The sequence below is a fragment of the Caldanaerobacter subterraneus subsp. tengcongensis MB4 genome, assembly GCF_000007085.1.
Lineage (GTDB): Bacteria > Bacillota > Thermoanaerobacteria > Thermoanaerobacterales > Thermoanaerobacteraceae > Thermoanaerobacter > Thermoanaerobacter subterraneus.
Genome location: NC_003869.1, coordinates 1,240,927 through 1,298,597, shown reverse-complemented (window position 1 = coordinate 1,298,597; position 57,671 = coordinate 1,240,927). Strand labels below are relative to the sequence as shown.

The window sequence follows — 57,671 nt, the reverse complement described above, 5'->3', positions numbered from 1 at the left end:
AACTTCTAACCCTTTTATTGTATCAATTATTTTATCCTGCTCATTGTAAGCTGGTATCAGAACGCTTACCTTTTTGTTCATCAATCATCCTCACCTTTTTTGAGTAATGTTAGAAGTATTCCCAAAAGAATCTGGCATCAAACTCATCGCTTCTTGTTTCACTCCATAATTCCCTTCTTTTCCTTCCATTACCATTATAAGGGATGTCTGACCTATTATGCTGTCCACATTGTCTATTGTGGAAATATGCTGCTTCTTATACGCTTCCATATAGGAGTATTTTGCATCACTTTGCTCAACTCCTACTATAGGGATGTTCAAAAGCTTAACTTCTTTGATAATCGGAACATCTATATAATTTACATTATTTTCCTTGTTATTGCTTCCCCCGGCTATAATGACAAAATCTACATTTCCGGGCATCCCTGTAAAATCTATATAACCGTTTGACTTCAAGTAGTTTATGAGGTCTACATCCTGCCCTGTGACAATCGCATGAGCCAGCTTCTGAGATACAAATTCGTTAAGATGTTTGGGGTCTATTGAAACACCGTACTTGTTTGAAAGAAAATTTATCAAATTCTGGACTTCCAATTCATCCCCCGCATCAAATCCCTCTTTTATTATCGTTATAGATTCAATAGTAGCTCCAGCCTTTAAAAGAGCATTTCTCATCCCAGAAAATATAAACTCATTAGTGGTCTCAATTATAGCCACCTTAACGCCAGTAAGCCTATTAGCGACAAGCTCCGGGAAAATTATCTGATGATATTGGTTGTAATAGTTTATCTCTTTGTTGAGCTCCTGTACTGTATTTTTTAAATTAGCATTTTCGGCTTGTAAATCTTTAAACTTTTGTTCCAGTTCGTTTATTATAGCAGTCTGCTGCTCAGAAAAAATTTTCTGCCCGTCCAACATAAAGCCAATGAAAATCCCTACCCCCAAAGCCACAAAAATAGAAGCAATTGTAAGGACGTAATACTTTATGTTTATATTCATACTAAATCATCTCCTTAAAAACCAATTAAAAGCCTAATCCTTAACTGCAGGAGTTTGAGAAGCTGTTGCATTGGAGGTGAAAAGTAAGCTAGCACTCCCAACGGAACTAGGGCTGCAATTATTATGCTGAATATATACGAAAGCTTAAAAGTTTCCCTGTAAAGCTTGTTTACTCCTTTTGCATCAATCAATTTCTCTCCAACTTTCAGGCGCACCAAAAATGTGCTGGCCATTCCTTTTCTTCCCTTTTCTAAAAAATCAATCATGCTAGAATGAGTTCCTACTGCTACAATGAGATCTGCTCCTTTTTCAAAAGCCAAAAGCATCGCTATGTCTTCACTGGTCCCTGGTGCTTTAAAAACTTCTGCACTAAGTCCTAGCTTCTGCACTCTCTCAAGCCCTGGCGCTGTGCCATCTGGATAAGCGTGGACTATAATTTCTTTGGCTTTTCTTAAAGCTTCATCGCTTACACTGTCCATGTCTCCTATCACTATGTCAGGAACTAACCCGAATTCTAAAAGAGCATCCGCGCCTCCGTCCACTCCTATCAGAATTGGTTTTACGTCAGTGATATACTGTTTTATAGTAAAAAGGTCTTCTTTATAGTCTTTTCCGCGCACCACTACAAGAGCATGTCTTCCTTTGAAGCGGACCTTTGTAGGAGGAAGTTCAACTCCCCCTAGAATGAAATACTTTTCCCTCTTAGCGTACTCTAATGTGTTCTCAATAAACTTGTCCAGCTCTTCTCCAATGTTTTCTCTACTCTCCTGAAGTTTATATTCAACCACCTCTTTGGTGAGAAGTTTTCCCCTTTTTATTAAAACCCCATCTTTGTATATCTCGTTGTCTACTATAGTAATTTTATCATTTTCTTTGAGCAAGTCGAATATGTCTTTTCCTACATCATCAATTATTGGAATTCCAGCTTCACACAAAATAGAAGGTCCCATATTGGGATACCTTCCACTTATTGACTTATCTGCGTTTATGACAGCCAGCACTTTTTTCTCAACAAGAGATTCAGCTGCTACTTCGTCCAAATCCCTATGGTCGATTACGGCTATCTCACCAGGATTTAGCCTTTTGACAAGGTTTTTGGTCCTTTTATCCAATTTTACAAATCCTGTTATCTGCATAAATACTCACCTGCCGGAGTATAACTTCCCTGTCTATTATAACACAAAAAAAATTTACATAAAATAAACAAAAAATAAAAAGCAGGAAATAGAAAATTATCCTGCTTTCATTCCAAGCCTCAACTTATCAGCGATAAGAGCAATAAATTCAGAGTTGGTGGGTTTTCCTTTCTCATCGTTTATAGTATAGCCAAAAAGTTCATTTAAAACTTCTGTCCTTCCTCTGCTCCACGCTACTTCAATGGCGTGTCTTATAGCTCTCTCTACTCTGCTCGGCGTAGTATTGTACTTTTCAGCTATCTTGGGATACAGCATTTTTGTGACTGAATTCAAATACTCCATATTGCTTATCACAAGAGAAATCGCATCTCTTAAATACATATATCCCTTTATGTGGGCAGGTACTCCGACTTCGTGGATGATCTCTGTAATCATAGCCTCCAAATCGTAATCTTTCTTCGCTTTCACAACATGGAAAACCGTCCTTGACACAATGTCCAAGTCGGGTTCCATCAGTTCTAAGATCCTCTTTGACAGCATTGCAAGGTCAAAAGGTTTGAGCACGTAGTAATCTGCTCCCAATGCTATGGCTCTTTGCGTAATTTTCTCCTGCCCTACTGCAGACAGAATGAGAATTTTGGGCTTCTTAAGCTGCTCTTCATTTATTTTTTCCAGCACACCTATGCCATCTAGATATGGCATTATAATGTCTAAAATCAAAAGGTCTGGCGATTGATTTTTTATAATCTCAATAGCTTGGTTGCCGTCATTGGCAACCCCTACCACTTCAATGTTCTGCTGAGCAGACAAATACTCAGCCAAAATGTTAGCAAATTCTTTGTTGTCGTCTGCAATGGCTATTCTAATCTTCTTAATCAATTACTCTTACCTCCCGTTGCTAATATTAGTATATAATATTTATTCTACATAATAGTTGAATTTCCTCCTTTTTGGTAAAAATTTTTATTCATTTATAAAAACCTGCTTATCGTTGAGCAAGTTGTTCACTTCATTTATCATCCATTCTGCGTAAACAGCATAGCCTTTTGAAGGGTCATTGACAAACACGTGAGTTATAGCTCCTACAAGTTTTCCATTTTGAATTATGGGGCTTCCGCTCATACCCTGTATTATTCCTCCAGTCTTGGCCAAGAGGTTCTTATCTACAATCCTTACTATCATGCCTTTTGGAGTAGGTGACTCTTGATACACCTTTTTCACAATTTCTACGTCAAACTCCTGTACTCCTTTATTATCAATGGTAGCAAGTATTTTAGCAGGTCCTTCTTTTATCTGCCCTTGATAAGCGACAGGAATCTCTCCATAGAATTCATTCTTAAAGTCATTGTACATGTAGCCATATATGCCAAATTGAGTATTTTTTAAAATATTTCCTATCGCATCTACCTCTTCAAAAAACACCCCCTTCAATTCTCCCGGCTTGCTTCTGCGACCTTGGTCAATAGATGTAATGCGAGTATTCATTATTTCTCCGTTTTCCACTGACAGCACATGCCCCGTATCAATGTCAGTTATAGCATGCCCTAATGCAGCGTACACCTTTTGCGAAGGATAATAAAATGTCAAAGTGCCAATCCCCGCAGTATGGTCCCTCACCCACAATCCAATTCTATACTGCTTATCTTCTTTAGATTTTACAGGATGAATGACAGTGTAAAGTATGGCATTTTTCCTGTTAATTTTGAGCTTCAAAGCCTTGCCTTGAAGTTTATTAGCAATATTTGTAATATCTTCCGCCTGCTTTATCTCGACTCCGTTTACTTCTAAAATTATGTCTCCAATCTGAATTTTACCTTCTTTATACGGGCTGTAAATTTTCCCATCTTCCCCCATTATGTCCGAATAACCTACCACTAGGGCTCCTTTTGTATTAAGTTTCACTCCTATTGCTTGCCCTCCAGGTACGACTTTTATCGTAGGCACTACATCAACATTTATGTGTTTTAAAGGTAAAAATCCAAATAATTTTACATCTAAATTTGCTTTTCCAGTGTTTACTGCTTCAATGGTTATCTCATCTTTTCCATTTATTCTCAAAAGCCCTTCTTTGTCAATTTCAAACGTAATTTTAAAAGGAAATTTAAAATTGTAACTTAGTTTATCACCCTGAAAAATTTTGAAATTAGAGGGTGTTTTTGCTAGTTCCTGAATAGGTGTAAAGTAGTTTGCAAATACTAAAAAAAAGCTCAATAGGGCGAATAAAACCAGCTTTATTAATTTCTTATTCATCATCTCACTTCCTTTTTCAAAACTTCAGCTGAATCTACATTTAAATTAACCCTTTTGAAGTGCTTATATACTGTAAATAAATTATCCCGATAGCAAAAGGAAGCGAGATGAGGATAAAGTTAAAGGGAATTTTTAAATTTTGAAGCCATTTCTAAAAGTTCTTTCGCGTGCTCAAGAATTGTAGAAGTTATTTTCTCTCCTCCCATAATTCGCGCCAACTCTTTTATTCTGCCTTCATAGTCAAGCTCTGTAAGTTTAATATAAGTTCTGTCGCCTTTGGAAATTTTTGAAATAAAATAATGGGCATCTGCCATACAGGCTATCTGAGGAAGATGAGTTACACAAATTAGCTGATGCCTTCTAGAAAGATAAGCCATCTTTTCTGCCACAAGCTGTGCTGTCTTGCCACTTATTCCCGTATCTACCTCGTCAAAGATTAGTGTAGGAATTCCATCAGAAGAAGCCAAAATTGTCTTTAAAGCAAGCATAATTCTAGATAGTTCTCCACCTGATGCAATTTTAGAAAGCGGTTTTAAAGGTTCTCCAATATTAGTAGAAATCAAAAATTCCACTCTATCAAATCCATTTTCATTTGGACTCTCTTCTTTTGTTATATCCACTTTAAAAGAGGCGTTGGGCATGTTGAGCTCTTTCAAAACTTTATTTATCTCTTCCTCGATATGGGAAGCTAAAGTTTTTCTCTTTTCATGAATTTTACTGCCCATTTTATTAATCTCTTCCCATAACTTAGCTTCTTTTTCTTCTAATTCTTTCTGTCTTTCTTCAAAATGAAGGATTTTGTCCAGTTCTTTTTCTTTCTCTTCTTTAAAAGATAAAATATGAGAAATTGTAGGTCCGTATTTTCTCTTTAAAAAGTTTATATGATTAAGCCTTTCTTCTATCTCTTCTAAAGCCTTTTGATTAAAGTCAATAGCGCCCAAATAGTCTCTTAACTGAAGTGCAGCATCCTCTGTTTCATATAAAATATTTTCCAGTTTTTCTTTTAATCCTTTAAGTTTCCCATCTATAGAAAAGGCTGTCTCTAAATTTTTAACCACTTTGTGGAGATTATCGAGTACAGAAAACCCTCCATTTCCCTCATACAGTATCTTATAGGATGAATTTACAGCATTGAATAATTTTTCATAATTCATTAAAATATTTCTTCTCTCTATAAGTTGTTGCTCTTCCTCTTCACTCAAGTTAGCGCTTTCTATTTCCTGAATCTGATACCTTAATAAATCGATCATCTGTTCCTTTTCTCTTTCATCTTTAAAAAGGCTTGTCTTTTCCTTCACAACAGATCTGTATTCCTCTAGCAGTTGTTTAAATCTTTCTTTTAATGCTTTAAACTCCTCATCGCCAAAATTATCTAGGATAAATAGGTGCTGAGAGGAATCTAGAAGAAACTGATGCTCATGCTGCCCTAAGATGTCTACAAGTAAAGCCCCGATTTTGTCCAAAAAAGAAAGAGGTACTATTTTTCCGTTTACCCTCGAATAACTCCTGCCACTTTTAGTTATTTCCCTGCTTATTATAAGGGTATCGTCCTCTTCCTGCGAAACTCCTGCTTCTTCTAATAACTCTGCAATTTTGTCTTTGTTAGAATCTACTAGAAACACTCCTTCAACTAAAGCCCTTTCTTCTCCAGAACGTATTATATCTTTATTAGCTCGAGCACCAATCAATAAAAGTACAGAGTCAATCACTATAGACTTACCTGCACCAGTTTCACCAGTAAGAACATTAAACCCCTCTTTAAATTCCACTTCCAGCTTGTCTATTATAGCCACGTTTTGTATGCTTAAGTTTAAAAGCATGGCAAAACCTCCAGAACTACTTCATGAGTTTTCTGAACTTCTCCACCAGTTCTTGAATATCCTCCTGGTTTCTCACAAGGACAAAAATAGTATTATCGCCGGCAATAGTGCCTACAATATTTTTCCAATTAAGAGTATCAATTGCTTCGGCTGCTGCTGAAGCACTGCCTGATAACGTTTTTATGACTATGATGTTTCCAGCATAGTCCACATTGACTATGGACTCAGAAAGTAAAGTCATAAGTCTTTCACTTATATTAGTATCTACTTTTGTCATTGGCGCATATTTGTATCTTTTTCCATCTTCTGTAAGAACTTTTATGAGGCGAAGCTCTTTAATATCTCTAGACACCGTGGCCTGTGTGACATCTATTCCTCTCTTCTGAAGTTCTGCTGCCAGCTCTTCCTGCGTCTCTATTTCTTTTTCAGAAATTATCTCTAAAATCTTGGCATGCCTTGCCAACTTCATCATTCTTCCTTTCACCTCTTTTCACCTTTCTGTAAGCTTATCTCTTAGCAAATCAAAGAAATTGCTGTTTTTCACTTTGATGAGATTAGTGTATTCATTGCTTTTCTTTATGTATATTACATCTCTATAATCTATCTTGTAGCCTTGCTGTCCATCAGTAGTTATCATTAAATCCTGGTTTTCTTCAGCTATCTCAAGGCGTATTACATCATCAGGAGAGACAACTATAGACCTGGAGTACAAAGTGTGTGGACAAATTGGCGTTATGATGATGACTTCCACTGTGGGATATACGATTGGCCCTCCAGCAGAAAGAGAATAGGCTGTAGAGCCAGTAGGTGTTGCTACAATAACCCCATCTGCTAAGTAAGTATCTACGTAATTATCATTTACATAAGCTTTAATGCGGGCCATTCTTGAAAAAGCTCCTCTTGTTATAACTATGTCATTCAAAGCCCTGAAATTTATAACTTCCATGTCATTTTTAACCACATTAGCTTCTAACATCATTCTCTTTTCTATTGCGTACTCCCCTTTGTATATTTTCTCTAGTGAAGGGAAAAGTTCAGATGCATCTATTTCTGTCAAAAAGCCTAAATGTCCCAAATTTACTGCTAGAATTGGGGTGCCAAAAGGAGCACAAAGGCGCGCTACATTAAGTATCGTTCCATCTCCTCCTAAAGCGATGAGAAAGTCAGATTTGCTGTATATTTCATTTGCTTTTTTGCCGTGTTTTTCATAGCCGATTCTGGCTGCCACTATCTCATTTAAATAGGGTTCAGAACCATGATCTAAAAGCCAATTTACTACAGATTTTGTAACCTCTAAGTCCTTGTCTTTATTTATATTTGGAATTACCCCGACTTTTTTCATTATTATATCACCACATTTATCATTATTCTACACAAAATTCATTTTTCCTGCCACAAATTTTTAAAGGCTTCTTCAACTATTTTTTCAACTTCTATTTCCTTTTCATCGCATTTTCCCTTTTTTCCGTAGATCAAGTACTCAATATTTCCCTCTGCTCCTTTTATAGGCGAATAAGTAATTCCGCATACTCCGTAGTTTATATTTTTAAACAATTTTATAATCTTTTCAAGCACTTCTTTGTGCACATCTTTATCCCTTACAATCCCCTTTTTCCCTACTTTTTCCCTTCCGGCCTCAAACTGGGGCTTTATCAAAGCCACTATTTCTCCTTCGCTTTTTAAGAATTTATCAGCAGCAGGCACTACAATCTCAAGTGAAATAAAGGAAACGTCTATAGTTATTATATCCACCATCTCGGGAAGTGCATTTAAAAATCTTATGTTAGTTTTTTCCATTACGACAACTCTCGGATCATTTCTTAAACTCCAGTGAAGCTGTCCGTAACCGACATCAACAGCGTACACCTTCTGTGCCCCGTGCTTTAAAAGGCAGTCAGTAAAACCACCAGTAGAAGCGCCTACATCTAAGGCAATTTTACCCCTGACATCAATGCCAAAGAGTTGAAGAGCTTTTTCTAGTTTAAGTCCTCCTCTGCTGACATAAGGAAGAGAATTACCTTTTACTTCAATTTTTGAATCTTCTTTTACCATTTCTCCAGCTTTTTCGGCTCTTTTGCCGTCTACGTACACTTCTCCTGCCATTATAGCTGCTTTTGCCTTTTCTCTTGAAGAGAAAAAGCCCCTTTTTACGAGAAGTACATCTATTCTCTCCTTCATGATCCCCTCATTTCCTTGTACCTTTGTAAAATAGTATCGGCTATTGACTGAGAATCTAAACCGTACTTTTTAAACAAGCTTTCTACATCTCCATGTTCTATGAATTTATCAGGAAATCCTAAGCGTAGCACAGGCCTATAGACTTTCTTATCGTTCAAAAGCTCCAATATAGCGCTGCCTACTCCTCCCGCTATAACGTTGTCCTCCACAGTCACGACGAGGTCTACTTTATTAGAAATTTCTAAAATGAGTTCTTCATCAAGAGGCTTAACAAATCTCAAATTTACGACAAAAGGATTGATACCATGGCCTTTTAAAATTTCCGCCGCATCAATTGATTTTGACACCATTCTGCCCAGAGCAAATACGGCTATTTTTTCTCCTTCAAGAAGCACTTCTCCTTTGCCCAATGGAAAACTTGGCTTTCTTGAAATATCATACTCACCCGCTTTACCTCTTGGATACCTTATGGCTACAGGAAAATCTAAATTTCTCGATAACTTTACCATTTCAACCAATTCATTGGCATCTTTTGGTGACATTATAGCGATATTTGGAATTGCCCTTAAGAAAGATATATCAAACACCCCTTGATGGGTTTCTCCGTCTTCCCCGACAATCCCTGCTCTGTCAACAGCAAAAACTACTGGAAGTTTTTGTATACACACATCGTGAATCACCTGGTCGTAAGCTCTTTGCAAAAAAGTGGAATATACAGCAAAATAAGGCTTGTATCCTTCAACAGCAAGCCCTGCAGCAAAAGTAGTAGCGTGTTGTTCGGCTATTCCCACGTCGAAGAATCTATCCGGTATTAACTTTGCAAAATGAATAAGCCCAGTGCCTTCTGGCATGGCTGCTGTTATCGCAACAATCTTCTCGTCTTTTAGCGCCATTTCAGCAAGGGTTTTGCCAAAAACGTCAGAATAGCTGTCTTTTCCTTCTCCTACAAATTTACCTGTTTCTATGTCAAAAGGAGCTGCAGAGTGGAATTTATCTGGCCTTTTTTCCGCAAACATATATCCTTTCCCTTTTTTTGTAACAACATGTATAAGCAAAGGCCCCTTCATTTTTTTAGACCTTTCTAAAACTTCAATGAGTTCTTCCACATTATGACCGTCAATAGGTCCTAAATAAGTAAAACCCAGCTCTTCAAAAAACATCCCTGGAACTACCAATTGCTTTATAGAATCTTTGATTTTTTCAATATACTTGTGAAGGCTTTTGCCTATTGGAGGTATGATATTTAACAGATTGTCAATCTCCTGCTTCACCTTATTGTAAGTGGGGTCAGTTCTTAATTTGCTCAAATAAAGAGAAAGGCTTCCTACATTTTCAGAAATAGACATCTCATTATGATTTAAAATTACAATGACATCCTTCCGAGACCTTCCAATGTTGTTCAAAGCTTCCAGAGCCATGCCGCCTGTCAAGGCCCCGTCACCAATCACTGCTATAACATGATATTTTTCTCCCTTTAAATCCCTAGCAGTTGCAATTCCCAATGCTGCCGACAGTGAGGTGCTGCTGTGGCCTGCTCCAAATATATCGTGAATGCTCTCTGTCCTCTTAGTATAACCAGAAAGCCCATTAAACTGCCTTAAAGTATCAAATTTGTCCCTTCTCCCTGTAATCATTTTATGTACATAACACTGATGACCGACATCCCAAATTATTTTGTCAACAGGAGAATTAAAAACGTAGTGAAGTGCAAGAGTGAGTTCGACAATCCCTAGGTTCGAAGCTAAGTGTCCTCCAGTCTTTGAAACTTTTTCAACTATAAACTGCCTTATCTCTTCAGAAAGTCTTGGAAGGTCTTTTATGTCAAGTTTTTTTAAATCGTAAGGGCTATTAATCTGTTCAAGCATACAAAACCCTCACTTTCTTTTTTTCCTTCTATTATTTTTATAGTCAGGTAATATGTTTATGCCTAAATTTTTTTCCAGCCACGCCAGCACGACTCCTGTCCAGTAGACTATAGTCTGACTTTTCAACATTCCAATGCTTTTGGCAATGGCCTTACCACCTATTATCACTGAAGAGAGAATTCCTCCAAACAATGCCGTGTAGATAGAAGCTTTAGTGCCCGAAATGGGAAATTTCATGATTATTGACATCAAGGCAGCACCGGAAATTATGGCAGAAATGTCTCCGATTAAATCATAGCAAAAAGTAGCCACCAAATTAGCGTTTCTCAAAAGCTTTATAGCATGTTTTGCTCCGTACATCTTTTTTGCTGCCATAGCGTGGAAAGGCTCTTCTTTGCCTGACATCACAGCAGTTCCTATAATTTCAAATACTATGCCTATTGCCACAATACCCGCTAAAATAAAGAATGCAGCAAAAGTTGTACTTTTCTTTAAAGAAACATCAGAAAAAAAATTCAGAAAAGTCGCCATAAAAAATGTGGCTAACGTTATATGTAAAATCCACCTGTAATCAGTGTTTATGTTTCTTGTCTTCATAATAAAAAAATCCTCCTAGAAAAAGGCGAAGTGGTAGCATATTGGGTAAACCTTGCGGCTTAGGTCCAGTAGGATTTCCCAAGCAGGCACTGAACGTCGCCGTTCAGCGGTTCCCCTTTAAGCCCGCTTCTGCCTTGTCGCCATAGGCAGGACTGGACTGCCACTTAGACCGCACTGTAATCCCCAATATGCCGCCCTTTCGGGCACAGCCTAGGAGCTTTCCTCACCAGAGGGCCCAATCCCTAGCCTCTTTTGCAACCCGGGTTTCATCAGCCAATGGCTGATTTCCCCCCGGATCACTCAAGGCGGGCTACACTGTCCGCAGCTTGCTGGCCACGAGACAGGTTCTGCCTACCCCATAGCTCTCGAAGAGAGCCACAGCAGTAGGTCTCCGCGGAGGAAGGGTCAACGCCCACATGCCCTTGTGGATCGCCCCCCCTCCTTAACTCCCAGCACCAGCCCCCAACTGGGCGTCAGAAGCCAGCACCAGGAACTTCATCGATGTGCCCTTGACGGGTTTTTAGGCCCGTCTTCAGGATTGGCACCTCTGACTAGGATACTGCACCACTTCGCCTATCTTTTCAAGGTAATTACATTATAACAGAGAAAGTCTACAATATCAAACACCGCTTAAAACCGTAAAAGCCTGCTACAGTCTCTTAAGGTCAAAAAAATCAGTTTCTATCCTGATACATTGTCAATGCTCTTTCAATCTTCAGTTTACTCTCTCAATCAAATAATTAGAGAGGTCTTTAAGAAACTGTGCCCTTTCGCCAAAAGTGTCCAAAATCTTTATAGCTTCATCTGTAAGCTCCTTTACCATTTCTTGGGATTTTTCAACGCCGAATATGTTGACAAAAGTAAACTTGCCTTTTTCCCTGTCGCTCCCCACTTTTTTGCCAAGCGTTTTTTCATCTCCTATTACATCCAGTATGTCGTCTTTTATCTGAAATGCCAGCCCTATTAGCCCAGCGTATTCTCTCAAAAGCTCCACTTCTTTTTCACTAGCCCCAGCCATATGGGCTCCTGCACAGACAGAAGCCTCTATCAAAGCTGCGGTCTTGTGTTCGTGGATGTATTTTAGCTCTTCATAGGTAAGTTCTGTGTTTTGAGAAAGTATATCTTCTACCTGCCCTCCTATGATTCCCTTACAACCTGAAGCAGTAGCTATTTCATTCGCAGCTTTTAAAATTTTCTCATAATCTTCGGGATTTTCCAGAGCATGCCTTATCAAAACCTCATATCCCAGGTTTAAAAGTCCATCCCCGGCAAGAATGGCTATGGCCTCTCCAAATACCTTGTGATTTGTAGGCTTGCCTCTTCTCAAATCATCATTATCCATAGCAGGAAGGTCATCGTGGATAAGAGAATAAGTGTGTATGAGTTCAATAGAGCAGGCTACTGGCAAAGCTTTTTTTAAATCCCCTCCCAAAAGTTCACAGGCAGAGAGGCACAAAACAGGCCTCAATCTTTTCCCCCCTGCAAAAACGCTGTATCTCATCGCCTCGTATATTATCTCCGGCTTCTCCTGTACATCCAGTATCCTGTGAAGCTCTTCCTCCACCATCTGTTGTAAATTTTTGAATTTTTCTTTAAACATTATTTTCCTCCTCTTTAAACTCAATTTCCTCATCTTCACTTATCAGCATGGTTATCTTTCCTTCCACTTCTTTTAACATTTTTTCTAGTCTTTTTGATATTTCCACTCCTTCTTTGAATAAATTAAAAGACTCCTCCAGCATCAAATTGCCTTTTTCTAGCGTATCTACAATCTCCTCTAACCTTTTCAAATCTTCTTCAAAATTAAATTCTTTCTCCATCTTCTTTCACCTCTTTCACCACTGCCGTAGCCCTTCCGTCACTGAAGAGGATGCCCACTTCTTCAGAAGTTTTCACTTTTCTAGAGGAAGTGATCACTTGTCCTTCCTTATTAAGCACAATAGTATATCCCCTTGTCAAGACTTTCAACGGACTTAAAGAATCTAACTTTTCGTTGAGCACCAAAAGCTCATTCTTTTTTTGATTGAAAATGGAAAGCATCTCTTTAGTTAGAGATTTTTTTAGGTTTTTTACTCTCTGCTTTAAAACTTCGTTCTTCTTAATGGGGTTGTTTAAATAAAGTGCTCTTTTTAATCCTTCAAATTCCTTTTTGCTGTGAAGCACTTGAGCTTTCATCAAATTCATTATCTTTGTCTTTAATAAGAACAACTCCCTTTGATACACCTTTATGTCTGGAACCACCAATTCGGCAGCAGCAGAGGGAGTAGGGGCTCTCAAATCCGCTACAAAATCAGCAATAGTGAAATCCGTCTCATGCCCTACAGCAGAAACCACAGGAATGCGGGAGGCAAAAATACTGCGAGCCACCTTCTCCTCATTGAAAGGCCAGATTTCCTCTAAAGACCCGCCTCCTCTTGCCACTATTATAACATCGATATCCTTCCTCTTGTTTAAAATGCGAAGAGCATTTGAAATTTCATCCGCAGCAGAGCTCCCCTGCACCAAAACAGGCACTACCATTATATCAACAGTCGGATTTCTCCTCCGTGAAATCGTTATTATATCGCGTATTACAGCCCCTGTCGGAGAGGTGACCACAGCAATTTTCCTCGGATGCTTTGGAATAGGTTTTTTCTTATCTAAATCAAATAGGCCTTCTTTTTGGAGCTTTTCTTTTAGTTTGTTAAAAGCAATGTACAAAGCTCCTATTCCATCCATCTGCACAGACTGAACGTACAGCTGGTAAAGTCCGCCTTTTTCGTACACTGTTATCCTGCCTGTAGCAATTACAGACATTCCATCCTGCAAAGTAAATTCAAGGGACCTGCTGTAGTCGTTAAACATTACGCATTTTAAAGCTGCTCCTTCGTCTTTTAAGGTAAAGTACACTGCTGTAGAGTGGTATTTTAAATTAGAAATTTCCCCTCTCACTCTCACATTTCTCAATATTATGTCGTTGTCCATAACTTTCTTTATATATTCCGTCACTTCACTAACACTAAAGGCTTTTAACTGCATATTTAAAAGCCTCCAGGGTATTTTTGAGAATCATGGCTGTAGTTACAGGTCCAACTCCTCCCGGCACAGGGGTTACATAAGAAGCCTTGTCCTTAATTGACTCAAAGTCGGCATCGCCGTATATCTTACCTTCATGTACGTTTATCCCTGCATCTATTAAAACTACTCCCTCTTTGACCATGTCCCCTCTAACCAGATTCATCTTTCCTGCTGCTACCACCAAAACATCTGCCTGTTTCGTATGATAAGCTAAATCCTTTGTCTTAGAGTGGCATACTGTCACAGTGCAGTTTTTGTCCAGCAAAAGCTTGGCAACTGGCTTTCCTAAAATATTGCTCCTTCCTATCACCACGGCGTGTTTTCCTTCCAAGTCAACCCCTGTATTTTCCAATATATGGATAATAGCCTTCGGCGTACAGGGAACAAAAAGAGGTTTTCCAGCAAAAAGCCTGCCCATATTGTAATTTGATATGCAATCAACATCTTTGTACGGATTTATCGTATCGTAAACTTTGTCTACATCAAAGCCCTTTGGAAGAGGCATCTCTATCATTATCCCGTGGGTGTCTTTATCTTCATTTAACTTTTCTAAAGTATCAAAAAATTTATCTTCCTCTTTTTCTGAAAAATAGTACACTTTTGCTTCTATCCCTACGCTCTCACAGGCCTTCACTTTGGAGTTGGCATAGACCTTTGAGGATTCGTCATCTCCTGCCATCAATATTGCCAATCTAGGTTTGTAACCAAATTCCTGTATTTCCCTTTTAACTTCTTCTTTTATTCTATTAGAAATTTCTTTTCCATCAATTATCATTCGCTTCACCTTCCTCTAATCCTTTTTCCCTGACGAATGCTCCCAAAAGCCCGTTTATGAAAGAGGGAGAATCGTCAGTGCTATATTTTTTTGCTATTTCTACCGCTTCATTTATGGATATGCTGACAGGAATGTTGCCGTAAAGCATCTCGTACATACTGCATCTTAAAATTGCCAAATCTATCCTTGGCATTCGATAAAGCGGCCAATCCTTAGAGTATTTTTCTATCTCTCGGTCAATTTCCTCCAGATGCTCAACAGTTCCTCTGACAGTGCCCTCTATGTACTCCTTTTGTTCACCAGGGTCATGTTCTTCGTAAAAATTTTCAAATATTTTTTCAAGAGGAAGTTTTGAGACGTCGTACTGGTACAGCATTTTTACAACCCATTCTCTAGCTTCTGTTCTGTTCATTTTCTCAACTCCTTGCAAAATCTAGCTTCTTCTTTTTTATTGTACCATAACTTCACCTAAACTAACCCTCTGACTAGCAGAGGGTTAGTTTAGAAAATTTAATTTTCTCCTTCTTTTTCTGCGGCTTCTTGCTGTTTTTTGTTTCCTTTTTCCATGCTGACCCCTTGCACATGTATATTGACCTCTACAACTTTAAGCCCTGTCATATTCTCCACAGCGTTTTTAACATTTTCCTGTACATTCCAAGCGACCTCAGGGATTCTAACACCATAGTCCACAATTAAGTACAAGTCTATAGTTGCTTCTTTATCTCCTACCTCAACCTTTACTCCTTTGCTCAAATTCTTTCTGCCTAAAATCTCTGAAATGCCGTTTACAACTCCCCCGCTCATTCCAGCAACACCTGGTACTTCTGTGGCAGCCAAACCAGCGATTATGCTAACTACCTCTTCTGAAATCTTGACAGAACCCAGCTCTTGATTTTCAAAATTTTTTACATTTTCCTCCATAAACTCACCCCCTTAAAAGTAAAAGCAAGAGCTTCAAATACATTATACCATAATCTGTCGCTTAAAAACAATCTAGTCCAACCGAGTCATAATTTTTATATTGTCCAGCGACACACCTGTTTGTCTTGAGACAATTTCCACAATCTGTGCAACTTCTTCTTCCGACAATTTATCCGCTTGCACTATCACATTCACAATCCCATTGTCTATCATCACAACGGCATCTTGAAATCCCTTCGCTTTTATGAGATTTTCTATGATCATCTCCTGATTTGTAATTTCTGTAAGTTTTATAATCTGCTTCTGGGCTTCGTCTCTTGTGGCCTGACTTGTATTTTTGTTTTCAACTATTTCTTTTAAAGCATCTATACTCCTGCTCCTGTTTATCTCTCTTTCCTCTCTATAAGCGGTGAATATGCCTGAAGCGACATATTTACCCTGTGTATAAGCACTCGTTTCAACGGCTTTTTGACTTACTTCCTGTGTAGAAGAGTTTTTAGCATTATCTACCTTCTTTTCTGTATAACCGTAATTTAAAACAAAAGCTATTGCTATCAGCAAAATCAAAGATACAATTGCTATAAGTCTTTTTCTCATATACACCATAAAAATACCTCCTCACTTAGAAGATATTACTTTCACCTTGTAAGCAGGAATTCCCAGAGCTGTCTGCACTGCCGAAGAAATTTCATATCTTAGCCTAGGGTCCTTTGCCCCATCGGCCACCACAATTACACCCCTTATCTCAGGCATCAGACGCTTTAATACAATAGGGGCATTCTGTCCAGAAGGGTTTTGAGACGTCACTATTTTATTGTTAGATTCTGTCTGCACGACCTCCCTCACTGTGCCGTTGCTGTCCTTTTCATTGGTAGTAGTGCTGGACTGAACTACATCCATAGCCGCTACCACTTCTTCATCAGAATTTAATGTTATTAAAACTTCTACATTCCCCACCCCTTCAATTTTTGAAAGTATGCTCTTTAAATCCCTCTCCAACCTCTTTGCGTAATCTTCATTCTGCTTCTCTGCCAAAACCAACTCTTTATTGTCACTTTCATTAGAAGGGCGGGGCTTCGAAAAGGTACTGGCTCCTATCAGAAGAATTAAACCTATCAAAAAGATAACTGTCAAATTTTCTAAAAGCTTTTTGTTGTCCTTTAAAAATTTATCTTTAAGTTTGGTAAAGTCCACCAAAGTACCCCCTTTCCCTACTCCTCTTTTATAGTTATATTCTTCAGAGGGACATTATAGAATGCGCTTATCAATTTTTTTACTTCTTCTTTGTTGAAATTTCTTTCACCTTTAACGTGCAAGATTAGAGAATTGATTTTTCCAAACTCTTTTTTGTCCAAATCTTCTACCATAAAAATTTCCACCTCAACTCCTTTTAAGTTGTACAGGCTTTCAAGTTTTTCTCTTATCTGCTGTGAAAGCCTGTTTTTGTACTCTTTTGCTATGAGAATCTTCGTCTGCTCTTTCGCTTTTTCAGAAAAGCCTTCAAAAGCAGAGTTTTTTAACAAGTAATCGCTTTTAAATACCTGAGCTTCTATGGAAGGAGCTGTTTTTAAAAATCCGAGAATGGGATTTAAAATAACTGCCATTATAACAAGGCCAATAGCGACTTTTGCGTATTTCTTTAAGCTAGAAGAAGGTATCAGCATTTCTAAAATCACTGCCAAAATCGCTATGTTGACTACCTGTACAACCCAGTTTTTAAAGAACTCCAAAAAGCATCACCTACCTCAGCATGGTAGTTATGTTAGCAGTCCCTATTATCGCAGTTATTGTAAAAAACATCATAACAGTGACAGATGCCAAAGCCGCCAATATGTAAGTCAAGGAATTTGCCACCTCAGATAAAGAACTCACTATTCTCTTGTCAGAAATTGGCTCAATTAGTGCAGCAACAAACCTATATATCAACGCAAGTGAAAAAATCTTTATCAAAGGAAAAGCAGCAATCGCAATGATTATCATTAGCCCGTACGTTCCTATAGCTCCTTTTATTAAAAGAGAAGCTCCTATCACCGCATCTACGCTGTCTGCCAAAAGTCCTCCGACAACTGGCAGAAAAGCTCCCACAGTATACTTAGCAGTTCTAGATATAACTCCATCTGCTATAGACGAAGACAAACCCTGTATAGTTATAACTCCCAAGAATATGCTGAGCAAAACAGAAATAGAAGCAGTAGACAATGTCTTCAAAAAGTCTCCCATTTTGTTTAAGCTAAACTTATCGGAAATGTTTCCTACTATTTTCACAGCAGTCATAAAGAGAATTATTGGAATGACAAAGTCCCTCATCACATGGGCTGTGAACTGCACTGTAACTATCACAAGGGGCTCTAAAAATGCAGCAGAAGTAAATGACCCAACAGATACCAGCAATGTTATCAAAAGAGGCAAGATAGACTGCATAAAGTCTACCATGCTGTCAATCGCCTGCTTCCCTATGCTCATGGCCTCGCTAAAGCTTTTGACAGCAATGATTATAAAAACTATGTAAATAGCTAAAAAGGCAATCTCTGATACGCTTTCACTCTCAAAAGAACTGTGCAAATTCATCAATATGCTTCCTATAACGCCTAAGACAAGAAGCTGTATCAACAGATTAAAAGAAGAGTAAAGCTCTTTAAAAAATACCCTTAAAATTCCCTCAAAGATTTTCTTGACCTCAAAAGGCTGTTTGCCTTCTAAAACCTCCAACAAATACGTTTTTACATCGATAAGAGGAAATTCGTTCCCAGTCTTCTGGTTAAGCTCTTTCACAAAGCGGTCAATCTGGTACGTATCCTCTTTACCCAGCTCCTCTATTCCCTCTTTTATCACATCAGCCCTTGCACAGCCAAATAAAGTTATGACTAACGCTAGAACAAAAACTAGCTTTTTCAATTTTTACACCTCACGGCATTATAGAAAGTATGGCCTCTACAAGCCCTATTATTATGGGAATGGACAAAAAGATTATCATTACTTTTCCCGCAATTTCAATCTTTGAAGCCAGATTTTTTTCATTAGCATCCTGACAGAGCTGTGAGCCAAATTCAGTTATATAAGCAATTCCTATAATTTTTAAAGTTGTAACGAAATATATCGTATCAAGGCCACTCTTTCTCGCAAGACTATTTAAAACCTCTACTACACTGCTCAACTTTGGTAAAATTGATACAAAAATTATAATACCTGTTACAAGGCTTAAAATTACAGCAATTTCAGGATTTGTCTCTCTGAGCACTGTCAATATGATGAGAACCACAATTCCCAAGACTACAATCTGAAATATCTCCATTCTATCACCTAATACAGATGAAATATGGTCTTTACAGTGTTAAAAAGATTGTTTATAAGGTGGATTACCATCATGAGGACTACTACTATTCCTGCTAGAGTCACCATCATAGCCTGTTCTTCTCTCCCGGATCGTATGAGAATTTGATTTAAAACAGTCACTAAAATTCCTATTGCCGCAATCTTAAAGATTATGTCTATGTTCATTGTAATCCTCCTCTATAAAAACAATATGACTATTGCAAGCCCCAAGAGAAACCCTAGGTTCTGGTACAATTTTTCGTTCTTTTTACCTTCTTCTTCGGCCAGATTAAGCTGCCTTTTTAAAAGGTCCATTGTGAGATTAAAATTCTTTTCCTGATTTCCTGCATCGGAAATTCCCAGAATAGTCCCAAACGCCCTTAAAATCTCTTTTTCCTCTTTTGAAAGATATCCTCTTTCCCATTCATTTAAAGCTTTTTCCCATGCCTCTCCTGCAGTCAATCCGCTCTGTTCCCCTAGATGCAAAGAAGCCCTTTGAAACAGTTCCCCTACTGTCTTGTCTGAAGACAAAGCTACCTTCTTTAAGGCTCTCTCAAGGGGCGTTCTTGAGTAAGTTATTTCCAATTTCAGAAGATTCAAGGCACTTATTAGGCTCTTGAGAATCCACCTTCTTGCTTTAAATTTCATAGCCATCAAATATCCTATAGAAGTTGTAGAAAAAATAGTCAAAATGACCCCTATCAGCTTCAACTTTTCTTCAGCCCCTTCTTATAAGGACCTTTAAACACCATTTTCAAATTTTCATCCAGTATCTCTTCTAAAGTGCCTGCCCCAAATCGGTTGCTCAAAATTATGTACCTTTCAAAATACTTCCCCTCTACTAAATCTTTTAAAAGCGGCCTTTTTTTAAGGTCTTCAATATCTTTAGCGTGAACGGTAGTGATTATTTTGACTCCTGCATTTAACACATGCCTTAAAGCTTCTATGTCCTCCTTTTTTCCTATCTCATCTGTCACCACAACCTGTGGCGACATAGACCTTATGGCCATTATCATACCTTCAGCCTTAGGACACCTGTCTAAGACATCAGTCCTAATGCCCACATTAAGTTGCGGTACCCCATTATAACAACCAGCAATTTCAGACCTTTCATCTATTATGCACACTTTCTTTCCACCAAATCCCATAAAACCATCGCTTAAAGCTCTAGCTATGTCTCGCAATAAAGTGGTCTTGCCACATTGGGGTGGAGAAATTATCAAGAGATTGTAAACACTGCCTTGTCTATCTATCAAATATTCCATTATTTCGTCTGCTGCTCCTAATACCTCTTTTGAAATGCGGTAATTGTATCCTGACACATTTTTTATAATTTTTATGCTGCCATTTTCTAATACGCATTCTCCCGCAAGCCCTACTCTGTACCCTCCTTTTAAGGTTATATATCCACTTTTTATCTCGTCCTCAAAGGCATATAGAGAGGACTGGGACACCAATTGAAACGCTTTTTCACAGTCATCAACAGTGACTATGTAGGAAGACGAAGAAGAGTTTGAAAGTTCCCCTGATGTAGAGACAAATTTTTCGCTTCCCTCTAAGTAAACTGCAAGGGGTCTGTTTGCTCTCAGTCTAACTTCTTCTATTTTCTGAAGTACATCCTGTGAAAGACTAGATAATATTTTCCGCACAGAAGGCGGAAAGGCGTAAAGCATGCCTTCGATGCCTTTTCTTCCGTTCATACCTGTCCCTCCTCTTGTAACAATTATATTTCTTCGGTTTTTTATTTATGAATAAAAAATCCCCACTGACTTTTTTGTCAGTGGGGATTTTCTCAGTCTTCGTCGTCATCATCTACAATTTTTAAATCTTTTACTTTTATAGTAGCATTGCAGTGAGGACAAACTAGTTCTGCATCTTCATCTTCCAAAAGCTCTTCTTCTACGCTCATCAACATATGGCAATTAGGGCACTCCACTTCCACGTATTCTTCGTAATCCTCATCTTCGTCCTCTTCCTCGTCTTCGTCATAATCGTATTCGTAATCCTCGTCCTCTTCATCCTCGTAGTCGTAGTCTTCATCCTCATCTCCGTAGAGGCGGTCTTCAATTTCTGAAAGGTCCTCATCCAGCTCTCCGACGTAGTCATTGAGTTCGGATTGAGAAGCTTCTAGCTCCTCTATAGCGTCTGCAAAATCCTCAAGGGCATCAAGAATTGCTAGAATCAATTTGCCTTCTTTAGTGCTGTCATCTATACCTAAGCCGTCTGCTAGCCCTCTCAAGTAAGACACTCTTTCGTTTAAGTACTCCATTTTAAACTACCCTCCTTCACAAAATAGTATTTGAAAATTTGCTCCGTTTATACTCTTTCTATGTATTCTCCAGTGCGCGTATCGATTTTTATTTTGTCGCCTACATTTATGAAAAGTGGTACCTGGATGACAGCACCAGTTTCTACAGTTGCCGGCTTCGAACCGCCTGTCACAGTATCGCCTCTGACGCCCGGCTCTGTATCTATGACTTCTAACTCCACAAATGTCGGAGGCTCTACTGAAAAAGCTTCACCTTTATAAAATTTTACAGTAACTATCATATTTTCTTTTATGTACTTCATAGCTTCTTCCACTTTGTCATAGCTTAAAGGAATTTGCTCGTAAGTCTCTGTGTCCATAAAATAATAAAATTCTCCGTCGTTATAAAGGTATTGCATTTCTCTTCTCTCGATCTGAGCCTCTTCGAACTTTTCAGTAGGGCTGAAAGTCCTTTCTATGACAGCACCAGTCATTATGTTTTTGAGCTTTGTCCTCACAAATGCTGCGCCTTTCCCGGGCTTTACGTGCATGAAGTCCACAACTGTAAAAATCTGGCCGTCAACCTCAATAGTTACTCCTTTTCTGAAATCCCCTGCTGCTATCAAAAAAATCCCTCCATCACTTTAGTTTATTTCAATCAAATGTTTAGGTGAATTGGTTAAATTTATAACACCATCTTCTTTTAATAATACCATATCTTCGATTCTTACGCCACCGAAATCAGGTATGTATATTCCCGGTTCTACTGTGACAATCGAGCCCTCTTTTAAAATTTCTTCTTTTCTGAAAGTCAGGCTCGGTCCTTCATGTACCTCAAGCCCCACTCCATGCCCCAAGGAATGGCTAAAATACGGCCCATAGCCTTTTTCTTCTATCACAGACCTCGCTAAATAATCGGCTTCCTTAGAAGTAATTCCTGCCTTTAAATTTTTAAGGGCATTTTGCTGTGCTTCTAACACCACATTGTATATCTCTTTCTGCTTTTCACTGGCTTTCCCAACTACTATAGTCCTTGTCATGTCAGAGCAGTAGCCTGAGACTTTGCATCCAAAGTCGATCGTGACAAAGTCCTCTTTTTCAATCACCTTATCTGAAGCTTTTCCATGGGGGAGAGAAGACCTTTTACCGGAAGCCACGATAGTATCAAAGGCTAGGTCCTCTGCTCCATTCTTTTTCATGAAATATTCAAGCTCCAGTGCTACTTCCTTTTCTGTCATGCCAGGTTTTATAAAATTCAAAATGTGCTCAAAAGCTCTATCAGTTATGCTCTGCGCCTTTTTTATGAGATTTATCTCTTCTTCATCTTTTACCATCCTTAAACTCTCAACTAAACCTGCCTGAGGTATAAGCTCTACCCTTTCTAAAGCTTCTTTTAATTCTCTGTACTGCCCGTATGTCACATTTTCTTCAAAAGCCAATCTTTTTATTCCCAATTTCTTAATGTATTCTTTCAAGACATCCTTTATTCCCGTTTTGTGTTCCACAATCTCAAAATCTTTGACTTCCTTTTGTGCCTGCTCCGTATACCTCCCATCAGTGATAAAAATAGCGGCATCATCAGTTATCAGCGCTACGCTGTCATCCCCAGTAAAACCTGTTATGTAGGTAACATTTACAAATTTGTAAATTACAAAAGCTTCTATATCTTTTTCTCTCATTAACTTCCGCAAATTGCTAAGCCTAGTCTTCACTATTCTACCCCCCAATTGAATCCTCTAAAAATTTCACAGCGTAAAGAGCCAGTATGTAGCTATACGGTCCAAAGCCCGTAATCACTCCCTTGCAGCGAGAAGCAGTGACAGATACCTTTCTGAATTCCTCCCTTCCAAAAATATTGGATATGTGCACTTCAATCACAGGCACAGAAACAGAGGCAATTGCATCCATTATAGCCAAGCTGTAATGGGTATAAGCTGCCGGATTTATTATTATGGCATCGAAATTATTTTCGGCAGAGTGAATGAGGTTTATTATCTCTCCTTCACTGTTGGACTGCTGAATTTTTACTGCAATGTCGAGTTTCGCAGCTTCTCTTTTTATCATGTTGTTTATCTCTTCAAAAGTGATTTCTCCATAGACTTCTTTTTCCCTCTTTCCAGTAAGATTCACATTGGGGCCGTGAATTACAAGCACCCTTTTCATAATATCACCTCACGTTACTATAATACACCTTACTTCCTTATTTGTCCACTGCCCAAAATCACATATTTGTAGGTCGTAAGCTCTTTAAGCCCCATAGGCCCTCTTGCGTGCATTTTTTGAGTGCTTATGCCTATTTCCGCCCCAAATCCAAATTCTCCTCCATCAGTGAATCTAGTAGAAGCGTTCACATATACTGCAGCAGAATCTACAGATTTTAAAAATCTCATGGCATTAGTGTAATTTTCAGTTACAATGCTCTCAGAGTGACCTGTAGAATACTTAGAAATGTGCTCTAATGCCTCATCTATATTCTCTACAACTTTTACCGCTAATATGAGGTCAAGGTACTCTGTCGCCCAGTCCTCTTCTGTGGCTTCTTTTACATCAGGGCATATCCTTTTTGTAAGCTCACAGCCTCTTATTTCTACCCCATGAGATGACAGTTCTTTTACCATAACAGGCAGGAATCTTTCTGCTATACCCTTATGCACCAAAACAGTCTCTACTGCATTGCACACCCCAGGCCTTTGAACCTTCGCATTTACAATTATGTCCTTTGCCATTTCAAAATTTGCACTCTCATCCACAAAAATGTGGCAATTCCCGACTCCCGTCTCTATAACAGGTACAGTAGAATTTTCAATGACGTTTTTGATAAGGCTTGTCCCACCTCTTGGGATGATAAGGTCAATCAAGCCGTTTAACTTCATCATCCTATTTACTTCTTCCCTGTCAGTGTTTTCAATAAGCTGTATCGCTCCTTCCGGAATACCACTTTTGTAAGCAGCTTCTGCCAGAATAGAAGCAATAGCGATGTTAGAATTTATAGCATCACTTCCTCCTCTTAAAATCACGGCATTTCCTGCTTTAAGGCAAAGGCCTGCAGCATCAGCAGTGACATTGGGGCGGGATTCGTATATCATGCCTATGACGCCTATGGGGACGCGCATCTTTCCTATTTGAAGTCCATTGGGCCTTATCCACATCTCCTCTATATCTCCGACAGGGTCTTTCAAAGAAGCCACTTCTTTTAAGCCTTCTGCCATAGCTTTTATCCTTTTTTCATCCAATTTTAGCCTGTCCACAAGAGAGGCTTTTAAATTTCTCCTTTCTGCCTCTAAAACGTCTTTTTCATTGGCCTTTAAGATTTTATCTGCATTTTCCAAAAGAGCTTCTGCCATATTTATAAGAGCTCTATTTTTAGTTTCTGTGTCAAGTACAGCCATTTTTCTTGACGCTTCTTTCGCCTTTTTAGCCTTTACTTCAACCTCCATACTTCTCACCTCTCTCAAGAACTACGAGATTGTCCCTGTGAATAACCTCGTCGTAGTACTTATACCCCAATATTGACTCTATGTCATGGGTCTTACAGCCTTTTATTTTTTCGACTTCCTCAGAAGAATAGTTGACAAGCCCTCTAGCTATTTCCCTGCCCTGGTGGTCCACCACTGCCACGCAGTCCCCAACGTCATACTGGCCTTCTGTCTTTACAATACCGCTTGGCAGTAAGCTTTTTCCATGCTTTACTAAAGCCTTTGCTGCCCCTTCATCTACAAACAAAAAACCATTCACCTTTGCATTGAAAGCAATCCAGATTTTTCTGCTGCTTATAGGATTTTTCATGGGAAGAAAAGTAGTCCCAATTTTTTCTCCTGCTGCAATTCTATTTAATACATTGTCAATTTTGCCATTTGCAATCACCATTTTAACTCCCGAATTGTAGCATATCTTGGCTGCCTGAATCTTTGTGTACATTCCTCCTGTTCCTCTTTTTGTACCTGCCCCGCCAGCTATTTTAAAAAGGTCATCAGAAAACTCCTCAACCACTTCTATAACCTTAGCATCCTTATAAATTCTCGGGTCCTTGTCAAAAAGGCCATCGATATCAGTCAAAATAATCAAAAGGTCTGCTTCAACAAGGCTTGCCACAAGGGCTGCCAGGGTATCATTATCCCCAATCTTTATCTCCTCTACTGCCACAGTGTCATTTTCATTTATCACAGGTATGACTCCCCACTTGAGAAGGTTAGAGAGGGTGTAGCTCATATTTAAATACCTTTTTCTGTCACTAAAGTCCTCCCTCGTCAAAAGAAGCTGGGCAGTTATTTTCCCGTATTCGTTGAAAAATTTCTCGTAAATCTCTATAAGGAGACCTTGACCAATGGCTGCTAGGGCCTGCTTTTGCGGAAGGTTTTTGGGCTTTTCTGTCAAGTTTAATTTTCCCATTCCAGCTCCAATCGCCCCAGACGTCACAAGTATAACTTCTTCTCCTTTATTTGACAAATTTGCGATTTGTCTTACTAGTTTTTCCATTATTTCTAAATTCAATTTCCCATTTTCATGAGTCAAAGTACTAGTCCCAACCTTAACTACAATCCTCATGTTTTTGACACCCTTTTTGCCACCTCTTGGTATATTCTCTTAAGTTCTAATGCGTCTTCTGCCATCCTCTCACGAGATTCACAAATAACTATGGGCTCCATATTTCTTTCATAAAAAAGCTGAGCCAGCGGCTCAAATTCAGGCCCGTATTCTTTATCAAGCAATGTCCAGTGCTTCTTTTCCCCCTGCTCTGTAAATTCAATTCTGCTGAAGTGGACGTGTATAACTTTTGCCCTATCTTTTCCTAGATATTTTTCTATCGTGTTTAAAACTTCTTCATAATCTTCTATAGATTTAAACCTTCCATTGTCTCGAGCATGCAAATGGGCAAAATCCACGGTAGGAAGAAGTCTCTCATCTAGCTGACAGAGTTCCAAGACTTCCTCCAAAGTGCCCAGCTGATTTTTCTTGCCCATCGTCTCGGGACACAAGGTTATATGACCCAGTCCCAAGTCATCAGCTTCTTTTATAACCTCCTTCAAAACTCTTTTTGCCCTATCAAGTGCTTCTCTTCTGTCCAAAGAAGCAGAACCAGGGTGAAACGTAACTCTTTTTGCTCCCATCAAATTCCCTGCGGTCAAACTTTCAATTATGTACCTTTTAGAATTTTTTATCTTTTCCTCTTCTGCCGCCGCAAGATTTATGTAATAAGGAGCGTGGATTGTAATTGTAATATTAAATTTTTCTGCATTCTCTTTAAGCTGCAAAGCTAATTTTTCGCTTATTCTCACTCCTCTAGAAAAAGAGTATTCGTAAGCCTCAAGTCCCATTTTATGAAGCCATTCTGGCATCTCAGCAGAAGACTTATGTCCCTCGTCGTAAAAGCTCTGCGAGATTCCAGAAGGCCCAAACTTAATCCCCAAAATTCATCATCTCCCCTTAAGCTTTATATACGCTCTTATGACTTCTTCAGCGACTTCCTCTATTGTCTTGTCAGAGACGTCTATAGTGTAATCTGCAAATCTGTAAAAAGGCTCTCTTTCCTCTAAAAGCTCTCTTATCCTCTTTTCAGGGTCTTCCACCGCAAGAAGAGGCCTATCTTTTGTTTTGGATATATTCCTCAAAATTACTTCCGGCCTTGCTTTTAAGAGGATTATTACTCCGTTTTTTCTTAATTGTACAATATTTGAAGGGTTTAATACAACCCCGCCTCCTGTAGCTATTACGTGATTTTTTAGGCGAGAGGCTTTTATGACAGCCGCTTTTTCCAACTTTCTAAAATATTCTTCCCCGTGCTTTTCAAATATTTCCGCCACACTCATGCCTGCCATTTTCTCAACCAGCTTGTCAGTGTCAATAAAATTAAAATGAAGAGTAGTTGCCACTTTTTTCCCTACAGTAGTTTTTCCTGTCCCCATGAATCCTGTCAAAACTATGTTTTTCATTCACCATCCCCCTTTTATGGTTTGGAAGGTATAGCCTCTTTCAAGATTTTTTCTAAAGTATCAGATATTACTTTGTTCACATCTACTGGAGGGGGACTTTCAGTAATACTTTCCCTACTAGCTTTTCCCTCCAATGGTTGAAAAGGATTGGCTTTCCCTTTTGGCGCATTTATCTCCGCCTTTTTTGCTCCGCTGTCTTTCATAGAATAGGCAAAAAGCAATACATTTAAAAACAAATTTTCAGAATTCTGGTCTTTCTGCATTTCAAAAGACTGAATAGTTAGAAGTCTCCTAGACTCCTGTAAAGATTTCATGAAGGAAATAAGCCCATCATAGCTTCCAAAAGCTGTAACTGATATGGGAGTCACTGCAAATTCTTCTTTCTGTTCTTTATTTTTTTCCTCTTGACTTGCATTTTCAAAATTAATACTTCTTATTTTTACGCCGGAATCACTTGCCATTCTTTGCAAATCAAGAATTGCAAATTCAGCGTCTTTTTCATCTGGAAGTATTGCGTTCAATTCTTCGACTTCTTTTTCCCACTTTGCCAGACTTTTTTGTAAATTTTCTCCTTTTAAAGAAGAGACCTGTGAAAGAATTTGCCTTTTAAGCTTTATCTCTTGTGATAAATTGTCTATCTCTGAAAGCTTTGGAATCAGATAAAATTGATAATAAATCGCAAAAAATGCAAAAACCAGAGCAAAATAGATTAAAAATTTTTCTCTTTTTGTAAGTTTCATCTATGATACCACCCTGACCTTTACTTGAATCACATATTTGTATACATTTTTTTCATTAAGCTCTATTAAAAGGGCTTTTACATCTTCGACATAATTTATGCTTCTCAAATTTAGCATAAAAACTGCAACATCGCCCTCATGAAGAGCTTCCCCTTCAATTTCAAGCACCTTGTTGTCATATTTCAAATGAGTTATCGAAACATCTTGAGGAAGGTTAGAAGCGACATCTTCAGAAAGCTTGGCTAAATCTATTTTTCCCTTATTCACCTTATCAATTATGCTTTTTTTCTTTTCTAAATATAAAGACATGTCCTTTATACTCTGCTGAAGCTCTGATACATTCCTGTATTTATTGAGCTCTTCGTTGACAATTTTAAGCTCACCATAAAGCTTGTTCATATAGGCCAAAGGCAAAGCTATTAAGAGGGATATAAAGCCTAAAAGAAAGGTGGCGAAAAAAAGTTTTAAAGCCACTTTTTTCTTCTTTTGTCTTTCTTCTTTTAATTCTGGCGGTATGAGGTTTATGTCCTTCAACTTATTCCCCCCTTAAAAGGCAGCCATAGGCAGGCAAGAAGTATAGATATTTTTCTTCCTCTGGAACGATAACTTCAACCTTAAAATAGTCCTTCACATACTCTTTTAAACCCTTCAATCTTGCATTTCCACCTATCAATAAAATCTTATCTACAGTTTTGTGGTATGTGGCATAGAAAAAGTCAAATATTCGGCTTACCATTTGAAACTCTTCGGAAAAATTTTCCCTAAGAATCTCCTCAATATTTTCAATTTCCCTTGTCTTTTTATACTCTTCCGCTGTATCAAACTCCAAATTAAAAGAACTTGCGATTGCTTGAGTCAATTTTTTGCCGCCAAATTCCAAAAGCTTATTGAGAACAAAATTTCCATGAGATACTAAAGTTACATTTGTGGTAGAAGAACCAAAATCTATTATTGCAACTGTGCCATCTTTTTCTCCGACTTTTTTAAAAGCCTTATATAAAGAATTTGCGTAAATATCAATAGCTTCCAAGTACAACTTCAAAGCTTCTGAAAGCTTTACATATTTTTCGACTATTTCTTTTGGGGAAGAAGCTACAAGTACTCTCAATTTTTCATCATTGCCTTCCAAAGGGGGTAAAAATTTAAAGTCAATTACATAATTGTATGTATCAGGAATATACTGCTCTACCTCATACTCTAGGGCTTTTTCAACTTCTTCTTCCTTCATTTTAGGCAGCGTAATTTCTCTTAAAATGTTCTGTGAACTTGAAATAGAAAAGCATACCCTTTTCTCTCTTATATTGTTTTCCCTTAAAACCTCTCTGATTGCCTCAGCAACTGTGTTTATGTCCATTATTTTGCCATCTGTTATAACATTAGAAGGAGTCTTCACAAGATATGTACTTCCTAAAAGTCTATTTTTCCTATCTTTTAAAACTATCTTTATATTAGCATTTCCTATCTCAATTCCCAGCATTTTTGCACCCCTAATGGCGAGGATTTTCTTTCACTTTCATAGCAGCCATAGTTATAGCCTTTATTATGTCCACTTCAAACTGCCTCACAAGTTCATTAGTCTTCACATAAAGCTCTCCTTCTTCTGTAACGACATACTTAGGAGGTAAATTATTTAAAGCTAAAGCTTTTATGTCCATCCTGCACCTTTCGCATTTACACACGTCAATGTCCTTCAAAACCCTGTCCATCATCTGTTCAACCGCATCTTCCATGTAATTTTTAAGTTGCATAAAACCCTCTCCTCATCATTTTATTTCCCATTCAGCTATTGTCAAGGGATTTGGCGACTCAAGGTTGATAATCAACCTAGCATATCCTTCTTTTTTAGTCTTCTTATACTCTCCCTGAGAGTAAATGTGAATGGTATACTGAAGCCCTTGATAATTGCTGTCCATGTGCATGTCCACAGTGTACTTCTGTCCTCCATCTCCCAGATACCCACTTTTCGGATACTTACTAAAAACAGCCTGATCAAGATAATTTTGCACAAAATAGTAAATGCTTTTATATAAAAAATCTCTAGGCACTTTCGGATTAGCATTATATATGATGTTCTGTGCTCTTTGAGCTAAATACAAAAGTAAAGTTTCATTAAATTCACTCTTTGCAATTTCCAAGCCTGCTTCAGCAGCATATGCGGCAGAAGATGAATCGGCATAAGCTTTAGAGAGTTTGTAGTTTGTCATTGTGACTTCCAAAACAGCAGTCGCCAACACAGTGAGTATCAAAATGACCATTAATGTAAAAATTAAAGCTGACCCTTTTTCATTTAGCACTTACATCACTCTTTCTTAAAAAGAAGTCATTAGAAAGTGAAAACTCATTTAATCCCCTATCATTCCTCTGCCCCTTTATGTACACGTTTATCATGTAAGGACCTTTTTGAGTAACCTTAAAGTCGTAAATTTTAGTAGCTAATTCATGGCCTTTGTTGTCATCAAGATACAAAGCATGTTTCTTCTCATCAAATTTGATAATAATAGATTTAACAACATTAGAATTGCTGTCTTTCCAGTTTATCTCTAATCCCCTTCCCCCATTTATAATCACCACTTCATCTGGACCTTTGTCTAACTGCGCTATTATATAATTCATGGCAAATCTCACATTTTGTTCTACATCTACACTGTTCTCAGTGCTCTGAAAAGACATGTAACCCGAGTAATAAAGAGAAGAATATATAGATAACACTACTCCCAATATAGCAAGAGTGACTATAAGCTCTATTAAAGTAAAGCCTTCTTCTTTTCTTACCACCATCTTAACCACCATGGAATACCAAGTCCTATTTTACCCGCAGCAGTTATAGCTATATCTTTTAATGTCCTGTAACCGGAGTTTATAGCATCTACAACAGATAAAACAAATTGAGGAACTTTTATAACAGATTCCCATCCAAAAGCAGGTATAATGACAAACAAGATAAAGAGTGCACTCCAAATAGCCACAATTATAATCGTTATAAGACTCAAAACGTAATTGAGTACTTTATCGAATATACTTCCTCCACTGCCAGGAGTAGAAGGTACAACCACAGGAGTGTAATTGGTGATGCCTGTCTGGGGTCCTACAACATAAAGAGTGTAATAGGAGTTAGAACCTATTTTCCCAATACTTATTTTGTATTGAGTGACTCCATCTTTTTGTATCTTTTCCACAAAGGGCAAAAAGCCCTCCTTTTCATACTTTTCCAGTATTTTTTTTAGGTCAGAATCACTTTTTACATTTCCCGCTTTTATATTTTCAGCCACTGTGCGGGCAATCGCCACTTGCTTTGTCTTAACTCTTGAATCTGCAGCCGTTACAGCTGATTGACTAAAAATCCCCAAAATAGGCACTGCCACTATTGCAAATATCGCAATAGAAACCAGGACTTCTATTAAAGTCATCCCCTTTTCATCTTTTAAAAACCCCATTGTCATCACCCTCAGTAATCCCCTTTTATCATGATTCGCCCTGTAGCAGGAAGAATAGTTATTTCTATCTTCTGCTTTTCATTTTTTAAAGTTACAGTACACCCTCCATTAGAAGGAACTCCCACCTCATTAAACCGTATTTCTTTCCTTATATTTTTCTCTATGGTCACACCCTGTGGAAATTTTTTCTCTTTAATAATTTTGTCGTCATTATAAGAACTTATATAATATCCCTTCTTGTCCTCCATAATTTCAAAGTATAGTATCTCTTTCTCAAAAATGCTCTTCTGCTGTATATATCTTAAGTCTTTTACCACTTCTTCTGCTAAAATTTTAAGCCTTAAATTGGATTTAGAGGCGTCAAAAAAACTGGTAGAAGGGATAACTAGTAGAAAAATTAAAGACAAAATAGCTAAAGTTGATATGAGCTCTATTAAAGTTAGCCCCTCTTCCCCCTTCATAAGCTTAGCCCCTTATGAGTTTTAAATAGTAATTTAAAATCTCATATCCGTATAAGATTGAAATAAGCCATCCTAAAGATAGATAAGGTGCAAAAGGTATGTAGTCCTTTCTGCTCTTTATCTTAAAAAGTACAAGTAAAACACCTGCCAAAGCTCCCAACACAACACCCAGCAACAAATTTAAAAGCACAAGCTTCCATCCTATAAAAAAGCCTATAAGAGCCATCAATTTTACATCTCCTCCCCCCATTTCCCCTCCTGAGAGAAGAGAGATGAGAAGGAGTATTCCCCCACCCAATAAAAATCCCAGAATGTAGTCTAAAAAGCCATAACTATACATGAGTAGTCTAAAAATTAAAGCACCTATAAATCCAGCTATTATTATGCTATTGGGTATAATTTTGTGTTCCAAATCTATAAAACTTGCTGAAATCAGCACAGAAGAAAGAAACATGTAAGAAAAAGCCTTCACGTCCAACCCAAATTTAGAGTAAATTATTACAAATACAATTCCTGTAAGCAGCTCCACAACAGGGTATCTTATTGAAATTTTTTCTCCACAGTACCTGCATCTTCCTTTAAGTAAAATATAACTCAATATTGGTATTAAATCAATACCATTTAATTCATGACCACATCTGGGACAATGGGAGGAAGGGTATATTATGGATTCTTTTCTGGGAACTCTGTATATGACTACATTTAAAAAACTTCCTATAATTGTGCCGAATAGAAATATGAGTATGTAAATTAGCATTTTCATGATTAAAATTGCCTCCTAAAAAATAGTAAGGAGGGCACAAAAACGTGCCCTGAAGTTATGGTAAAGTAACTTTGCCAGTAGAAGGATCGTACTTAAAATCTTTTCCATCCTGAGTTTTTGGTACTTTGTCAATATAGTTAGGAGCAAGCTCATCTAATGACTGTGGATATTTTCCTTCATGTTCAACATAATATCTCTCTATAGCATTTTGCAATATCTTTAAATTTGCCATATCAGCATTTTCTTTTGCTGTTTTTAATGACGTTGTCACTCTCGGCACAGCAATTGCTGCAAGTATTCCTAAAATTGCAATTACAACAATCAACTCAATTAGTGTAAAACCTCTTTCATCTTTGTTTAATGCTTTTACAAACCATTCCATCCTTTTTCACCCCCTTTCCCCTTGAATTTACCTTCCAATGAAATTGTATAGTTCAAACAGTGGCATTATTATTGAGACGACTATGAAGCCTACCACTGTTGCAAGCATTAGGATTATAATCGGCTCTAACAAAGTTGTCATCTGGGATACTGCTGTGTCAACTTCTCTGTCAAAGAAATTTGCCGTCTTCTCAAGTATTGTATCCAGAGCGCCAGAGCTTTCTCCAACACTTATCATTTGAATCACCATGGGAGGGAAAATTCCAATTCTCCTCAACGGTTCAGATAAAGGTAGTCCCTTTTTCACATCTTCCTCTGCCCTTCTTATGCCCTCTGCAACTACTGTGTTGCCCACTACCTTCTCTACTACCTCCAGTGCCCTGACAAGGGGTATACCTGCTCCAACCAAAGTCCCTAAAGTCCTTGCAAACCTGGAAGTTATAATTTTCTTATTCAGCGGTCCAAAAATAGGCATATTCAAAAGCATTCTGTCAAAAATTCGCCTTCCCTGAGAAGTCTTCACAAAATTATATATACCATAAACCATAAGGAAAATAAATCCTATGTAAAAATACCAATAGTTAGATATTGAGCTAGCAATTAAGAGCAAAATTCTCGTAGGAAGAGGTAGGGTTACTCCTGCATTCTCAAACATCGCCACGAATATTGGAAGCACATTTGTTAATAAAAACACTACAACAAAAACTGCCACAATGCTCACAATTGCGGGATATGTCAGTGCCGATTTTACTTTCTGATTGAGGTCATTTTCCTTTTCATAGTGGTCCGCCATCTCATTCATTATCCTGTCAAGAGTACCGCTGACCTCCCCTGCTTCTACCATGTTATACAAAAGCATTGGAAAGACGTCTTCTCTCTTTCTCATAGCATCAGAAAGGGTACGTCCTTTTTGCACTTCTTCGTACACTTCTGATAAAGCCATTTTGAGTTTTTTATTACTAACCTGTTCTTTCACTGTCGCAAGAGAAGTCAGAATAGGAATTCCTGCATTTATCAAAGTAGCAAACTGGCGGCAAAAAACTGCAATGTCTTTGACTTTTACCCTTTTAAAAGAGCTAAAATCTAGAATGTCTTTTTTGACTACTTCCTCTTTTATGTCAATTATGTAATAATTTCTCCCCTTCAATATGTCTATGCACTGGGACTTTGAATCTACCTCCAAAGTCCCTGTAATTAAGTTTCCCCCCATGTCCCTTGCTTTGTAAAAGTACAAAGGCATAAAATCACCCCTATATCATGCGTGAAAAGCTCTCCTGGTCAACGCAGTAAGTTAAAGCATCTTCCAAAGAGATAACCCCTGATTTTAAAAGGTGCAAAATAGACATGTCCATAGTAATCATTCCAAATTTACCACCTGTTTGAACTGCCGACTGTATTTGGTAAGTCTTCCCTTCCCTTATGAGATTCCTTATAGCAGGGGTTGCAATCATCACTTCTGTGGCAACAACTCTTCCGCTTCCGTCTTTTTTAGGAATAAGCTGCTGAGATATGATTCCTTCTAATACGTTGGAAAGCTGTATCCTTATTTGCTGTTGCTGATGAGGCGGAAAAACATCAATAATCCTATCAATCGTTTTTACAGCTCCTATTGTGTGAAGAGTGGAAAGAACAAGATGGCCTGTCTCGGCAGCAGTTATTGCAATCTGTATTGTCTCCAAATCCCTCATCTCACCGACAAGTATCACATCCGGGTCTTCTCTTAATGCAGCTCTTAAAGCCGATGCAAAGGATGTAGCATCGTGCCCAATTTCTCTTTGATTTACTATGCTTTTATTGTGCTTGTGCAAATACTCTATAGGGTCCTCCAATGTAAGAATGTGACAAGTCCTTTTAGAATTTATCCAGTCCACCATAGCCGCCAGTGTGGTGGACTTCCCACTTCCCGTAGGTCCTGTAACAAGTATCAATCCCCTCGTTTTCAAAGCCAAATCTTTAAGTATGAGTGGAAGTCCCAGCTCTTCTATAGTAGGTATTCTCAAGGCAACAGACCTTATGGCAAGGCTGTAACTTCCTCTTTGCTTGTACACATTTATTCTAAACCTTCCCAAACCTGTCACAGAATAGGAAAGGTCAATATCCCCATTTTCCTCCAGCTTTTTTAGCTGCTCGCTCGTAAGTAGGTCTTTGACTATCTCCTCTGTATCTTTAGGTGTAAAAGGCTCTCCTTCTAATTTTTGAAGATAGCCGTTAATTCTTACAACAGGTGGAACTCCTACTGTTATGTGTAAATCTGAAGCTTTTTTCTCCACAACCAATTTCAAAAGTTCAATGGTCTCCATCCTCATCATTCCTCATAAGTTAGTCTCACCATCTCTTCGACAGTAGTTTTGCCCTGTAAAATGAGCTTTCTTGCGCTTTCTCTCAAAGTCTTCATGCCATTTTTTATAGCTTTTTCTTCAATCACATCTGAGGAAACCTTTGCATTTATGAGTTCTCTTATGTCAGAAGTCACAGTCATTATCTCGTATATAGGGATACGCCCTCTGTAGCCTGTCCTGTTGCAGACAGGACAGCCTTTGCCTTTATAAAGAGTGACCTCTTCATCTTCCGGAATCCCCAAAATCTCTTTTTCTTCCTTTGAAGCCTTATAGGGAACTTTGCAATTGTCGCACACCTTTCTAGCAAGCCTTTGAGCTATCACTCCCACTACAGAAGAAGCCACCAAATAAGGCTCAATCCCCATATCTATCAGTCTCGTTATCGCACCTGCAGCGTTGTTGGTGTGCAGCGTCGAAAGCACTAAATGACCTGTTATCGCCGCTCTTATGGCGATCTCAGCTGTCTCTGTATCTCTTATCTCCCCAATCATTATTATATCAGGGTCCTGCCTTAAGATGGACCTTAGTGCAGTAGCAAATGTAAGCCCTGCTTTTTCATTTACCTGCACTTGATTTATGCCTTCCAGCGAATACTCAACAGGGTCTTCTACTGTTATTATGTTCACATTGGGCTTATTGAGCTCTCTTAGCATTGCATAAAGAGTAGTAGTTTTACCACTTCCCGTAGGACCTGTTAAAAGCACAATTCCATTGGGTCTTTTTATCAGTTTATCAAAAAGAGGCAAATCCTCCTCATCAAATCCAAGTTGTTCTTTTGTCATCACAAAGTTTTCCTTGTCAAGAAGCCTTAAAACTATCTTTTCGCCAAACACAGTAGGAAGGGAGGAAACCCTTACATCTACGGTTCTGCCTGACACCGTGAAATCAAATCTCCCGTCTTGTGGAAGCCTTCTTTCGGCGATATTCATATTGGCCATTATCTTTATTCTAGTCACAACAGGAGCATGCGTGCTTTTTATAGTCCTCATTGCTTCTGTCAACTGCCCATCTATTCTGAAGCGAATTCTCAAATCCTTTTCTGTCGGCTCAATGTGTATATCTGAGGCTCTGCTTTTCACAGCCTGCTCAATTATAGAATTGACAAATCTTACAGCAGGAGCATTTTGGATTTCTTCCAGCACTTCTTGAGGTAGGCTTTCCTCTTCTTTAAACTCCTTTTTAAATTCCTGAGCCGCTTTTTCTGCCTGTTCTTTGCCATAGATTCTATCTATAGCTTTTAGAATGCTGCTCTCCGATGCAATCAAAGGTTTCACATTTTGTTTAGTTATAATTCTCACATCATCCAAGGCAAAAATATTGAGGGGGTCTGCCATTGCTACATAAAGGCCGTCTTCACTTTTTTTAACAGGGATGAGGAGATGCCTCTTGGCTACAGATTCAGGAACAAGCTTTGCAACCTCAGGGTCAATGTAGTATTTCTGAAGGTCCACATGGGGTATTCCCAGCTGAAATTCAAGGGCTTCTAATATCTGATTTTCTGTCACATACCCGAGCTTTGTAAGGACTTTCCCCAATTTTTCCCCTGTTTTGCTCTGCACTTCCATGGCATGTTTCAGTTGTTCTTCCGTGATAAGTCCCACTTCCACAAGAAGTTCTCCAAGTTTTTTCTTAGCCATAAAAATACCTCTTCCCTCTACATTTCTCCCCTTATTTTCTCATACACAAAGTCTTTGTCAAAAAACTCTCCTGTCCAGAGGTAAAAAGCATAGCTAGCCTGATTCACAAGCATTGAGAGGCCATTTGCGCTTTTTACACCGTTTTTTCTTGCGTACTTTAAAAAAAGCGTCTCAGAAGGATTGTATATTAAATCATACACAAAATTTGCCTTTGCCACTACCTCCTCAGAAACTGGAGAGTTCCCCACTTCAGGATGCATCCCCACAGAAGTTGTGTTTATGAGAATATCAATTTCATTAAATTTTTCCACTTCTTCTATACTGCAGTAATCGCATTTCATCTTAAATTCTTCCCTTATGTATTCTGCCAGCGCTTTCGCTTTATTTAAAGTCCTATTGGCTATTACAATTGATTCTACTCCTTCCCTTGCAAGGGCAAAACATATAGCTTTTGATGCTCCTCCTGCCCCCAGTACAAAGGCTTTTCTTCCTCTTACATCCTCTTTCAACTCTTTTAAGGAATCTATGAATCCCTGTACGTCTGTATTGTAGCCTTTTAAAATCCCATTTTCATTGACAACTGTATTCACAGCTCCAATTTTTTCTGCCTCTTCCGTGACAAAATCCAAATAATTCATTACGCTCTCTTTATGAGGGACAGTCACATTAAATCCCTTTATACCTAAAGCTTTTAGTCCTTTTACAGCATTTTCTAATAACTCAGGGGCTACATCAAAGACCACGTACACTCCATTGAAATTGAGCTTTTCAAAAGAAGAGTTATGTATCAAAGGTGAAAGACTGTGTTTGACTGGATGCCCAATAAGTCCAAAGACCTTTGTGGTGCTGTCAATTTTCATATCCTTCAATCCTCTTTAAAATGATTTTCTCAGCTCTTCTCATAATCTTAGTCCAGGCAAGCTCTTCATCAGACAAAGGTTTTACCAAGATAGTATAAAGTCCGACCCTTTTTCCTCCTAAAATGTCAGTAAATATTTGATCTCCAATTAAGGCTGTCTCATGAGGTTTTGCTCCTAAAAGTTTTAGGGCCTTTTTAAAAGCACCCTTTCTCGGTTTAATTGCCCAGGCAATACCTGGAATTCCAGTTTTTTCTTTGAGCTCATTTACTCTTTTCTTCGTATTATTTGAAACTAAGCAAATTTTAAACCCTTCGTTTTTTGCTCTTTCCAACCATTCAACAGTGTCCTCATCAAGAAATTTTGCTTTTTTTGGCAAAAGAGTGTTATCTATGTCCAGCACAAGGCTAGTAATACCTTTCTTTTTTAGCAAATTCAAGTCGATTTTATGTACACTTTCCACAATCATGTCAGGAATTAGTTTTTCATACATAAGCCCACCTCATTTAGTTAAAATTATATACTACAAAAAAATAGACTGTCAATAAGACAGTTCACATTGAAAGCTCTTTATAAAGCTTATTCAAGGCTTTCTTCTCAATTCTCGATACGTAAGAACGAGAAATTCCAAGCATTTTCGCAATTTCCCTCTGAGTCCTCACTCTTCCATTGTAAAGCCCATATCTCATTTCTATTATCATGCGCTCCCTGTTTTTTAAGACGCTGTTTAACTTACTGTAAAGCTTTTTAATCTGTATCTTCTTTTCCACCTGCTCAGATACCTCATCCTCATCTGTCCCAAGTACATCCATTAGTGAGATTTCATTTCCTTCCTTATCTACCCCTATTGGGTCTTGAAGAAAAACTTCTCCTTTCATCTTTTTCTCTGCCCTTATGGACATGAGGATTTCATTTTCTATGCACTTTGCAGCATATGTGGCAAGATGTGTGCCTTTTTCAAAGTCATAAGTATCTATGGCTTTAATAAGTCCAATTGTCCCTATAGAAATAAGGTCATCTAAATCTCTTCCTGTCCCGCTATACTTTTTTACCACATGAGCGACCAGTCTTAAATTTCTCTCAATCAATATATTCCTTGCCTCTTCGTCTCCTCTTCTGTACGCTTCCAAGTACTTTCTCTCTTCTTCAGGGGATAAAGGGCTTGGAAAAGAATTGGTGTTAGTAAGGTAACCTAAATTCAGTATCTCCTTTACTATGGTTCCTACAAGTGCAGCAATAACTTCCCACACGGCCGCCACCTCTTCTTTTTTAATAAATTACACATTTATTATATGGTTTTATCTGAAAAAGGTGCCTGTACATCAGTATTTAATTATCTCTTCGGCTATTTCTTTGAAAATAGGAGCGGCCTTTATTCCCCCTGTGTCTCCGTTTTTAACAAATACAGCAATAGAATACTTGGGATTTTCATAAGGCACAAAGCCTACAAACCAGGCATGATATATATTTAATTCTTTGTTGACCTCTGCAGAACCTGTCTTTCCAGCACTTTTGCAAAAAGTCTCTGCTCTTTTGCCTGTCCCCTCCGGGTCAACCACCACTTGCCTCATCATATACCTCAAAATTTTGGCTGTGTTACTTTCTAACACTCTATATGATTCTCGAGGCGGAAATCTCTTAACCTCCTCTCCCTTTTCATCCACCACTGCCTCCACAAGACGCGGTACATTCCTTATACCATCATTCGCAATTGTAGCTACTATATCGGCAGCTTGAAGCGGAGTCATCAAAACTTCTCCCTGGCCTATCGAAAGATTTCCAATGCCAGCGCCGTATGTGTCAGAAAGCTTTGGAAGCCTTCCTATTTGCTCCGGTATTGGAAGACCATCGTCTTTCTCTATCCCAAATTTTCTTGCCATGTCTAAAATAGCTTTTGCACCTGTTATCTCCCCTATCCTTATAAAAGTTGTATTGCAGGAAACTGCAAAACCTTTGACTATATTTATCAAGCCATGGCTCTCTCCCTTAAAATCGTGAAAGACAACTCCATTTATATCGTAACTTCCACTGCAGTAAAAAGTATCTTCTAAGCTGACTTTCCCAGATTCTAAAGCTGCCGCAGCAACTATGATTTTAAAAATAGATCCAGGGGGATAGCCAGATACAGCCTTATTTATAAACTCTTCATTAGAGCTTTTTAAATAATCTTCTATCCTGTTCTGGTCAAAATTAGGCCTACTCGCCATCGCTAGTATATTCCCTGTTTTTACCTCCAGTACAACTGCTGCTCCTTCTATCCTACGCCTGTCAAGTACATCTTCCACCACCTTCTGTATATGGTAGTCTAGAGTGGTTTTTACACCAAAAACTTTGTCGTGAACGGTTTGTATTTTTACACCTAATCCCTTTATATAGTCATTTCTGCTGCCATCAGTAAAGACTGCAATGCTGTCGCTGGCATCTGTAGCCAAAACCTCATCAAAAGATTCCTCCAACCCCATCTTTTTATCTCCAAGATATCCTATCACATGCCTTGCAAGAGAGTTTGAAGAATACCTCTGTGGAAGCTCGAGTTTAAAAATTCCAACAGGAAGAGAAAAATCTACATCCCTTCTTATCTCATATCTGATATAGTCTTTATTTCTCTTTAAATCTTCTCTAATCTTTTCGGAAGAAATTTCTGTAATCTCACTGAGTATTTCTGCTGCCCTTTTTTTATCATTTATCATTTTGGGTATTGCAAAGACATACTCTTTGTAGTCTCTATCTGTGAAAGGTATCATGTTTCTATCGTATATATCTCCGCGCTTTTCTGAAATTTTAAAGCTTTTAATTCTCTGTTCCATTGCTTTTTCAGAATAAAAATTATATTTTACTACCTGTATGTAAAAAAGCCTTCCAGCCAATATAAAAATCATAAGGGCCAAAACTATACGCAAAAAAACTATCCTTTTCTCCATAAAAATAGCTCCTTTCAGGAACCAGTATTCCCAAAAGGAGCTTTTTTAAACATTATTTTTAGATTCTCTTCTTAAAATATAAAGCTCTTCAACAGGATTAACAACAGGAATTTTCACTATCATCTGGGGGTGCGGAGCTACTTCGATCTCTCTTCCTTCCTCATCCCACATCTTCTCAATTTTCTGCTTAAATTGAACCTTAGGCCCTATAACTTCCACTTCATCCCCAACAAACATTCTGTTCCTCTGCTCCACAATCGCTATCCTCGTCTCAGGGTCATATCTCTTGACAATGCCCACAAAGTCATGGGTGCGGATGTACTTAGAAGACTCATAATTTTGAGCATCTGCCCCCGGCCTGCCAAAATAAAAGCCTGTGGTAAATCCTCTGTGGCTTGCCTTCCCCACTTCCTCAAGAAGGCTCCTGTCAAAAACGTAATCCTTCCCTTTTTCAAGGTAATCGTCAATTGCCTTCCTATAAGCCCGTGTAACCACCGCAACGTAATATGCGCTCTTGTTTCTCCCCTCAATTTTAAAACTTGTAACTCCAGCTTCTACCAATTGAGGAATGTACTCTATCATGCACAGGTCTTTTGAATTTAAAATATAAGTGCCTCGCCCGTCTTCTTCAATAGGAAAATACTCTCCCGGCCTTTTTTCTTCCATCAGGTAATATTTCCACCGGCAGGGCTGCGCACATTCCCCTTTGTTGGCGTCTCTTCCTGTCAGGTAATTGCTCAAAAGGCATCGCCCTGAATAGGATATGCACATAGCACCGTGCACAAAAGCCTCCAATTCTAAAGAAGGAGGCGTCTTATCCCTTATCTCTTTTATTTCCTTTAAAGAAAGCTCTCTTGCTAAAATTATTCTCTTTGCACCTAATCTGTGCCAGAAATTTGCAGTCAAGTAATTTACAGTATTAGCCTGAGTGCTTATGTGTACATCTATCTCAGGAGCAATTTCCTTAACTATAGAAAAAACTCCCAAATCAGAGACAATAACAGCATCTACTCCGAGGTCTATAACTTTTTTAATGTATTCCGGCAGCTCTTCTAAATCCTTATTGTGGGGAAAAATATTTATGGTGATATAGGCTTTTCTGTTGCTTTTTTTTAAATATCTAACACCCTCTTTTATCTCATCAAGTGTAAGCCCCACATAGGCTCTTAAGCTGTAATTTTGTCCTCCAAAGTAAACAGCATCTGCTCCGTATTTTACAGCAACCTTTAGCCTTTCCAAATCTCCAACTGGCGCCAAAAGCTCTAACATAAATCACTCCTCCCTAATGCTTAAAGCCAACCCATCTCCTAAAGGCAAAATCACCGTGTAAAAATTCTTGTCCTTTTTCAACACTTCTATAAACTCCCTCATCCTGTACACAATCGTTCTTCTCTTGTGCTTTACATGTTCTTCACCAACTACATAACCCTTGTACAGGATGTTATCCCAGAGGACAATCCCATCTTGTGGAACAAATTCTCTTATCTTTTTGTAAAACTCCAAATACTGGCCCTTTGCCGCATCCACAAAGATAAAATCGTACTCATTCGTCAGATTGTCCAGTACCTCTTCTGCCTCTCCGCAGATTAAATCAATCCTTCCCTCTATCTTAGCTCTTTTAAAGTTTTTCTTTGCAATCTCAGCAAGGTTTATATCCCTTTCAATTGTAACAATTTTAGAGTTTTGATAGGCCCTTGCCATTATTATGGTGGAATATCCTATGGCTGTTCCTATCTCCAGTATATTAAGAGGCTTTTTAAGCCTCACCATAAAGCTCAAAAAAGCTGCTACTTCAGGTTTTGCTATAGGAATGTAATTTTCTTCTGCAAATTTTCTCAATGGCTTTAAGTCTTCATACAACTCCTCGTGAAAAGACCTTATAAACTGTATATCACGATAGGTTATCTCCATCGCCTCAACCCTTCACTTTTTATTTTGCTCCCTTTCCACTTCTCTTTGAGCTTTTAAATGCTCCTGATAAGTTCTGCTAAAGATGTGTGTTCCATCTCCTCTGGCCACAAAATAATAATAGTCATGTTTAGAAGGATTTAAAGCAGCCTCAATGGATTTAAGTCCGGGATTGCAAATAGGTCCAATAGGAAGCCCGTAATGTTCATAGGTATTATAAGGAGAATCGACTTTTAAGTCCTGATATGAAAGCACTTCCTTATGAGTTCCTAAAGCGTATTCAACAGTAGGACAAAGCTCCAGCTTCATCTTTTTCTTCAGCCTGTTGTAAATAACTCCTGCGATAATAGACCTTTCCCTGTCCAACACAGCTTCTTTTTCTACAATTGATGCAACAATCACAATCTCATCGGGAGTCATCCCCATTCTTTGAGCGTTGTCTTTGATTACAGTGTTGTACACTTCTTCAAACCTTTTTAACATCATGTTTATTATCTCTTTTTCGTCAGCATTTACAGGAATAAAATAGGTATCGGGGAAAAGGTAACCTTCTAATCTATTGGGCCTATCTCTCGGTATGTTTTTTAAGAAACTATATTCAAAATCGCCATTCTGCGCTACTTCTAAAAATTTTTTCTCATCGACAAGCCCTATTTGAGCCAATTTTTTCGCTATATCTTTAACAGTATACCCTTCGGGAATTGTGACTTTAAAAACATCCATTTCAGATTTTCCTGCTGCTATTTTTTCAATAATCTGGTCAACTGTCATATTCTGACTTAATAAATATTTTCCAGCCTTCAGCTTACCATCTGCTTTTAATATTTTTGCCCGCCATACAAAAAACCACTCATTTTTAATCAAATTTTTTTCTTTCAAAAGCTTTGCTATCTGGTGAGTAGAATAGCCACTGGGTATATTCACAACCACTTCCTCTGATGCCCTTGTAGACACAGGCTTAAAAAGGCTTTGATAATAAAAAGAAGCAGAAACAAAAAGAAAAATTAAAACTATCACAAGTATAAAAAATTTGCTTTTACCTTTTGTTTCGACTTTATTCATCTTATTTCTCTCCTTAGAGGGGTATACATAAATTATACAATTAATTGAAAATAAAAACAAGTAAGCCTAAAAGCTTACTTGTCACAGTGAGTATCTGTCTTTAATCCTTTTATAGGCAATTAAAACAGCATACCCAAATACACCTGTCACAATTGCCTCACTCAATGCAATGTCAATTGCCACAATGTAATAAGGCATTTTTAGGAAATAGCTCACCCATATTGAAACAAACAAAGCGTTCAAAATAATGGGAGGCAAAATAGCCTGATAAAACTTTTTTGCCTTTGATGTAAGGTACGCAGCTATAAGGGTTACAAAACTCCCTCCTAAAATATCTATAATGCCAAAGGGACTCCCTATATTTGCTAAAAGACATCCAATGAAAACACCCCAGATAGCCGCCGGCTCTATCATCGGCAGAACCACCAAAGCCTCTGAAAGCCTAAACTGAATAGGGCCATAGGAGACACTGCCGAGCAAAAAAGTCACTGCAAAATAAATTGCTGCAATAACTCCCGCTTTCGCAATGTATTTTACATCAATTTTACCCATTTTTCCTCTCTCCATTCTTTGTGTTAAATTTCCATTATAATAGGCAGTATCATTGGATTCCTTTTAGTTTTCTCATAGAGGAAATTGCTTAAATTATCCTTTATCATGGATTTTATAGTAGCCCACTCGTTGATTTCTTCTTTTTCACATTTTGCAAGGACTTCTCGTACGATGTTCTTGGACTCCTCCATCAAATCTTCAGACTCTCTCACATACACAAATCCGCGTGAAATAATATCTGGCCCTGCTATCACCGCTCCAGTCTCTTTGGAAATCGTGACAACCACAACTAACAGGCCATCCTGGGCAAGGTGCTTTCTGTCCCGCAGGACTATATTGCCCACATCTCCAACTCCCAATCCGTCCACCAATACCTTACCGGCTGTGACTGTACCTGCAATTCTACCTGAATCTTTCGTAAATTCCAGCACTGTACCGTTGTCCACTACAAAGATGTTCTCCGGCGGCATTCCAAGGCTTTCAGCAAGTTTTGCGTGCTGCACCAGGTGCCTGTACTCGCCGTGAACAGGTATGAAAAATTTCGGCTTTATAAGGGTGTGCAAAAGTTTGATCTCTTCCTGGCATGCATGTCCAGAAACGTGTATATCTGCTAAAGCTTCATATATCACATTGGCACCCTTTTTGAAAAGCTGATTTATAACTCTTGAGATCAATCTTTCATTTCCCGGAATTGGAGAAGCCGAGATTATGACAGTGTCTCCAGGGACAATCTCCACTTTTTTGTGTTCAGAAGAGGCCATTCTGGTAAGTGCCGACATCGGTTCACCTTGACTTCCTGTGGTGATTATCACTACTTTGTTGTGGGGAAGTTTATTCGCCTCATCCAAATCTATCAAAAGCCCTTCTGGCACTGTCAGATATCCAAGCTCCATGGCTACATTCACAACATTTACCATGCTTCTTCCTGATATGGCCACTTTCCTTCCGTACTTCTGTGCGGAATTTATTATCTGCTGAACCCTGTGAATATTTGAAGCAAAAGTGGCTACAATTATCCTCTGCTCAGCCTTTCTGAAAAGATTATCAAAAGTCTCCCCTACTGTTCTTTCAGACATCGTATAGCCCGGCCTTTCAATGTTCGTGCTGTCACACAGCATCACCAGTACGCCCTTTTCTCCCAATTGTGCAAACCGGTGCAAATCCGGCACTTCCCCGTCTATAGGCGTAAAATCGATCTTGAAATCCCCTGAGTGAAAAACCGTACCTACAGGCGTGTGAATAGCCAAAGCTGCTGAATCTGCAATGCTGTGGGAAGTCCTTATAAACTCTACTTTAAACTGGCCGATCTCAACTGTCTCTCTGGGTTTTACAGTGATTAGCTTACTGTCTCTCAAAAGTCCGTGCTCTTTTAATTTGTACTCAACCAACCCAATTGTAAGTCTGGTACCATAAATTGGAACATTGAGCTGCTTCAACACGTAGGGCAGAGCCCCTATGTGGTCCTCGTGGCCATGGGTGAGCACAATTGCTTTAACTTTTTCCCTGTTTTTCAATAAATAAGTAATATCGGGAATGACAAGGTCAATTCCTAACATCTCATCATCAGGGAAAGCGAGGCCACAGTCTACAACTATGATATCATTTCCATACTCGAATACAGTCATGTTTTTGCCAATTTCATTTAATCCGCCCAAAGGAATTATCTTCAGTTTTGCCTTGTGCGCCAAATACCTTTCTCCTTTCGTTAGATATTTTTTTACCCCTCTCCCCTTTAAATAAAAATAGACCCGTACCTTACACCAGTTAATATAAATTATACTTTATTTCTACAATTACTGCAATAACCGTAGAATTTCACGTTGTGGTCAACAATTTCAAAATTCTTCGTCTTCTCAATCAGCTTCTCCAAGTCTTCCAGCAAATCTCCTTCCATTTCTATGACATTTCCGCACTTTAAACATATCAGGTGATGGTGCTGATGAGCATCTTCCTGGTAAAGCTCATACCTGTTCCGTCCCTCATCAAAATTCAATTTATATACAAGTCCCAGTTCCTCAAAAAGCTGTAGAGTCCTGTAAACTGTAGCCAAGCCTATCTCAGGATACTTCCGCTTAACAAGGTCGTATATCTCTTCTGAAGACAGATGTTTATTTTTATTTTCCATTATCACGTCCAGAATTACCCGCCGCTGCGTAGTCAACTTAAAACCCTTCTCTTTCAATTTTTCCTTAAGTTTATCAAATTCATTCACTTTTTTCACCACCAAATTATTTCAACTACAAATAGTTTATGATATTCATTTTCAATTGTCAACAAGTTTTTCTCAAAAAATATCAACTATTATTCGCCGTCTTTAATTTCAATTGAAAACAGACAAAATAAAATTAAGATATACCCAAAAAGGGTATACCTTAATTCCCAATCCCTTTATTCATCAAAATTTAATCACTCATCATCATCATCAAAATCTTCTTCATCATAATAATCTTCATACTCTTCCATCAGCTCATTGTACGCCTCGACAGCATCATTGAACTCATCTTCATCCTCAATCGCTACGAAAATGTCATTGCCATCTTCGTCCTGCTCTACCCTCAGGATATAGGCTTCTTCTCCATCTCCATCCACAGGCACCACAACTGCATATCTGTTGTCATCCACATCAAAGGCGGCTACGAGCTCAAAATCTACCGGATGGCCATGTTCGTCAATCAACTGAATAATTTCTGGTTCCATAAACTTTCACCTCAATTCTACCAAGATAATGTAATTGTATAACATCTCCAGCCAGCTGTCAAGGCTTTTTAGGAATTTTTTTGAGAGTCAAGATAGCTCTGGAGTATTATAGTAGCAGCAAGTTTGTCAATCACCTTTTTCCGCTTTCCCCTTGACATGTCCACTCCTTCTATCAAAAACCTTTCCGCCTGAAGGGTAGTAAGCCTTTCATCCCAAAATACAACAGGAATTCTTAACACCTCTCTTAATTTTTCTCCAAACTTAATGACTTTTTCCCCCTGAGGTCCTATTGAACCGTTCATGTTTTTTGGAAGACCCACCACAACTTTTTCTACGCTATATTTTTTCACAATTTCCTCTATTGCTTTCACATCTTCTACAAAACTTTTTCTTCTTATAGTTGTAATCCCCTGGGCAATTGTTGAAGAAACATCGCTTATTGCCACTCCAATGGTCTTGTCTCCTACGTCCAATCCCAATACTCTCAAGTTACACCCCGTCCTTAAAAAAATGCCTCACGCGAGGTGAGGCATTTATTCTTTGCTCAAGTAACTTTTTAGAAGTTCTTCCACCAGCTCATCTCTTTCTATTTTTCTTATGAGGTTTCTAGCATTTTTGTGGCTAGTGATGTAAGTAGGGTCTCCAGAGAGAATGTACCCAACTATTTGGTTGACAGGGTCGTACCCTTTTTCTGAAAGCGCCTCGTAAACTGCTTCTAAAATCTCTTTCACAGATTTTTTGTCCTTAGACACAGTGTACTTTATGGTCTGCTCATTTTTTTCAACCAATGCAATCACCTCTGACTCTATCATACCCCATCAAGAAGGCCACAGTCAAGCCTTTAACTGTCCTTTTACAATTTCAATAGCTTTTTCCAGAGCCTCTTTCACCTTTGAAATATTTTTGCCTGTTCCCTGGGCCATTTCTGCTCTTCCGCCGCCATTCCCCTCGGCTATGCTGCATGTCTCTTTAATAACTGCTCCCATGTTTACGCCTTTTTCTACAGCATCTTTTGTGGCCATTCCTACAAACAAGGCTTTATCTTTAGAGGAAGAAGCTAAAATCACAGCTGCGCTCTTCAACCTATCTTTAAGAATATCTCCTAAAGTCTTTAAAGCCTCCATATCGTAATCTTCCACTCTGGAAGCTATGACTTTGACGCCATCTACAGAAATAGCCGAATCTATCAGGGTTTCTGCTAAAATGCTTGCAATCTTTGTCTTTAAACCCTCTATTTCTCTTTCTTTGTCCTTTAATGACTGCTGCAAGTTCTCTATCTTTGAAACTACTTCTTTTTCCTGCGCCTTTAAAGTTTCAGAAACTCTATCTAATATTTCTTTCTGCTCATTTAAATATTTGATGGCCTCTATACCTGTTAAAGCCTCTATTCGCCTTAATCCAGCTCCTACTGCGCTTTCTGATACAATTTTAAAAATTCCTATTTCGCTGGTATTCTTTACATGTGTACCCCCGCAAAGTTCCATGCTGTAGTCATCAATTTTCACAACTCTTACTTTGTCCCCGTACTTTTCTGTAAAGAGAGCTACAGCTCCTTCTTTCAAGGCATCTTCGTAATTTTTCTCTTCAACTACTACAGGAAGCTGCTCGTATATCTTTTCATTAACCCTTTCTTCTATCTTTTTAAGCTCCTCTTTTGAGACTGCCTGATAGTGCGAAAAATCAAATCTCAATCTATCGTATGCGACAAGCGAACCCGACTGATTGACATGGTCACCTAAAACTTCTTTCAAAGCTTTGTGGAGAAGGTGTGTAGCAGTGTGGTTTCTCGCAGCACCTTTTCTCTTTGAGACATCAATCTTAGCTACTACTTTATCTCCAACCGAAATTAATCCTCTCTCCACAGTGCCAATGTGTATGAACTTGTTCCCTACCTTTTTGCAGTCGTTCACTTTTATTAATGTGTCTTCTTCTTCAATGACCCCGCTATCTCCTACCTGTCCGCCACTTTCAGCATAAAAAGGCGTCACATCTAAAATTATACTTACATCGTCCCCTGCTTCCGCCTGCTCTACCACTTCATTGTCCTTCACGATAGCTAACACTTTAGCCTCACTTTCATAAACCTCATATCCCACAAACTTCGTAGAAATATCTCCCAAAGTGGAATATATGTCCTGCTCCCACAGGCTATTGTCTTCTTTTCTGCTGCTTCTAGCTCTTACCCTCTGCTTTTCAAGCTCTTCTTTATATCCTTCCTCATCAATTGTAATGCCTGATTCTTGCAGTATCTCTTTTGTCAAATCCAAGGGGAATCCATAAGTATCGTAAAGTTTGAAGGCTTTTGCACCTTCTAACACAGTCTTACCTTGAGCTTTGAGTTCATTTATATAATCCTGTAAGATGGCAAGCCCTTGGTCTACCGTCTCCTTAAACCTCTCTTCTTCCAGCTTTATAATCTTCTTTATATAATCTTTTCTCTCAATTATTTCTGGGTAAGCTCCTCCGTAATTTTCCACAACAGAATCTACTACTTTGTACAGGAAAGCATCATTTAATCCCAAAAGCTTGCCATGCCTTGCAGCTCTTCTAAGAAGTCTTCTTAACACATAACCCCTTCCCTCGTTGGAGGGGAGGATTCCATCGGAAATCATAAAGGTGATGCCTCTTATGTGGTCCGTGATAACCCTTATAGATACATCCTTATCAGCATCTTTGCCATACTCTACCTCTGCAAGGTCTGATATAAAGTCGCGAATGCCTCTTATCACGTCCACATCAAAAATTGTATCTACTCCCTGCATTATTGCCGCTATTCTCTCAAGCCCCATTCCTGTATCTATATTGGGATTGGGAAGTCTGTGATAATTGCCCTGCTCATCTTTATTAAACTGAGTGAAAACTAAGTTCCAGAATTCCACATACCTGTCACAATCGTCACACCCAATTCCGCAATCGGGTTTGCCACATCCTTTTTCTTCTCCCCTGTCAAAGTAAATCTCTGAACAGGGTCCGCAGGGACCTGTACCTATCTCCCAGAAATTATCTTCTTTGCCCATTCTCACTATTCTCTCTGGCGGAAGCCCTACTATCTTATTCCATATTTCAAAAGCTTCATCGTCCTCTTCATAAATGGTTACCCACAGCCTGTCAACAGGAAGCTTTAAAACTTCAGCGACAAACTCCCAAGCCCAAGGAATAGCCTCTTTTTTAAAATAATCTCCAAAAGAGAAATTTCCGAGCATCTCAAAGAAAGTGGCATGCCTTGCAGTTTTCCCTACTCTTTCAATGTCAGGCGTCCTTATGCACCTCTGACAGGTAGTAACTCTTCTGCTTGGTGGCGTTTCCTTGCCTGTAAAATAGGGTTTTAAAGGCGCCATACCAGAGTTTATTAAGAGCAAACTTTTATCATTTTTGGGAACTAAAGAAAAACTTGGAAGTCTTAAATGCCCTTTGCTCTCAAAAAAACTCAAAAATTTTTCCCTGATTTCATTCATCCCGAGCTTTTCCATAAAAATCCTCCCCTTTTATACAATAAAACCGTCCCGAACAGGCAGGGGGACGGGCTGTACCCCGTTGTTTTTGAGTATATTATACAAGATTGAAAAAAACAAGTCAATAATGGCATTTATTTGGATAGTGTCAAGATACTGTAGGATTTTTTTAAGACAACCCCTGAAACTTAATTAATTCAGGGCTTCGTTTTATCATGTTCTTTATATAACTTGTGCATATTTTAATGCTCTTAAAACCCTATATATTGGCGTTACTTTCCCTATATTCAAAACCGTAATATTGTTTATTTTTTCATTTGTAGACGTTTTAACTCTCCTTACTGCCTCTTTTATTTGCTTCTCTGTTAATTTGTAACTTCCTGCATTTATATTCTTTTTCTTGCCCCACTCTACTTCTCTTAAGTCTCCTCCATTCTTGCTAAATACCCTTAATTTCGCCATTAACTTTAATCCTTCTCTGCTCCACCCTAATGGATTCCTGCTAAGTCTTGCAGAAAATACATGGCTTATATGCCCTTCTGCACTGCACCCTATTACATCTTCGTCTTCACTGTATATCTTTATCCCTTCCCAATTGTTTAGTATGTATCTCTTCGCTTCCTTTATCTTTTCTTTTTCTTTCTCTTCTTTTGCTATCTTTATTAACTCACCAAATATTTTCTTCACTCCTTCTTTATCCCCTTCATTTATTGCTCTCCATATCTTATCCCTATACTTTGGCTCTTTTGATGTTGCTTTTAATACGTATTTGTTTAAATGATATCTGTCTAACACAAACCTTGATTTTACTATCCATTCTAATCCCTCTTTTATCCATGGTGCTCCATCTCCTGCTATGTATATCTTCTCTATCTTCTCTTCCTTGTAATTTTCTTCTATGTAATTCGCTACATCTATCCATATGTCTTCTGCTTTCTCTCCTACGTATGCCTTGTAATACACATTCTTCAGTACGTTCCTTCCGTTTTTCTCTTCCCTACCTTCATGTATGTATATCAATCGCGGTGTTTCACTGCTGCCATCTTGTAAAGGTACATGGTCTTCATCTGCTTCTATGTATAAAACCCTTACTTCCTTCTTCTCTTTTATTTCTCTCTTCACCTCTACTTCTCCTATTTCCCTTATTGCGTTTAATACCGTCTGTTTACTTATTTTCTCTGGACATGCTTTCTCGCTACTTTTCTCGTATGATTCTTCTATCGCATTTTCTACTAACTTTATTTTTACTCCCTTTTCTATCCTCTCGTGCCGTCCTATCTCTAATGCATCATCCACTAAATATGTATATCTACCATCCTCCCTTGATTTGTAATATGTCCTCTCATATTCAATATCCCCAAGGACTGTCGTTAATCTCTTTTTATCTTTCCTCTCTACTACCCATTTTTCTTTCCTTCTCTTGTCTTCTTTTATTATCCTATCTAACTCCTCAATAATTGCTTCTATTGCCTCTCTACCTAGTTTGTCCGTAAGTTCTTTTATCCTTGCTACAAGCTCTGTAATATTCATTCCATTCTTTAATAAATCCTCAAAAACATTCATCATTTCCCTAGTGAAATTTAGAGCATTTTGTAGTATAATATCCTCAAAAATATGTTTTTTCACAAGAGACACCCCTTTCGTGTTTTTTGTTTTCCACAATCTATTTTATCACAGGGGTTGTCTCTTGTTTTTTCACTTTAAAAATCCTACGATAATTTTACACTATGTTTATTTGTCTAAAAAAATTTCTGTAAAAACCTCCTTTAAAATTGCCGCAACAGGCACAGAGAATAAAAGCCCCCATACTCCAAAAAGTTCTTCTCCTAAAATAAGCACAAAAATTACTGTAACAGGGTGTAGTCCAACACTATCTCCCATCACTTTAGGAGTCACAAACACATTTTCAACCTGCTGTATTAGAAGGCAGATGGCAAAAGCCCACAAGCCTTTAAAAATTGAATCCATAAGCCCAATCGCAACCGCTGGAAGGATAGAAAGAATTGGCCCAATATACGGAATTATATTTAAAATACCTGCTATCACTCCCAACAAAAAAGCATATCTTACTTTTACGAGAGCCAATCCTAAACCTGTAAACGCTCCTACAAAAATAGACAAATAAGCTTGCGCTCTCAAGTATTTGCTCAATATCCTGTCCACTTTAAAAAGCAGTGAAAAAATTTTTTCTCGGTATTTTAATGGAATCAAACACTCAACCTGCGTCAAAAAAATGTCTTTATCTTTCAAAAAATAGAAGGTAAGAATTGGAATAATTACAATGTCTACAAATCCTTTCAGCATTCCAACTGCAGATTTAAAAAATGTATCAATAGAGGAAGCAACTCCTGCAGTTAGCACATTTAAATTTTTTTCTACAGCACTTTCAATATTAGGTGGAAGATTAGAAAGGTAATTAAATTTAAAATGATTTAAAACCGAATTTAATTCTCGCAAATATTTTGGAGCCACTTTCACAAAAGAAGCTAGTTCTCCTATTAAAATAGGAAAAACGTAGTAAGAAAAAATCAAAATTGCTGCTGCCACTATGAAAAACACTGTCAGTATAGAAAAAGTTAGTGTAAAACCTTTTGAAGTAAAGTATCTTACAAATGGATTCAAAAGATACGCCATAAGTATAGAAACAAAAAAAGGGGAAAGTATGCTTTTGATACTCACCCAGTTTTTTATGAAAATATAAAAAATCCCTAATACAATCAAAAACCATATAATGTAAACCTTGTTTTTCATCTCAATTTTATCTGTTTAACTACCCTCCACACTTTTGAAAAATTTTTCTCAAACATGTCCTTGTAACGCCTGTACTTTTTAAGGTCCATCTTTGGAATTACATAAGCTGCAGCTATAACTCCTGCCAAAAATCCTTTTAAATACTTATCTCTGTTGCTCATCCAATCCCTCCTTCTACCTTTCAAAGACTTTTGCTTATTATAGTGTTCCTCTCTATAAATAAAAAAATGCACCCCAAGGGTGCTCATCTTACTTTTTTCTCAATTATTCCTCCTCCTACTACTACATCGCCATCATAAAATACCACAGATTGTCCAGGAGTTATCGCTCTTTGTGGTCTTAGAAATCTTACTAATACTTTATCATCGCCATACGGCTTTATTATCGCCTCATCTTCTTTGGCAGTATACCGTATTTTAGCGGTAACCTTTATCTCTTCTTCCAGTTTTTCTATTGAAATGAAATTATTGTTTGAAGATATCAGCTCTTCACCCCAGACATCTTCCTGATGTCCGACGATGACTACATTGTTTTCTGGATCTATGTCCACAACATACAAAGGCCTGTCGGAAGATAAACCTAAGCCCTTTCTCTGCCCAATTGTATAGTTTATTATTCCTTTGTGATACCCTAAGAAATTGCCGTGGATGTCTCTAAATTCTCCTGGCTTTACATCTTTTTTAATCTGTCTTTTTATAAAAGCCTTATAATCATTGTCTGGAATAAAACAGATTTCCTGGCTCTCTCTTTTGTCAGCAACAGGAAGTCCTATTTTTTCAGCTAAAGCCCTCACTTCTTCTTTAGTATAGTTACCTAGGGGAAAAAGTGCGTGTTTTAACTGTTCTTGAGTCAAGCGATAGAGCATGTAGCTCTGGTCTTTTTTAAAGTCTAAGCCTTTTTTTAATAAATACCTTTTTCTGTCCTCATCGTATTCTTTCCTCACATAATGTCCTGTCGCTATATAATAAGCTCCCAATTCATGGGCTTTTTCTAAAAGGTCTCCAAATTTTATAAATCTATTGCAGAAAACACAAGGATTTGGAGTTCGACCTTTTAGATATTCGTCAATAAAATATTTGACAATTTTATCATAAAAAACTTCACTCAAATTGACAGTATAATGGGGGATTCCTAAAATCTCAGCAACTTTTTTTGCATCATGTATTGCTTTTAAAGAGCAACAGCTTTTGTCATCATCGCGGGCTTTTCCGTAAGGGTCTACCCAAACTCTCATTGTCACTCCTATAACTTCAAATCCCTGCTCTTTTAAAAGGTATGCAGTGACTGAACTATCTACTCCTCCGCTCATTCCAACTACAACTCTGTTGTTAACCTCCATGAAAAGTAAAAATTCCTCCTTTTCAAAGCTTTAAATGTAGTACATAAAAGCGCTTTTTTGATTAAGCCTTCTGTAGTCTTCCACCATGTCTTGCAAAGTGATAGAATCTATAACTTTATTTATGCTGTCTCTTATTCTCTCCATAACCAGCTTTGTAGGACAGCCTCCTGCTCTGCTGCATTCAAAAGGAGTGTCTTCCACTACACAATCTGCAGGGGCAAGAGAACCTTCTAGAGTCCTTATCACATCGCCTACAGTTATTTTATCCGGCGGAGCTGCCAGCATATACCCTCCTTGAGCACCTCTTACGCTTTTTACAAGGTCTGCTTTTCTCAAAATTGCCATAAGCTGTTCCAGATAATGTTCAGAAAGCCCTTCATTTTCTGCGATAGTCTTTAAAGAGATAGGTCCTTCCCCGTAATATAGGGCCAATTCAAACATAGCTTGAATCCCGTATCTTCCCTTTGTAGAAAGCTTCATAGTTCCTCACCCCTGAATTCCTACTATATCACCCGGATTTCAATAAAAAGCATACCATGTAACAAAGTTATTGTCAACATAAAAAGAGGCTTACGCCTCTTCAATAACTTTTTCTACATATTCTGAAGTAGAGCAAGAAAGAATTCCTCCATATCTTAGCTTAAACTTCACTACATCTCCAACTTTATAAGGATAATCGCAATTGGTCACATTCACAATCAGATGGTCACTGCTTGATCCAATCAGTTCTACACAACTATCCATAGGAATCAAATCGCCAATATTCACATCCTGCCTTCCAATTGCAAGTATAGCCCTTTTCATTATTCCCCTGTCTACGTAAACCTGTTTTTCACCAAAGGCATCCATGCCTAAAATTCCCCTTGGATAAGAGGGTTTTTCTTTAAGCTCTACTATCTGAGCCTCCAATGTGAACACATCATCATAAGTGTGGGGAATCCTATCTCCAAAAGCGGTTTCCCTACCTAAAACGATTGCCTCTCCTATTCTCAGCTGATTAATGCCACGAGGAATAAGTCCGTTCTGAACAAGATACAAGCTACTCGAATTACCCCCCGAAACTATGTCTAATTTTTGACCGAATTTTTTCTCAATGGCCTCCTTTACTTCGATAAGTTCTTCCAGTATATCCGGGGTAGGAATAACAGAACCGTAGCAGGTCAAATTAGTTCCAACACCTCTTAACCTCACTCCTTTGAGTTTTAGTATCTCTTCAGCAACTAAAAGGGCATCTTCTTTTAACACTCCCTCTCTTAAATCCCCTAAATCTATCATGAGTATTATATCGTGAACCTTGCCTTGCCTTATAGCCTCTTCTGATAAATTCTTAATTGTGCTTATCTCTGAATTTAAACTTATATCAGCGTATTTACAACCTCTTCTACTTCGCTTTCCATTGGAATCCGAAGAAGCATTTTAGGCACAGGTATGTGCTGCAATTTTTTTAAATTCTTTATCCTGGAATCTCCTAACATGTCTACTCCGGCTTTCACAAGTTCCTCAGCTACTTTGGGAATAGCACAAAAAACTTTTGTGACCCCCACTACTTTTATATTTCTTTTTCTACACAGTTCAACAATAATATGGGCGTTGTGGCGAAGCTTTTCTAAATTTATTCTCAATAAAGGATACATCTATCTTCCCTCACTTTTAAATTCCAAGGCTATTTTTCAGCAGTCTCAAAGCCTCTTCAGGGTATTTTTTAGATAAAACTCCGCAAGCCGCCATGATATAATCTCTGTCAATTAAAACTTTTGCTGAAGAAGGAGGATAGAGCTCCTTCCCAGGAGCTTTGTCATTTATGTTTTTGAGCAATTCCTCTGAACCCTCAAGTCTTGTAAAGACTCCTCCAGTTCCTATAATCCACTTTACTGCTGTCAAATCTCTTCCCTCAACGTAAAAGCTCTTTCCAGTGGGTCCAAAATAGCTGACCATTTTGCCAGCATGGCGCTTTACTGCTATTTCTACAGCTTTAGCTGCAAGAAAGAGAACAAATTCCCTCTCTTCATCTGTTGTTGGAACTGGCTTTATGTTTTTTATAAGTTCTTCAGCATTGGCAAATTTTTTATAAACTTCCTCTCCCCAGAGTTCAAAAAGATTTCTGGAATTTACAAATACCCCTAAATCCCCTTCTACAGTCCTTTTGGCCAATGGCTCCGGATTTACTGTCATCTTTTGTATCTCTTCACTTCCTTCTGTAACAGAGTGGACATCTGTAGTGGCTCCTCCTATGTCTAATGCCATAAGATCTCCTATTTCATTGTAAAGCAGTATGCAGGCTTCCATCACTGCTCCAGGAGTCGGAATGATATTACCTGTGACCAATTCTTTTACCCTGCTCATCCCCGGAGCCGTGATGATGTGCTTTTCAAACACCTGTTGAATCATTTTTCTCGTGGGTTCAACATTCAGTTTATCAATAGAAGGATATACATTGTCTACAATGTACACTTCTTGACCTGCTTCCTTGAATATATAGGCTATTTCTTCCCTGTTCTCTATGTTTCCAGCGTATATCACAGGCACGTTCAGTTTCAGTTCTGCTAACTTTTCGCCATTATAAAGGGCTGTCTCTCTGTCTCCGTAATCCACTCCACCTGCCAAAAGTATTATATTAGGTTTTATCTCTTTTATTTTTTCCAAATCGGTTCTTCTCAATTTTCCTGCAGTGATAAGCTTTATATTGGCACCTGCCCCCAAAGCCGCTTCTTTTGCTGCTCTTACAGTCATGTCATAGACAAGACCGTGGACAGTCATTTTAAGCCCGCCTGCAGCGCTACTACAGGCGAGCATTTCTTTGTACTCAAAATCCCCTATTTTACCTTTCAAATCTTCAATGGCAGCCTTGAGCCCAACATTTACATCTCCTTCTAGCACAGTAGTAGGTGCCATGCCCTGCCCTAGAAAGATCGGTGTGCCCTCTAAGTTAAAAGCATTTACAGTTGTAGTTGTACTTCCAATCTCAGCTACCAGAACATCAACTGTCCTTTTCATTTTCCATTTCCCTTCTCCTTTTAACTAAAAAGCTTGCTACCTGATTTCCTTTTGTGCCCCTGCCAAATCCGGCATCAAATCCTACGCTTTTAGCCAAATCGTTTGTAATCTGCGTTCCTCCCCCTACCAGTATCACTCTGTCTCTTATGCCCTTTTCTACACACAGGTCGTGTACTTTTTTCATGTTTTTGATGTGCACATCGTCGTGAGTTATTATGGTGCTCACCAAAATGGCATCAGCGTTTTCTTCTATTGCCGCATCTACAAGCTTTTCTACAGGAACTGACGTACCCAG

67 protein-coding genes and 1 pseudogene (2 of these 68 only partly in view) are annotated in these 57,671 nt (G+C 38.3%); all 68 read right to left on the bottom strand.

Features of this window, described 5'->3' with window-relative positions; all coding sequences use genetic code 11:
• On the bottom strand, window positions 1–81 hold the beginning of the coding sequence (locus TTE_RS06230; RefSeq protein ID WP_009610247.1) for a glycosyltransferase family 2 protein. 606 nt of this gene lie to the left of the window's left edge; the window shows 81 of its 687 coding nt (coding positions 1–81); the start codon lies at window positions 79–81; its stop codon lies off the left edge, out of view.
• Between the two features lie 9 nt (window positions 82–90).
• On the bottom strand, window positions 91–999 hold the full coding sequence (locus tag TTE_RS06225) for a copper transporter (RefSeq protein ID WP_009610276.1): 909 nt from the start codon (window positions 997–999) through the stop codon (window positions 91–93).
• Between the two features lie 14 nt (window positions 1,000–1,013).
• Window positions 1,014–2,135, bottom strand: coding sequence for a putative cytokinetic ring protein SteA (gene steA, locus TTE_RS06220; RefSeq protein WP_009610243.1), 1,122 nt, complete (start codon window positions 2,133–2,135; stop codon window positions 1,014–1,016).
• A 96-nt stretch (window positions 2,136–2,231) separates the two neighbouring features.
• Window positions 2,232–3,014 (bottom strand): sporulation transcription factor Spo0A, encoded by a 783-nt coding sequence (spo0A, locus tag TTE_RS06215; protein WP_011025615.1) that lies wholly within the window; start codon window positions 3,012–3,014, stop codon window positions 2,232–2,234.
• A gap of 84 nt (window positions 3,015–3,098) precedes the next feature.
• The gene (gene spoIVB / locus TTE_RS06210) at window positions 3,099–4,385 is read right to left on the bottom strand and encodes a SpoIVB peptidase (protein ID WP_011025614.1); all 1,287 of its coding nucleotides are present in this window, start codon (window positions 4,383–4,385) and stop codon (window positions 3,099–3,101) included.
• A 119-nt stretch (window positions 4,386–4,504) separates the two neighbouring features.
• Window positions 4,505–6,205 carry a DNA repair protein RecN gene (recN, locus tag TTE_RS06205; RefSeq protein ID WP_009610246.1) on the bottom strand — a complete coding sequence of 567 codons (1,701 nt, stop codon included), beginning with the start codon at window positions 6,203–6,205 and terminating at the stop codon, window positions 4,505–4,507.
• Window positions 6,206–6,221: 16 nt separating this feature from the next.
• Window positions 6,222–6,677, bottom strand: a complete 456-nt coding sequence (locus TTE_RS06200) for an arginine repressor (protein ID WP_011025613.1) — start codon at window positions 6,675–6,677, stop codon at window positions 6,222–6,224.
• Between the two features lie 18 nt (window positions 6,678–6,695).
• On the bottom strand, window positions 6,696–7,547 hold the full coding sequence (locus tag TTE_RS06195; protein ID WP_009610251.1) for an NAD(+)/NADH kinase: 852 nt from the start codon (window positions 7,545–7,547) through the stop codon (window positions 6,696–6,698).
• Window positions 7,548–7,585: 38 nt separating this feature from the next.
• Complete coding sequence (locus tag TTE_RS06190; protein ID WP_009610256.1) at window positions 7,586–8,383, bottom strand: TlyA family RNA methyltransferase; 798 nt, start codon at window positions 8,381–8,383, stop codon at window positions 7,586–7,588.
• Window positions 8,380–10,248, bottom strand: coding sequence for a 1-deoxy-D-xylulose-5-phosphate synthase (gene dxs, locus TTE_RS06185; RefSeq protein ID WP_011025612.1), 1,869 nt, complete (start codon window positions 10,246–10,248; stop codon window positions 8,380–8,382). The genes TTE_RS06190 and dxs overlap by 4 nt, the downstream gene beginning before the upstream one ends.
• A 9-nt stretch (window positions 10,249–10,257) precedes the next feature.
• Window positions 10,258–10,845, bottom strand: a complete 588-nt coding sequence (locus TTE_RS06180; protein ID WP_011025611.1) for a hypothetical protein — start codon at window positions 10,843–10,845, stop codon at window positions 10,258–10,260.
• Between the two features lie 715 nt (window positions 10,846–11,560).
• Window positions 11,561–12,445, bottom strand: a complete 885-nt coding sequence (locus TTE_RS06175) for a polyprenyl synthetase family protein (RefSeq protein WP_011025610.1) — start codon at window positions 12,443–12,445, stop codon at window positions 11,561–11,563.
• Window positions 12,438–12,665: an exodeoxyribonuclease VII small subunit gene (gene xseB, locus TTE_RS06170; RefSeq protein ID WP_011025609.1), complete on the bottom strand. Its 228-nt coding sequence runs from the start codon at window positions 12,663–12,665 to the stop codon at window positions 12,438–12,440. The genes TTE_RS06175 and xseB overlap by 8 nt, the downstream gene beginning before the upstream one ends.
• Window positions 12,649–13,863 (bottom strand): exodeoxyribonuclease VII large subunit, encoded by a 1,215-nt coding sequence (gene xseA, locus TTE_RS06165; protein WP_011025608.1) that lies wholly within the window; start codon window positions 13,861–13,863, stop codon window positions 12,649–12,651. The genes xseB and xseA overlap by 17 nt, the downstream gene beginning before the upstream one ends.
• The gene (locus tag TTE_RS06160; protein WP_041587154.1) at window positions 13,844–14,677 is read right to left on the bottom strand and encodes a bifunctional 5,10-methylenetetrahydrofolate dehydrogenase/5,10-methenyltetrahydrofolate cyclohydrolase; all 834 of its coding nucleotides are present in this window, start codon (window positions 14,675–14,677) and stop codon (window positions 13,844–13,846) included. Before TTE_RS06160 ends, xseA begins: the two co-directional genes overlap by 20 nt.
• Window positions 14,667–15,089, bottom strand: a complete 423-nt coding sequence (nusB, locus tag TTE_RS06155; RefSeq protein WP_011025606.1) for a transcription antitermination factor NusB — start codon at window positions 15,087–15,089, stop codon at window positions 14,667–14,669. The genes TTE_RS06160 and nusB overlap by 11 nt, the downstream gene beginning before the upstream one ends.
• 98 nt (window positions 15,090–15,187) lie before the next feature.
• Window positions 15,188–15,598, bottom strand: a complete 411-nt coding sequence (locus tag TTE_RS06150) for an Asp23/Gls24 family envelope stress response protein (protein WP_011025605.1) — start codon at window positions 15,596–15,598, stop codon at window positions 15,188–15,190.
• Between the two features lie 72 nt (window positions 15,599–15,670).
• Window positions 15,671–16,204, bottom strand: a complete 534-nt coding sequence (locus TTE_RS06145) for a SpoIIIAH-like family protein (protein WP_011025604.1) — start codon at window positions 16,202–16,204, stop codon at window positions 15,671–15,673.
• A 12-nt stretch (window positions 16,205–16,216) separates the two neighbouring features.
• Entirely contained in the window at window positions 16,217–16,792 is a 576-nt protein-coding gene (spoIIIAG, locus tag TTE_RS06140) for a stage III sporulation protein AG (RefSeq protein WP_011025603.1), read from the bottom strand.
• Between the two features lie 17 nt (window positions 16,793–16,809).
• Entirely contained in the window at window positions 16,810–17,328 is a 519-nt protein-coding gene (spoIIIAF, locus tag TTE_RS06135; RefSeq protein WP_011025602.1) for a stage III sporulation protein AF, read from the bottom strand.
• Between the two features lie 10 nt (window positions 17,329–17,338).
• The gene (gene spoIIIAE / locus TTE_RS06130; protein WP_011025601.1) at window positions 17,339–18,493 is read right to left on the bottom strand and encodes a stage III sporulation protein AE; all 1,155 of its coding nucleotides are present in this window, start codon (window positions 18,491–18,493) and stop codon (window positions 17,339–17,341) included.
• 10 nt (window positions 18,494–18,503) lie between these two features.
• Window positions 18,504–18,890 carry a stage III sporulation protein AD gene (gene spoIIIAD / locus TTE_RS06125; protein WP_011025600.1) on the bottom strand — a complete coding sequence of 129 codons (387 nt, stop codon included), beginning with the start codon at window positions 18,888–18,890 and terminating at the stop codon, window positions 18,504–18,506.
• A gap of 8 nt (window positions 18,891–18,898) precedes the next feature.
• The gene (gene spoIIIAC, locus TTE_RS06120) at window positions 18,899–19,096 is read right to left on the bottom strand and encodes a stage III sporulation protein AC (RefSeq protein WP_011025599.1); all 198 of its coding nucleotides are present in this window, start codon (window positions 19,094–19,096) and stop codon (window positions 18,899–18,901) included.
• Between the two features lie 12 nt (window positions 19,097–19,108).
• Window positions 19,109–19,621 carry a stage III sporulation protein SpoIIIAB gene (gene spoIIIAB, locus TTE_RS06115; protein WP_011025598.1) on the bottom strand — a complete coding sequence of 171 codons (513 nt, stop codon included), beginning with the start codon at window positions 19,619–19,621 and terminating at the stop codon, window positions 19,109–19,111.
• Window positions 19,618–20,610 carry a stage III sporulation protein AA gene (gene spoIIIAA, locus TTE_RS06110; RefSeq protein WP_009611275.1) on the bottom strand — a complete coding sequence of 331 codons (993 nt, stop codon included), beginning with the start codon at window positions 20,608–20,610 and terminating at the stop codon, window positions 19,618–19,620. Before spoIIIAA ends, spoIIIAB begins: the two co-directional genes overlap by 4 nt.
• 92 nt (window positions 20,611–20,702) lie before the next feature.
• Window positions 20,703–21,179, bottom strand: coding sequence for a CD1247 N-terminal domain-containing protein (locus TTE_RS06105; protein WP_011025597.1), 477 nt, complete (start codon window positions 21,177–21,179; stop codon window positions 20,703–20,705).
• 47 nt (window positions 21,180–21,226) lie between these two features.
• A complete protein-coding gene (gene efp, locus TTE_RS06100) occupies window positions 21,227–21,784 on the bottom strand; it encodes an elongation factor P (protein WP_011025596.1) in 558 nt (185 codons plus the stop codon).
• 18 nt (window positions 21,785–21,802) lie between these two features.
• Entirely contained in the window at window positions 21,803–22,870 is a 1,068-nt protein-coding gene (locus tag TTE_RS06095; protein WP_011025595.1) for a M24 family metallopeptidase, read from the bottom strand.
• 4 nt (window positions 22,871–22,874) lie between these two features.
• Entirely contained in the window at window positions 22,875–23,321 is a 447-nt protein-coding gene (gene aroQ, locus TTE_RS06090) for a type II 3-dehydroquinate dehydratase (RefSeq protein WP_011025594.1), read from the bottom strand.
• A gap of 29 nt (window positions 23,322–23,350) precedes the next feature.
• Window positions 23,351–24,595 carry a glutamate-5-semialdehyde dehydrogenase gene (locus TTE_RS06085; protein WP_011025593.1) on the bottom strand — a complete coding sequence of 415 codons (1,245 nt, stop codon included), beginning with the start codon at window positions 24,593–24,595 and terminating at the stop codon, window positions 23,351–23,353.
• Window positions 24,585–25,703 (bottom strand): glutamate 5-kinase, encoded by a 1,119-nt coding sequence (gene proB / locus TTE_RS06080; protein WP_009610697.1) that lies wholly within the window; start codon window positions 25,701–25,703, stop codon window positions 24,585–24,587. Before proB ends, TTE_RS06085 begins: the two co-directional genes overlap by 11 nt.
• Window positions 25,700–26,566 (bottom strand): TIM barrel protein, encoded by an 867-nt coding sequence (locus TTE_RS06075; protein ID WP_011025592.1) that lies wholly within the window; start codon window positions 26,564–26,566, stop codon window positions 25,700–25,702. The genes proB and TTE_RS06075 overlap by 4 nt, the downstream gene beginning before the upstream one ends.
• A 6-nt stretch (window positions 26,567–26,572) precedes the next feature.
• Window positions 26,573–27,088, bottom strand: coding sequence for a shikimate kinase (locus TTE_RS06070; protein ID WP_011025591.1), 516 nt, complete (start codon window positions 27,086–27,088; stop codon window positions 26,573–26,575).
• A gap of 14 nt (window positions 27,089–27,102) precedes the next feature.
• Window positions 27,103–27,828, bottom strand: a complete 726-nt coding sequence (locus TTE_RS06065) for a type 4a pilus biogenesis protein PilO (RefSeq protein WP_009610694.1) — start codon at window positions 27,826–27,828, stop codon at window positions 27,103–27,105.
• Complete coding sequence (locus TTE_RS06060) at window positions 27,829–28,362, bottom strand: PilN domain-containing protein (RefSeq protein ID WP_011025590.1); 534 nt, start codon at window positions 28,360–28,362, stop codon at window positions 27,829–27,831.
• Between the two features lies 1 nt (window position 28,363).
• Window positions 28,364–29,305: a type IV pilus assembly protein PilM gene (pilM, locus tag TTE_RS06055; protein WP_009610695.1), complete on the bottom strand. Its 942-nt coding sequence runs from the start codon at window positions 29,303–29,305 to the stop codon at window positions 28,364–28,366.
• 10 nt (window positions 29,306–29,315) lie between these two features.
• On the bottom strand, window positions 29,316–29,576 hold the full coding sequence (locus TTE_RS06050) for a late competence development ComFB family protein (protein WP_011025589.1): 261 nt from the start codon (window positions 29,574–29,576) through the stop codon (window positions 29,316–29,318).
• A 15-nt stretch (window positions 29,577–29,591) separates the two neighbouring features.
• The gene (locus TTE_RS06045; protein ID WP_011025588.1) at window positions 29,592–30,122 is read right to left on the bottom strand and encodes a PilX N-terminal domain-containing pilus assembly protein; all 531 of its coding nucleotides are present in this window, start codon (window positions 30,120–30,122) and stop codon (window positions 29,592–29,594) included.
• Complete coding sequence (locus TTE_RS06040; RefSeq protein WP_011025587.1) at window positions 30,112–30,606, bottom strand: PilW family protein; 495 nt, start codon at window positions 30,604–30,606, stop codon at window positions 30,112–30,114. Before TTE_RS06040 ends, TTE_RS06045 begins: the two co-directional genes overlap by 11 nt.
• On the bottom strand, window positions 30,597–31,262 hold the full coding sequence (locus TTE_RS06035) for a type IV pilus modification PilV family protein (RefSeq protein ID WP_041587318.1): 666 nt from the start codon (window positions 31,260–31,262) through the stop codon (window positions 30,597–30,599). The genes TTE_RS06040 and TTE_RS06035 overlap by 10 nt, the downstream gene beginning before the upstream one ends.
• A gap of 11 nt (window positions 31,263–31,273) precedes the next feature.
• Window positions 31,274–31,723, bottom strand: coding sequence for a hypothetical protein (locus TTE_RS06030; RefSeq protein WP_011025585.1), 450 nt, complete (start codon window positions 31,721–31,723; stop codon window positions 31,274–31,276).
• 4 nt (window positions 31,724–31,727) lie between these two features.
• Entirely contained in the window at window positions 31,728–32,486 is a 759-nt protein-coding gene (locus TTE_RS06025) for a prepilin peptidase (RefSeq protein WP_011025584.1), read from the bottom strand.
• A gap of 55 nt (window positions 32,487–32,541) precedes the next feature.
• Window positions 32,542–32,868 carry a competence type IV pilus major pilin ComGC gene (locus TTE_RS06020; RefSeq protein WP_011025583.1) on the bottom strand — a complete coding sequence of 109 codons (327 nt, stop codon included), beginning with the start codon at window positions 32,866–32,868 and terminating at the stop codon, window positions 32,542–32,544.
• 27 nt (window positions 32,869–32,895) lie between these two features.
• Window positions 32,896–34,107, bottom strand: coding sequence for a type II secretion system F family protein (locus TTE_RS06015; protein ID WP_009610693.1), 1,212 nt, complete (start codon window positions 34,105–34,107; stop codon window positions 32,896–32,898).
• Window positions 34,108–34,117: 10 nt separating this feature from the next.
• A complete protein-coding gene (locus TTE_RS06010; RefSeq protein WP_011025582.1) occupies window positions 34,118–35,167 on the bottom strand; it encodes a type IV pilus twitching motility protein PilT in 1,050 nt (349 codons plus the stop codon).
• Window positions 35,168–35,172: 5 nt separating this feature from the next.
• Window positions 35,173–36,843 (bottom strand): type II secretion system ATPase GspE, encoded by a 1,671-nt coding sequence (gene gspE / locus TTE_RS06005; RefSeq protein ID WP_011025581.1) that lies wholly within the window; start codon window positions 36,841–36,843, stop codon window positions 35,173–35,175.
• Between the two features lie 17 nt (window positions 36,844–36,860).
• Entirely contained in the window at window positions 36,861–37,703 is an 843-nt protein-coding gene (gene aroE, locus TTE_RS06000) for a shikimate dehydrogenase (RefSeq protein ID WP_009610692.1), read from the bottom strand.
• Entirely contained in the window at window positions 37,693–38,193 is a 501-nt protein-coding gene (locus tag TTE_RS05995) for a YqeG family HAD IIIA-type phosphatase (protein ID WP_011025580.1), read from the bottom strand. Before TTE_RS05995 ends, aroE begins: the two co-directional genes overlap by 11 nt.
• Before the next feature lie 61 nt (window positions 38,194–38,254).
• Window positions 38,255–38,950, bottom strand: coding sequence for an RNA polymerase sporulation sigma factor SigK (sigK, locus tag TTE_RS05990; RefSeq protein WP_011025579.1), 696 nt, complete (start codon window positions 38,948–38,950; stop codon window positions 38,255–38,257).
• A 72-nt stretch (window positions 38,951–39,022) separates the two neighbouring features.
• Complete coding sequence (locus TTE_RS05985; protein ID WP_011025578.1) at window positions 39,023–40,621, bottom strand: peptidoglycan D,D-transpeptidase FtsI family protein; 1,599 nt, start codon at window positions 40,619–40,621, stop codon at window positions 39,023–39,025.
• A gap of 45 nt (window positions 40,622–40,666) precedes the next feature.
• Window positions 40,667–41,890 (bottom strand): peptidase U32 family protein, encoded by a 1,224-nt coding sequence (locus tag TTE_RS05980; RefSeq protein ID WP_009610701.1) that lies wholly within the window; start codon window positions 41,888–41,890, stop codon window positions 40,667–40,669.
• Window positions 41,891–41,893: 3 nt separating this feature from the next.
• On the bottom strand, window positions 41,894–42,532 hold the full coding sequence (locus tag TTE_RS05975; protein WP_009610698.1) for an O-methyltransferase: 639 nt from the start codon (window positions 42,530–42,532) through the stop codon (window positions 41,894–41,896).
• A 12-nt stretch (window positions 42,533–42,544) separates the two neighbouring features.
• The gene (gene mltG, locus TTE_RS05970; protein ID WP_011025577.1) at window positions 42,545–43,591 is read right to left on the bottom strand and encodes an endolytic transglycosylase MltG; all 1,047 of its coding nucleotides are present in this window, start codon (window positions 43,589–43,591) and stop codon (window positions 42,545–42,547) included.
• Between the two features lie 81 nt (window positions 43,592–43,672).
• Window positions 43,673–44,143, bottom strand: a complete 471-nt coding sequence (locus TTE_RS05965) for a QueT transporter family protein (protein WP_011025576.1) — start codon at window positions 44,141–44,143, stop codon at window positions 43,673–43,675.
• A 23-nt stretch (window positions 44,144–44,166) separates the two neighbouring features.
• A complete protein-coding gene (locus TTE_RS05960; RefSeq protein ID WP_011025575.1) occupies window positions 44,167–45,831 on the bottom strand; it encodes a ribonuclease J in 1,665 nt (554 codons plus the stop codon).
• 86 nt (window positions 45,832–45,917) lie between these two features.
• Window positions 45,918–46,355, bottom strand: a complete 438-nt coding sequence (locus TTE_RS05955) for a Fur family transcriptional regulator (RefSeq protein WP_011025574.1) — start codon at window positions 46,353–46,355, stop codon at window positions 45,918–45,920.
• Between the two features lie 194 nt (window positions 46,356–46,549).
• Window positions 46,550–46,840, bottom strand: coding sequence for a DUF1292 domain-containing protein (locus TTE_RS05950; RefSeq protein ID WP_011025573.1), 291 nt, complete (start codon window positions 46,838–46,840; stop codon window positions 46,550–46,552).
• A gap of 68 nt (window positions 46,841–46,908) precedes the next feature.
• On the bottom strand, window positions 46,909–47,328 hold the full coding sequence (gene ruvX, locus TTE_RS05945) for a Holliday junction resolvase RuvX (RefSeq protein ID WP_011025572.1): 420 nt from the start codon (window positions 47,326–47,328) through the stop codon (window positions 46,909–46,911).
• Between the two features lie 45 nt (window positions 47,329–47,373).
• Complete coding sequence (locus tag TTE_RS05940; RefSeq protein WP_031314153.1) at window positions 47,374–47,628, bottom strand: IreB family regulatory phosphoprotein; 255 nt, start codon at window positions 47,626–47,628, stop codon at window positions 47,374–47,376.
• A 45-nt stretch (window positions 47,629–47,673) separates the two neighbouring features.
• The gene (alaS, locus tag TTE_RS05935) at window positions 47,674–50,310 is read right to left on the bottom strand and encodes an alanine--tRNA ligase (protein ID WP_011025570.1); all 2,637 of its coding nucleotides are present in this window, start codon (window positions 50,308–50,310) and stop codon (window positions 47,674–47,676) included.
• A 204-nt stretch (window positions 50,311–50,514) separates the two neighbouring features.
• Window positions 50,515–51,918, bottom strand: a complete 1,404-nt coding sequence (locus tag TTE_RS05930) for an ISLre2-like element ISTte3 family transposase (protein WP_011024560.1) — start codon at window positions 51,916–51,918, stop codon at window positions 50,515–50,517.
• A gap of 105 nt (window positions 51,919–52,023) precedes the next feature.
• Window positions 52,024–53,049, bottom strand: coding sequence for an AI-2E family transporter (locus tag TTE_RS05925; protein WP_041587152.1), 1,026 nt, complete (start codon window positions 53,047–53,049; stop codon window positions 52,024–52,026).
• A complete protein-coding gene (locus tag TTE_RS14025; protein ID WP_162828797.1) occupies window positions 53,040–53,204 on the bottom strand; it encodes a hypothetical protein in 165 nt (54 codons plus the stop codon). The genes TTE_RS05925 and TTE_RS14025 overlap by 10 nt, the downstream gene beginning before the upstream one ends.
• Before the next feature lie 83 nt (window positions 53,205–53,287).
• A complete protein-coding gene (mnmA, locus tag TTE_RS05915; RefSeq protein ID WP_011025567.1) occupies window positions 53,288–54,382 on the bottom strand; it encodes a tRNA 2-thiouridine(34) synthase MnmA in 1,095 nt (364 codons plus the stop codon).
• A gap of 30 nt (window positions 54,383–54,412) precedes the next feature.
• Window positions 54,413–54,862 (bottom strand): RrF2 family transcriptional regulator, encoded by a 450-nt coding sequence (locus TTE_RS05910; protein ID WP_011025566.1) that lies wholly within the window; start codon window positions 54,860–54,862, stop codon window positions 54,413–54,415.
• Window positions 54,863–54,952: 90 nt separating this feature from the next.
• Window positions 54,953–56,016, bottom strand: a pseudogene (gene orr, locus TTE_RS05905) (ornithine racemase Orr).
• A gap of 16 nt (window positions 56,017–56,032) precedes the next feature.
• Window positions 56,033–57,376, bottom strand: a complete 1,344-nt coding sequence (locus tag TTE_RS05900; RefSeq protein ID WP_011025565.1) for a GlmL-related ornithine degradation protein — start codon at window positions 57,374–57,376, stop codon at window positions 56,033–56,035.
• Window positions 57,360–57,671 carry the 3' end of a D-ornithine 4,5-aminomutase subunit OraE gene (gene oraE, locus TTE_RS05895; RefSeq protein ID WP_011025564.1) on the bottom strand. The gene runs 1,893 nt beyond the window's last position, so only the last 312 of its 2,205 coding nucleotides appear in the window; the start codon falls outside the window, past its right edge; it ends in the stop codon at window positions 57,360–57,362. The genes TTE_RS05900 and oraE overlap by 17 nt, the downstream gene beginning before the upstream one ends.

Bases quoted from the DNA above. Each gene is read 5' to 3' on its own strand.
- proB (WP_009610697.1), bottom strand. From the start codon at position 25,703: ATGAGGATTGTAGTTAAGGTTGGGACTAGTACTTTGACTCATGAAAAT.
- TTE_RS06200 (WP_011025613.1), bottom strand. From the start codon at position 6,677: ATGATGAAGTTGGCAAGGCATGCCAAGATTTTAGAGATAATTTCTGAA.
- spoIIIAA (WP_009611275.1), bottom strand. From the start codon at position 20,610: ATGAACGGAAGAAAAGGCATCGAAGGCATGCTTTACGCCTTTCCGCCT.
- aroQ (WP_011025594.1), bottom strand. From the start codon at position 23,321: ATGAAAAGGGTGCTTGTAATTCACGGCCCCAATGTGAATCTTACTGGA.
- alaS (WP_011025570.1), bottom strand. From the start codon at position 50,310: ATGGAAAAGCTCGGGATGAATGAAATCAGGGAAAAATTTTTGAGTTTT.
- TTE_RS06030 (WP_011025585.1), bottom strand. From the start codon at position 31,723: ATGAAGGGGGAAGAGGGGCTAACTTTAATAGAGCTCATATCAACTTTA.
- gspE (WP_011025581.1), bottom strand. From the start codon at position 36,843: ATGGCTAAGAAAAAACTTGGAGAACTTCTTGTGGAAGTGGGACTTATC.
- TTE_RS06150 (WP_011025605.1), bottom strand. From the start codon at position 15,598: ATGGAGGAAAATGTAAAAAATTTTGAAAATCAAGAGCTGGGTTCTGTC.
- TTE_RS06180 (WP_011025611.1), bottom strand. From the start codon at position 10,845: ATGAAGACAAGAAACATAAACACTGATTACAGGTGGATTTTACATATA.
- TTE_RS06040 (WP_011025587.1), bottom strand. From the start codon at position 30,606: ATGGTGGTAAGAAAAGAAGAAGGCTTTACTTTAATAGAGCTTATAGTC.
- TTE_RS05985 (WP_011025578.1), bottom strand. From the start codon at position 40,621: ATGGAGAAAAGGATAGTTTTTTTGCGTATAGTTTTGGCCCTTATGATT.
- steA (WP_009610243.1), bottom strand. From the start codon at position 2,135: ATGCAGATAACAGGATTTGTAAAATTGGATAAAAGGACCAAAAACCTT.
- TTE_RS06105 (WP_011025597.1), bottom strand. From the start codon at position 21,179: ATGGAGTACTTAAACGAAAGAGTGTCTTACTTGAGAGGGCTAGCAGAC.
- TTE_RS06225 (WP_009610276.1), bottom strand. From the start codon at position 999: ATGAATATAAACATAAAGTATTACGTCCTTACAATTGCTTCTATTTTT.
- TTE_RS06160 (WP_041587154.1), bottom strand. From the start codon at position 14,677: ATGATAATTGATGGAAAAGAAATTTCTAATAGAATAAAAGAAGAAGTT.
- TTE_RS06035 (WP_041587318.1), bottom strand. From the start codon at position 31,262: ATGGGGTTTTTAAAAGATGAAAAGGGGATGACTTTAATAGAAGTCCTG.
- pilM (WP_009610695.1), bottom strand. From the start codon at position 29,305: ATGCTGGGAATTGAGATAGGAAATGCTAATATAAAGATAGTTTTAAAA.
- TTE_RS06010 (WP_011025582.1), bottom strand. From the start codon at position 35,167: ATGGAGACCATTGAACTTTTGAAATTGGTTGTGGAGAAAAAAGCTTCA.
- TTE_RS05950 (WP_011025573.1), bottom strand. From the start codon at position 46,840: ATGGAACCAGAAATTATTCAGTTGATTGACGAACATGGCCATCCGGTA.
- dxs (WP_011025612.1), bottom strand. From the start codon at position 10,248: ATGCTTGAACAGATTAATAGCCCTTACGATTTAAAAAAACTTGACATA.
- TTE_RS06020 (WP_011025583.1), bottom strand. From the start codon at position 32,868: ATGGAATGGTTTGTAAAAGCATTAAACAAAGATGAAAGAGGTTTTACA.
- nusB (WP_011025606.1), bottom strand. From the start codon at position 15,089: ATGAACAGAACAGAAGCTAGAGAATGGGTTGTAAAAATGCTGTACCAG.
- xseA (WP_011025608.1), bottom strand. From the start codon at position 13,863: ATGCAGTTAAAAGCCTTTAGTGTTAGTGAAGTGACGGAATATATAAAG.
- TTE_RS05910 (WP_011025566.1), bottom strand. From the start codon at position 54,862: ATGAAGCTTTCTACAAAGGGAAGATACGGGATTCAAGCTATGTTTGAA.
- TTE_RS05980 (WP_009610701.1), bottom strand. From the start codon at position 41,890: ATGTTAGAGCTTTTGGCGCCAGTTGGAGATTTGGAAAGGCTAAAGGTT.
- TTE_RS06145 (WP_011025604.1), bottom strand. From the start codon at position 16,204: ATGGTGTATATGAGAAAAAGACTTATAGCAATTGTATCTTTGATTTTG.
- TTE_RS06070 (WP_011025591.1), bottom strand. From the start codon at position 27,088: ATGAAAAACATAGTTTTGACAGGATTCATGGGGACAGGAAAAACTACT.
- TTE_RS06015 (WP_009610693.1), bottom strand. From the start codon at position 34,107: ATGCCTTTGTACTTTTACAAAGCAAGGGACATGGGGGGAAACTTAATT.
- TTE_RS05965 (WP_011025576.1), bottom strand. From the start codon at position 44,143: ATGGGTAAAATTGATGTAAAATACATTGCGAAAGCGGGAGTTATTGCA.
- spoIIIAD (WP_011025600.1), bottom strand. From the start codon at position 18,890: ATGGAGATATTTCAGATTGTAGTCTTGGGAATTGTGGTTCTCATCATA.
- TTE_RS06175 (WP_011025610.1), bottom strand. From the start codon at position 12,445: ATGTTTAAAGAAAAATTCAAAAATTTACAACAGATGGTGGAGGAAGAG.
- TTE_RS05975 (WP_009610698.1), bottom strand. From the start codon at position 42,532: ATGGAGATAACCTATCGTGATATACAGTTTATAAGGTCTTTTCACGAG.
- TTE_RS06065 (WP_009610694.1), bottom strand. From the start codon at position 27,828: ATGAAACTTACAAAAAGAGAAAAATTTTTAATCTATTTTGCTCTGGTT.
- TTE_RS06195 (WP_009610251.1), bottom strand. From the start codon at position 7,547: ATGAAAAAAGTCGGGGTAATTCCAAATATAAATAAAGACAAGGACTTA.
- TTE_RS06190 (WP_009610256.1), bottom strand. From the start codon at position 8,383: ATGAAGGAGAGAATAGATGTACTTCTCGTAAAAAGGGGCTTTTTCTCT.
- TTE_RS06025 (WP_011025584.1), bottom strand. From the start codon at position 32,486: ATGAAAATGCTAATTTACATACTCATATTTCTATTCGGCACAATTATA.
- TTE_RS06050 (WP_011025589.1), bottom strand. From the start codon at position 29,576: ATGCAACTTAAAAATTACATGGAAGATGCGGTTGAACAGATGATGGAC.
- aroE (WP_009610692.1), bottom strand. From the start codon at position 37,703: ATGAAAATTGACAGCACCACAAAGGTCTTTGGACTTATTGGGCATCCA.
- TTE_RS05900 (WP_011025565.1), bottom strand. From the start codon at position 57,376: ATGAAAAGGACAGTTGATGTTCTGGTAGCTGAGATTGGAAGTACAACT.
- recN (WP_009610246.1), bottom strand. From the start codon at position 6,205: ATGCTTTTAAACTTAAGCATACAAAACGTGGCTATAATAGACAAGCTG.
- xseB (WP_011025609.1), bottom strand. From the start codon at position 12,665: ATGGAGAAAGAATTTAATTTTGAAGAAGATTTGAAAAGGTTAGAGGAG.
- TTE_RS14025 (WP_162828797.1), bottom strand. From the start codon at position 53,204: ATGAGCAACAGAGATAAGTATTTAAAAGGATTTTTGGCAGGAGTTATA.
- spoIVB (WP_011025614.1), bottom strand. From the start codon at position 4,385: ATGAATAAGAAATTAATAAAGCTGGTTTTATTCGCCCTATTGAGCTTT.
- spoIIIAC (WP_011025599.1), bottom strand. From the start codon at position 19,096: ATGAACATAGACATAATCTTTAAGATTGCGGCAATAGGAATTTTAGTG.
- mnmA (WP_011025567.1), bottom strand. From the start codon at position 54,382: ATGGAGGTTAACAACAGAGTTGTAGTTGGAATGAGCGGAGGAGTAGAT.
- TTE_RS06085 (WP_011025593.1), bottom strand. From the start codon at position 24,595: ATGGAGGTTGAAGTAAAGGCTAAAAAGGCGAAAGAAGCGTCAAGAAAA.
- mltG (WP_011025577.1), bottom strand. From the start codon at position 43,591: ATGAATAAAGTCGAAACAAAAGGTAAAAGCAAATTTTTTATACTTGTG.
- TTE_RS05995 (WP_011025580.1), bottom strand. From the start codon at position 38,193: ATGTATGAAAAACTAATTCCTGACATGATTGTGGAAAGTGTACATAAA.